57 protein-coding genes, 10 tRNA genes, 3 pseudogenes, 1 riboswitch and 1 other annotated feature (2 of these 72 running past the window's edge) are annotated in these 56,357 nt (G+C 43.7%); of the genes and pseudogenes, 57 read left to right on the top strand and 13 right to left on the bottom strand.

Annotation, left to right across the window (positions count from 1 at the left end; translation table 11 throughout):
- Positions 1-422, top strand: a sequence feature (23S ribosomal RNA rRNA prediction is too short) (it extends 1,431 nt beyond the left edge of the window).
- Between the two features lies 1 nt (position 423).
- From NYE56_RS04295 to NYE56_RS04335, 9 genes are all read left to right on the top strand, one after another.
- Positions 424-496 (top strand) — tRNA-Thr (locus NYE56_RS04295).
- 22 nt (positions 497-518) lie between these two features.
- Positions 519-603 (top strand) — tRNA-Tyr (locus tag NYE56_RS04300).
- 5 nt (positions 604-608) lie between these two features.
- Positions 609-682 (top strand) — tRNA-Trp (locus NYE56_RS04305).
- Positions 683-706: 24 nt separating this feature from the next.
- Positions 707-782 (top strand) — tRNA-His (locus tag NYE56_RS04310).
- A 9-nt stretch (positions 783-791) separates the two neighbouring features.
- Positions 792-863: transfer RNA gene (locus NYE56_RS04315), tRNA-Gln, on the top strand.
- Between the two features lie 49 nt (positions 864-912).
- A tRNA-Gly gene (locus NYE56_RS04320) sits at positions 913-987 on the top strand.
- Between the two features lie 5 nt (positions 988-992).
- Positions 993-1,063 (top strand) — tRNA-Cys (locus NYE56_RS04325).
- A gap of 7 nt (positions 1,064-1,070) precedes the next feature.
- Positions 1,071-1,159 (top strand) — tRNA-Leu (locus NYE56_RS04330).
- A 263-nt stretch (positions 1,160-1,422) separates the two neighbouring features.
- A tRNA-Leu gene (locus NYE56_RS04335) sits at positions 1,423-1,504 on the top strand.
- Positions 1,505-1,582: 78 nt separating this feature from the next.
- Here the strand turns inward: NYE56_RS04335 and spo0M are convergent.
- On the bottom strand, positions 1,583-2,359 hold the full coding sequence (gene spo0M, locus NYE56_RS04340) for a sporulation control protein Spo0M (RefSeq protein WP_335449005.1): 777 nt from the start codon (positions 2,357-2,359) through the stop codon (positions 1,583-1,585).
- A 141-nt stretch (positions 2,360-2,500) separates the two neighbouring features.
- Here spo0M and NYE56_RS04345 point away from each other — a divergent pair, with 141 nt between their 5' ends.
- Complete coding sequence (locus NYE56_RS04345) at positions 2,501-2,704, top strand: hypothetical protein (RefSeq protein WP_014479229.1); 204 nt, start codon at positions 2,501-2,503, stop codon at positions 2,702-2,704.
- Between the two features lie 88 nt (positions 2,705-2,792).
- Here the strand turns inward: NYE56_RS04345 and NYE56_RS04350 are convergent, their stop codons facing one another.
- Positions 2,793-3,065, bottom strand: a complete 273-nt coding sequence (locus NYE56_RS04350; protein WP_335449007.1) for a spore coat protein — start codon at positions 3,063-3,065, stop codon at positions 2,793-2,795.
- A gap of 41 nt (positions 3,066-3,106) precedes the next feature.
- Between NYE56_RS04350 and NYE56_RS04355 the strand changes: the two genes are divergently transcribed.
- The 3 genes from NYE56_RS04355 to senS all read left to right on the top strand — a co-directional run bounded on the left by NYE56_RS04355 (position 3,107) and on the right by senS (position 6,210).
- A complete protein-coding gene (locus NYE56_RS04355) occupies positions 3,107-3,799 on the top strand; it encodes a Type 1 glutamine amidotransferase-like domain-containing protein (RefSeq protein WP_217019804.1) in 693 nt (230 codons plus the stop codon).
- Between the two features lie 69 nt (positions 3,800-3,868).
- A riboswitch (TPP riboswitch) is annotated at positions 3,869-3,976 on the top strand.
- Between the two features lie 132 nt (positions 3,977-4,108).
- Positions 4,109-5,881, top strand: a complete 1,773-nt coding sequence (gene thiC, locus NYE56_RS04360) for a phosphomethylpyrimidine synthase ThiC (RefSeq protein WP_169037379.1) — start codon at positions 4,109-4,111, stop codon at positions 5,879-5,881.
- 131 nt (positions 5,882-6,012) lie between these two features.
- Positions 6,013-6,210, top strand: a complete 198-nt coding sequence (senS, locus tag NYE56_RS04365) for a transcriptional regulator SenS (RefSeq protein ID WP_003245192.1) — start codon at positions 6,013-6,015, stop codon at positions 6,208-6,210.
- A gap of 26 nt (positions 6,211-6,236) precedes the next feature.
- Here the strand turns inward: senS and katA are convergent, their stop codons facing one another.
- Positions 6,237-7,688 carry a catalase KatA gene (gene katA, locus NYE56_RS04370; RefSeq protein WP_014476225.1) on the bottom strand — a complete coding sequence of 484 codons (1,452 nt, stop codon included), beginning with the start codon at positions 7,686-7,688 and terminating at the stop codon, positions 6,237-6,239.
- Between the two features lie 405 nt (positions 7,689-8,093).
- On the opposite strand from katA, the gene NYE56_RS04375 reads away from it, so the two are divergent.
- The 6 genes from NYE56_RS04375 (at position 8,094) to rpsN (ending at position 12,878) form a co-directional block, all read left to right on the top strand.
- Positions 8,094-8,861 (top strand): ABC transporter ATP-binding protein, encoded by a 768-nt coding sequence (locus NYE56_RS04375; protein ID WP_187954432.1) that lies wholly within the window; start codon positions 8,094-8,096, stop codon positions 8,859-8,861.
- Between the two features lie 17 nt (positions 8,862-8,878).
- Positions 8,879-9,877: an aliphatic sulfonate ABC transporter substrate-binding protein gene (locus NYE56_RS04380; protein ID WP_024572624.1), complete on the top strand. Its 999-nt coding sequence runs from the start codon at positions 8,879-8,881 to the stop codon at positions 9,875-9,877.
- Positions 9,874-10,704 carry an ABC transporter permease gene (locus tag NYE56_RS04385; RefSeq protein WP_072176038.1) on the top strand — a complete coding sequence of 277 codons (831 nt, stop codon included), beginning with the start codon at positions 9,874-9,876 and terminating at the stop codon, positions 10,702-10,704. Before NYE56_RS04380 ends, NYE56_RS04385 begins: the two co-directional genes overlap by 4 nt.
- 22 nt (positions 10,705-10,726) lie before the next feature.
- Positions 10,727-11,857: an FMNH2-dependent alkanesulfonate monooxygenase gene (gene ssuD, locus NYE56_RS04390; protein WP_341283518.1), complete on the top strand. Its 1,131-nt coding sequence runs from the start codon at positions 10,727-10,729 to the stop codon at positions 11,855-11,857.
- Positions 11,858-11,960: 103 nt separating this feature from the next.
- Entirely contained in the window at positions 11,961-12,497 is a 537-nt protein-coding gene (locus NYE56_RS04395; RefSeq protein WP_268556236.1) for a hypothetical protein, read from the top strand.
- 111 nt (positions 12,498-12,608) lie between these two features.
- Positions 12,609-12,878 carry a 30S ribosomal protein S14 gene (gene rpsN / locus NYE56_RS04400; RefSeq protein ID WP_003233455.1) on the top strand — a complete coding sequence of 90 codons (270 nt, stop codon included), beginning with the start codon at positions 12,609-12,611 and terminating at the stop codon, positions 12,876-12,878.
- A gap of 17 nt (positions 12,879-12,895) precedes the next feature.
- Here the strand turns inward: rpsN and NYE56_RS04405 are convergent, their stop codons facing one another.
- On the bottom strand, positions 12,896-13,369 hold the full coding sequence (locus NYE56_RS04405) for a hypothetical protein (protein WP_047182327.1): 474 nt from the start codon (positions 13,367-13,369) through the stop codon (positions 12,896-12,898).
- Between the two features lies 1 nt (position 13,370).
- Positions 13,371-13,571: a helix-turn-helix transcriptional regulator gene (locus tag NYE56_RS04410; RefSeq protein ID WP_009966860.1), complete on the bottom strand. Its 201-nt coding sequence runs from the start codon at positions 13,569-13,571 to the stop codon at positions 13,371-13,373.
- A gap of 193 nt (positions 13,572-13,764) precedes the next feature.
- Here NYE56_RS04410 and NYE56_RS04415 point away from each other — a divergent pair.
- Positions 13,765-13,838 (top strand) — tRNA-Gly (locus NYE56_RS04415).
- A 90-nt stretch (positions 13,839-13,928) separates the two neighbouring features.
- Here the strand turns inward: NYE56_RS04415 and NYE56_RS04420 are convergent.
- Entirely contained in the window at positions 13,929-14,552 is a 624-nt protein-coding gene (locus NYE56_RS04420) for a B3/B4 domain-containing protein (protein ID WP_106610807.1), read from the bottom strand.
- Between the two features lie 82 nt (positions 14,553-14,634).
- On the opposite strand from NYE56_RS04420, the gene queG reads away from it, so the two are divergent.
- The 19 genes from queG to NYE56_RS04515 all read left to right on the top strand — a co-directional run bounded on the left by queG (position 14,635) and on the right by NYE56_RS04515 (position 30,870).
- On the top strand, positions 14,635-15,795 hold the full coding sequence (queG, locus tag NYE56_RS04425) for a tRNA epoxyqueuosine(34) reductase QueG (RefSeq protein ID WP_341283519.1): 1,161 nt from the start codon (positions 14,635-14,637) through the stop codon (positions 15,793-15,795).
- Between the two features lie 66 nt (positions 15,796-15,861).
- Positions 15,862-16,797 carry an amidase domain-containing protein gene (locus NYE56_RS04430; protein WP_249851171.1) on the top strand — a complete coding sequence of 312 codons (936 nt, stop codon included), beginning with the start codon at positions 15,862-15,864 and terminating at the stop codon, positions 16,795-16,797.
- A gap of 37 nt (positions 16,798-16,834) precedes the next feature.
- A complete protein-coding gene (gene trmL / locus NYE56_RS04435) occupies positions 16,835-17,317 on the top strand; it encodes a tRNA (uridine(34)/cytosine(34)/5-carboxymethylaminomethyluridine(34)-2'-O)-methyltransferase TrmL (RefSeq protein WP_003233442.1) in 483 nt (160 codons plus the stop codon).
- Positions 17,318-17,442: 125 nt separating this feature from the next.
- Entirely contained in the window at positions 17,443-18,084 is a 642-nt protein-coding gene (locus NYE56_RS04440) for a YhbD family protein (RefSeq protein WP_326211172.1), read from the top strand.
- Positions 18,075-18,788: a bactofilin family protein gene (locus NYE56_RS04445; protein ID WP_341283520.1), complete on the top strand. Its 714-nt coding sequence runs from the start codon at positions 18,075-18,077 to the stop codon at positions 18,786-18,788. The genes NYE56_RS04440 and NYE56_RS04445 overlap by 10 nt, the downstream gene beginning before the upstream one ends.
- An 11-nt stretch (positions 18,789-18,799) precedes the next feature.
- Positions 18,800-19,507: a polymer-forming cytoskeletal protein gene (locus NYE56_RS04450; RefSeq protein ID WP_341283521.1), complete on the top strand. Its 708-nt coding sequence runs from the start codon at positions 18,800-18,802 to the stop codon at positions 19,505-19,507.
- Between the two features lie 348 nt (positions 19,508-19,855).
- Entirely contained in the window at positions 19,856-21,751 is a 1,896-nt protein-coding gene (gene prkA / locus NYE56_RS04455; protein ID WP_003239626.1) for a serine/threonine protein kinase PrkA, read from the top strand.
- A 179-nt stretch (positions 21,752-21,930) separates the two neighbouring features.
- Positions 21,931-23,109, top strand: a complete 1,179-nt coding sequence (yhbH, locus tag NYE56_RS04460; protein WP_003233432.1) for a sporulation protein YhbH — start codon at positions 21,931-21,933, stop codon at positions 23,107-23,109.
- 159 nt (positions 23,110-23,268) lie between these two features.
- Positions 23,269-23,733: a MarR family transcriptional regulator gene (locus NYE56_RS04465; RefSeq protein WP_134155000.1), complete on the top strand. Its 465-nt coding sequence runs from the start codon at positions 23,269-23,271 to the stop codon at positions 23,731-23,733.
- Positions 23,734-23,768: 35 nt separating this feature from the next.
- Positions 23,769-24,434 carry an HlyD family efflux transporter periplasmic adaptor subunit gene (locus tag NYE56_RS04470; RefSeq protein WP_014476241.1) on the top strand — a complete coding sequence of 222 codons (666 nt, stop codon included), beginning with the start codon at positions 23,769-23,771 and terminating at the stop codon, positions 24,432-24,434.
- A gap of 40 nt (positions 24,435-24,474) precedes the next feature.
- A complete protein-coding gene (locus NYE56_RS04475; protein ID WP_003233429.1) occupies positions 24,475-26,073 on the top strand; it encodes an MFS transporter in 1,599 nt (532 codons plus the stop codon).
- 22 nt (positions 26,074-26,095) lie between these two features.
- Complete coding sequence (locus NYE56_RS04480; protein ID WP_003233428.1) at positions 26,096-26,626, top strand: NAD(P)H-dependent oxidoreductase; 531 nt, start codon at positions 26,096-26,098, stop codon at positions 26,624-26,626.
- 12 nt (positions 26,627-26,638) lie between these two features.
- Positions 26,639-27,013, top strand: a complete 375-nt coding sequence (locus NYE56_RS04485; protein ID WP_341283522.1) for a hypothetical protein — start codon at positions 26,639-26,641, stop codon at positions 27,011-27,013.
- Entirely contained in the window at positions 27,013-27,168 is a 156-nt protein-coding gene (locus NYE56_RS04490) for a hypothetical protein (protein ID WP_003233426.1), read from the top strand. Before NYE56_RS04485 ends, NYE56_RS04490 begins: the two co-directional genes overlap by 1 nt.
- A gap of 4 nt (positions 27,169-27,172) precedes the next feature.
- A complete protein-coding gene (locus NYE56_RS04495) occupies positions 27,173-27,934 on the top strand; it encodes a hypothetical protein (protein ID WP_268556233.1) in 762 nt (253 codons plus the stop codon).
- Between the two features lie 2 nt (positions 27,935-27,936).
- A complete protein-coding gene (locus NYE56_RS04500; protein ID WP_003233424.1) occupies positions 27,937-28,302 on the top strand; it encodes a GntR family transcriptional regulator in 366 nt (121 codons plus the stop codon).
- A gap of 1 nt (position 28,303) precedes the next feature.
- Positions 28,304-29,002, top strand: coding sequence for an ABC transporter ATP-binding protein (locus tag NYE56_RS04505; RefSeq protein ID WP_216999736.1), 699 nt, complete (start codon positions 28,304-28,306; stop codon positions 29,000-29,002).
- Positions 29,003-29,018: 16 nt separating this feature from the next.
- On the top strand, positions 29,019-29,936 hold the full coding sequence (locus NYE56_RS04510) for an ABC transporter ATP-binding protein (protein WP_326211177.1): 918 nt from the start codon (positions 29,019-29,021) through the stop codon (positions 29,934-29,936).
- A complete protein-coding gene (locus tag NYE56_RS04515) occupies positions 29,929-30,870 on the top strand; it encodes an ABC transporter permease (RefSeq protein ID WP_024572924.1) in 942 nt (313 codons plus the stop codon). Before NYE56_RS04510 ends, NYE56_RS04515 begins: the two co-directional genes overlap by 8 nt.
- Positions 30,871-30,961: 91 nt before the next feature.
- Here NYE56_RS04515 and cspB read toward each other — a convergent pair whose 3' ends face one another.
- Positions 30,962-31,165 (bottom strand): cold shock-like protein CspB, encoded by a 204-nt coding sequence (gene cspB / locus NYE56_RS04520; RefSeq protein WP_003224086.1) that lies wholly within the window; start codon positions 31,163-31,165, stop codon positions 30,962-30,964.
- Positions 31,166-31,600: 435 nt separating this feature from the next.
- On the opposite strand from cspB, the gene NYE56_RS04525 reads away from it, so the two are divergent.
- A complete protein-coding gene (locus NYE56_RS04525; protein ID WP_326211179.1) occupies positions 31,601-32,431 on the top strand; it encodes a MetQ/NlpA family ABC transporter substrate-binding protein in 831 nt (276 codons plus the stop codon).
- Between the two features lie 2 nt (positions 32,432-32,433).
- Here the strand turns inward: NYE56_RS04525 and dgcK are convergent, their stop codons facing one another.
- On the bottom strand, positions 32,434-33,513 hold the full coding sequence (gene dgcK / locus NYE56_RS04530) for a diguanylate cyclase DgcK (protein WP_021479688.1): 1,080 nt from the start codon (positions 33,511-33,513) through the stop codon (positions 32,434-32,436).
- Positions 33,514-33,685: 172 nt separating this feature from the next.
- Between dgcK and tcyP the strand changes: the two genes are divergently transcribed.
- Positions 33,686-35,077, top strand: a complete 1,392-nt coding sequence (gene tcyP / locus NYE56_RS04535; protein ID WP_038428665.1) for an L-cystine transporter TcyP — start codon at positions 33,686-33,688, stop codon at positions 35,075-35,077.
- A gap of 91 nt (positions 35,078-35,168) precedes the next feature.
- A pseudogene (locus NYE56_RS04540) lies at positions 35,169-35,297 on the top strand (hypothetical protein); the annotation flags it as partial.
- Positions 35,298-35,374: 77 nt separating this feature from the next.
- Here NYE56_RS04540 and NYE56_RS04545 read toward each other — a convergent pair.
- From NYE56_RS04545 to NYE56_RS04555, 3 genes are all read right to left on the bottom strand, one after another.
- Positions 35,375-35,944 (bottom strand): DUF2812 domain-containing protein, encoded by a 570-nt coding sequence (locus tag NYE56_RS04545; RefSeq protein ID WP_322393116.1) that lies wholly within the window; start codon positions 35,942-35,944, stop codon positions 35,375-35,377.
- On the bottom strand, positions 35,931-36,248 hold the full coding sequence (locus NYE56_RS04550) for a PadR family transcriptional regulator (protein ID WP_047182333.1): 318 nt from the start codon (positions 36,246-36,248) through the stop codon (positions 35,931-35,933). Before NYE56_RS04550 ends, NYE56_RS04545 begins: the two co-directional genes overlap by 14 nt.
- Before the next feature lie 630 nt (positions 36,249-36,878).
- Entirely contained in the window at positions 36,879-37,325 is a 447-nt protein-coding gene (locus tag NYE56_RS04555) for a hypothetical protein (protein WP_341283523.1), read from the bottom strand.
- Positions 37,326-37,474: 149 nt separating this feature from the next.
- Here NYE56_RS04555 and NYE56_RS04560 point away from each other — a divergent pair, with 149 nt between their 5' ends.
- Positions 37,475-38,044: a YhcN/YlaJ family sporulation lipoprotein gene (locus NYE56_RS04560; RefSeq protein ID WP_003245125.1), complete on the top strand. Its 570-nt coding sequence runs from the start codon at positions 37,475-37,477 to the stop codon at positions 38,042-38,044.
- A gap of 120 nt (positions 38,045-38,164) precedes the next feature.
- Positions 38,165-39,130, top strand: a pseudogene (locus tag NYE56_RS04565) (hypothetical protein).
- Here NYE56_RS04565 and NYE56_RS04570 read toward each other — a convergent pair.
- Positions 39,065-39,715, bottom strand: a complete 651-nt coding sequence (locus tag NYE56_RS04570) for a spore coat protein (protein WP_335449027.1) — start codon at positions 39,713-39,715, stop codon at positions 39,065-39,067. The pseudogene NYE56_RS04565 and the gene NYE56_RS04570 overlap by 66 nt on opposite strands.
- An 82-nt stretch (positions 39,716-39,797) precedes the next feature.
- On the opposite strand from NYE56_RS04570, the gene yhcR reads away from it, so the two are divergent.
- Positions 39,798-43,454, top strand: a complete 3,657-nt coding sequence (yhcR, locus tag NYE56_RS04575; RefSeq protein WP_341283524.1) for an endonuclease YhcR — start codon at positions 39,798-39,800, stop codon at positions 43,452-43,454.
- Entirely contained in the window at positions 43,451-44,047 is a 597-nt protein-coding gene (gene srtA / locus NYE56_RS04580) for a sortase SrtA (RefSeq protein WP_341283525.1), read from the top strand. Before yhcR ends, srtA begins: the two co-directional genes overlap by 4 nt.
- Before the next feature lie 29 nt (positions 44,048-44,076).
- Here srtA and NYE56_RS04585 read toward each other — a convergent pair whose 3' ends face one another.
- Positions 44,077-44,985 carry an RluA family pseudouridine synthase gene (locus NYE56_RS04585; protein WP_341283526.1) on the bottom strand — a complete coding sequence of 303 codons (909 nt, stop codon included), beginning with the start codon at positions 44,983-44,985 and terminating at the stop codon, positions 44,077-44,079.
- 110 nt (positions 44,986-45,095) lie between these two features.
- On the opposite strand from NYE56_RS04585, the gene NYE56_RS04590 reads away from it, so the two are divergent.
- From NYE56_RS04590 to pgcA, 11 genes and pseudogenes are all read left to right on the top strand, one after another.
- Positions 45,096-45,491 carry a YhcU family protein gene (locus NYE56_RS04590; protein WP_341283527.1) on the top strand — a complete coding sequence of 132 codons (396 nt, stop codon included), beginning with the start codon at positions 45,096-45,098 and terminating at the stop codon, positions 45,489-45,491.
- Between the two features lie 136 nt (positions 45,492-45,627).
- Positions 45,628-46,050, top strand: coding sequence for a CBS domain-containing protein (locus tag NYE56_RS04595; protein ID WP_003245462.1), 423 nt, complete (start codon positions 45,628-45,630; stop codon positions 46,048-46,050).
- Between the two features lie 127 nt (positions 46,051-46,177).
- Positions 46,178-46,840, top strand: coding sequence for an HAD family hydrolase (locus NYE56_RS04600; protein WP_341283528.1), 663 nt, complete (start codon positions 46,178-46,180; stop codon positions 46,838-46,840).
- 15 nt (positions 46,841-46,855) lie between these two features.
- A complete protein-coding gene (locus NYE56_RS04605) occupies positions 46,856-48,397 on the top strand; it encodes a bifunctional GNAT family N-acetyltransferase/carbon-nitrogen hydrolase family protein (protein ID WP_341283529.1) in 1,542 nt (513 codons plus the stop codon).
- Positions 48,398-48,567: 170 nt separating this feature from the next.
- A pseudogene (locus NYE56_RS21300) lies at positions 48,568-48,669 on the top strand (AEC family transporter); the annotation flags it as partial.
- 144 nt (positions 48,670-48,813) lie between these two features.
- Positions 48,814-50,166: an aspartate aminotransferase family protein gene (locus NYE56_RS04610; protein ID WP_003233390.1), complete on the top strand. Its 1,353-nt coding sequence runs from the start codon at positions 48,814-48,816 to the stop codon at positions 50,164-50,166.
- Positions 50,167-50,193: 27 nt separating this feature from the next.
- Entirely contained in the window at positions 50,194-50,772 is a 579-nt protein-coding gene (glpP, locus tag NYE56_RS04615; RefSeq protein WP_341283530.1) for a glycerol uptake operon antiterminator GlpP, read from the top strand.
- A 178-nt stretch (positions 50,773-50,950) separates the two neighbouring features.
- Positions 50,951-51,775 (top strand): glycerol uptake facilitator protein GlpF, encoded by an 825-nt coding sequence (gene glpF / locus NYE56_RS04620; protein WP_003233386.1) that lies wholly within the window; start codon positions 50,951-50,953, stop codon positions 51,773-51,775.
- 18 nt (positions 51,776-51,793) lie between these two features.
- A complete protein-coding gene (gene glpK, locus NYE56_RS04625) occupies positions 51,794-53,284 on the top strand; it encodes a glycerol kinase GlpK (protein WP_003233384.1) in 1,491 nt (496 codons plus the stop codon).
- A 140-nt stretch (positions 53,285-53,424) separates the two neighbouring features.
- The gene (gene glpD / locus NYE56_RS04630; protein ID WP_015715569.1) at positions 53,425-55,092 is read left to right on the top strand and encodes a glycerol-3-phosphate dehydrogenase; all 1,668 of its coding nucleotides are present in this window, start codon (positions 53,425-53,427) and stop codon (positions 55,090-55,092) included.
- Between the two features lie 131 nt (positions 55,093-55,223).
- On the top strand, positions 55,224-56,357 hold the 5' portion of the coding sequence (gene pgcA, locus NYE56_RS04635; protein WP_042977697.1) for a phosphoglucomutase. It continues 612 nt past the right edge of the window; only the first 1,134 of its 1,746 coding nucleotides appear in the window; it begins with the start codon at positions 55,224-55,226; its stop codon lies beyond the right edge, outside the window.

Raw genomic sequence — 56,357 nt, forward strand, 5'->3', positions numbered from 1 at the left:
TCGATGGGAGGTTTTGCACCTCGATGTCGGCTCATCGCATCCTGGGGCTGTAGTCGGTCCCAAGGGTTGGGCTGCTCGCCTAGCTAAAGCGGTACGGCGAGCTGGGTTCAGAACGTCGTGAGACAGTTCGGTCCCTATCCGTCGCGGGCGCAGAAATTTGAGAGGAGCTGTCCTTAGTACGAGAGGACCGGGATGGACGCACCGCTGGTGTACCAGTTGTTCTTGCCAAGGGCATCGTTGGGTAGCTATGTGCGGACGGGATAAGTGCTGAAAGCATCTAAGCATGAAGCCCCCTCAAGATGAGATTTCCCATTCCGCAAGGAAGTAAGATCCTGAAAGATGATCAGGTTGGATAGGTCTGGAGGTGGAAGTGTGGCGACACATGGAGCTGACAGATACTAATCGATCGAGGACTTAACCTATGCCGGTGTAGCTCAATTGGTAGAGCAACTGACTTGTAATCAGTAGGTTGGGGGTTCAAGTCCTCTTGCCGGCACTGTTTTTTCAAAATTTAATGTGGAGGGGTAGCGAAGTGGCTAAACGCGGCGGACTGTAAATCCGCTCCCTCAGGGTTCGGCAGTTCGAATCTGCCCCCCTCCACCATTTATAGGGGCATAGTTTAACGGTAGAACAGAGGTCTCCAAAACCTCCGGTGTGGGTTCGATTCCTACTGCCCCTGCCAAATTTATGACATCTTGAGATTATGGCGGTTGTGGCGAAGTGGTTAACGCACCAGATTGTGGCTCTGGCACTCGTGGGTTCGATTCCCATCAATCGCCCCATATTATCATTGGGCTATAGCCAAGCGGTAAGGCAACGGACTTTGACTCCGTCATGCGTTGGTTCGAATCCAGCTAGCCCAGTCTCACTTTTTATATCAACTGCATATAATGTATTAAGTCCATTAAAAATGCGGAAGTAGTTCAGTGGTAGAACACCACCTTGCCAAGGTGGGGGTCGCGGGTTCGAATCCCGTCTTCCGCTCCAATTACGGCGGCATAGCCAAGTGGTAAGGCAGAGGTCTGCAAAACCTTTATCCCCGGTTCGAATCCGGGTGTCGCCTTCTTATTGCCGGGGTGGTGGAATTGGCAGACACACAGGACTTAAAATCCTGCGGTAGGTGACTACCGTGCCGGTTCAAGTCCGGCCCTCGGCACCAATTTTACTTACATGGTAAGTTGAATTGGTGTTTGTGTTTTATCATTATAACTAATCATATTAATGATCTACTTATGTAGATCATTTTTTTATTGCTTTGATTTATCATAACAAGCTAAGTTCCGAGCATATTATAAAGCGGCTGATAACTAGTCTCTCAACACTTTTATTTTATATTTCCAAAAAAACTTTTTTGAAATACGTTGACACTTTATGAGATCCATGATATATTTATATTCGTCGGTTAGATACGACGTAAAACTTGCCGGTGTGGCGGAATTGGCAGACGCGCACGACTCAAAATCGTGTTCCTTCTGGAGTGTCGGTTCGACCCCGACCACCGGTATACTGAAAAACCCGTTTCTTAATAGAAACGGGTTTTTATTTTTTATTAAAGAAAAGGAGCCGAGACTCCTTTTTATACTTACTCAGCGTATTGGTCTAGGATCTCTTCTAGCACCTCTTCTAGCTCTTCTGTATCTTCAAGCTCTGATTGGCTGAAACGGACGCGTACAAGCTGTTCTCTGTCATTATACATCTCTTCCAGCCACCCTCGGAGTCCTCTTGCTCTGCGGTCGACTTCGAAAATGATTTCCAAACCGTCTTCGTCTAAAAGGAAAATGAGCTCTAATTCATCAAGCATCTGACGATAATATCCGGAAGTCGGAACGAACTCGAATTCTTGAACGAACGGAAGACGACGCTGGAAGTAGGGCGCTTGTTCGCAGTCTGCTTCGTTAAGACGGAAGCCTAGGTTTTCGATTGCTTCAAGCACATTTTCAATCCAAGGGTGCGCTTCAACGAAAATGCGGTCATGATCGGATTTATCGATACCGCCTTGAATGTCAAGGTCTGTCACCACGGCAACCTCTACTTTCCCTACAGTGATCGGCGTATCTAGAGGCAGAGTAAATGTGAACGGAAATTGATGCTCTTCACCAGGCTGTATGGTAAATGAACCAGTGACCCGGAAAGAATGAATTGTAGCGTATTTCCGGTGCTCTTCATCGTCTTTTACAATGACATACCGTGTGCTAAGCTGTAAATCGATATAACGGATGTCCTGAGCGATTTTTCCGCCTTTTACATGTACCGTTCCCTGTACTTCTTCTCCTGGAAAATATGCGTCTTTTTCTAAAATTGTATCTACTTTTGCAGCTCCAATTCCGGCACTTGCCGCAAGCTTCTTAAAAAATGACATGTTAGATCTTCCCCTTTTTCTTTTTTCTCAACAGATATACGTAAGAAGGAGGAAAAAAGATTCGTTTGATTCATACTTTTTTCCTATTATTCGTCTCGGCCTAGGGACAGACTAAGAATAATATTGAAAATAAAGGAGTGGATGGAAGTGAATAAAGAAAGTTTGGTTGCAGATGAATTACACAGAATGTTTTTGGCTGGTGAGCTGCAAATCACAGTAGAGGAGGATATAAACAATATTTCCGAAAGGCTGAGAAATGGCGATCTCAGTTTAGACCGATTAAGCGGTGAAGACGCGTTTATAAAAGAAACGGTAAATGAGGCTTTAAGAAGAGTGGAGCAATAAAAAAGAGACGGCATCTCATCTTTGAGATCCCGTCTCTTTTTGTGGTCTTTGCTGTAAGATAAATCTAATCGATTTGATTTGGAATTGCTCACCCGAGCCATCCCTTTTCTAACAGAAGATCTGACAGTTCATCATGGAGAAAAACAGTTGTATCTAATTGATCATGCAATGCTCTTCTGATGTGGGGATTTTCGGCTTCTGTTATTGCGACAGTGTATTTGTTAATGCTGGTTTTTATTGTTGTTAACAAATCAAGAATATCTTTGGGACAAAGACTTTGTTCAATGGGAAACCACCTCCTTTGTTTTTTTAGCAGCTCCTGATAAGAAAGTATTTGGCTTTGTTTCTTGCTTCTATACAAAATGCTATAATAAGCAACAAATTTTGTTGGGGGGTGTGATGATGAAGCAGATTATTGCGATGGGGGGCGGGGGTTTTTCGATGGAGCCGGATAATTTGTCCCTCGATCAATATATCCTCAATCAATCAAAACGAGAGCAGCCTCGTATTTGTTTTTTGCCGACGGCGAGCGGAGATTCCGAAAACTATATTCAGCGGTTTTATCATGCATTTCAAACACTGGATTGTGTGCCGTCTCACTTATCTTTGTTTAAGCCGCCATCAACAGATTTAGCTTCTTTTGTTATGGAAATGGACGTGATTTATGTTGGCGGTGGAAATACGCGGAATTTACTTGTGTTATGGAAAGAGTGGGGGCTGGATCATATTCTCAGGGAAGCATGGAAGAACGGTGTGGTTTTAGCTGGATTAAGTGCCGGTGCGATCTGCTGGTTTGAAGAAGGGGTGACGGATTCAGCCGGACCGCTGACAAGTTTGAAAAGTTTAGGTTTTTTGCAAGGGAGCTTTTGTCCCCATTATGACGGGGAAAAGGATCGGAGACCGGCATACCACCAGCTGATATCTAACAAGTTCTTATGCAGTGGCTATGCAGCGGATGATGGGGCTGCTCTCCATTTCATAAATGATCAGCTGTTTCAGACTGTGAGTTCAAGGTCGGATGGAAAGGCATATCGGGTGATGATGGCTGAACATGAAATAGCTGAAATCCCGTTGCCGGTCAAATATTTAGGGTGAAATTGGCTGAATATTATCTATATTCCTCTTTTTTTCAGATTGATTTTATGATAAGATGAGTGCGAAATCAATAGTTACTGGGGGTGCCCGCTTTCGGGCTGAGAGAGAAGGTAAGCTTCTTAACCCTTTGGACCTGATCTGGTTCGTACCAGCGTGGGGAAGTAGAGGAATTGTTTTTGTTATTGTCTTGCTGGGCAATAATATGTTTCTTTCTGACTGTAACCGGGTTCATTTATATGAATCCGGTTTTTTGTGCTGGTTATGGGCTTGATTTTGTCCTTTCAAACGTAGAGAGGGGAAGGAAAAGTAATGCAAAACAATTCAGTGCAGCAAGCCAACATTTCCATTATGTCAAGTTTTTCAGGCAGCAAGAAGGTATACGTGGAGGGTTCTTCTTCGGACATCCAAGTGCCGATGAGGGAGATTGCATTGAGTCCGACGACGGGATCGTTCGGCGAAGAGGAAAACGCGCCTGTGCGTGTCTATGATACAAGCGGACCGTATACGGACCCTGAAGTAACCATTAATATTCAAGAAGGATTAAAGCCGCTCCGCCAAAAATGGATCACAGAGCGCGGTGACGTGGAAGAGTATGAAGGTCGGGCTATAAAACCAGAAGATAACGGTTATAAAAAAGCAAATCCAAACGTAAGCTACCCAGGATTAAAGCGGAAACCGCTGAGGGCGAAGGCAGGTCAAAATGTCACTCAAATGCACTATGCAAAAAAGGGGATCATTACACCTGAGATGGAATTTATCGCCATTCGTGAGCATGTGTCTCCTGAATTCGTCAGAGACGAGGTAGCCAGCGGCCGGGCGATTATTCCTTCAAACATTAATCACCCTGAAAGTGAGCCAATGATTATCGGCCGGAATTTTCATGTGAAGATTAATGCAAATATCGGGAATTCAGCGGTTACGTCATCCATTGAAGAAGAAGTGGAAAAAATGACGTGGGCCATCCGCTGGGGAGCGGATACGATGATGGATCTCTCTACCGGAAAAGATATTCATACGACGCGTGAATGGATTATCCGCAATTGCCCCGTGCCTGTGGGAACTGTTCCGATTTATCAGGCGCTTGAAAAAGTAAACGGCGTAGCGGAGGATTTAACGTGGGAGATTTATCGTGATACGCTAATCGAGCAGGCAGAGCAGGGAGTGGATTATTTTACGATTCACGCGGGTGTTTTGCTTAGGTATGTACCGCTGACTGCCAAACGGACAACTGGTATTGTGTCACGCGGGGGAGCGATTATGGCGCAGTGGTGTCTGGCTCATCATCAAGAAAGCTTTTTATACACACATTTTGAAGAAATCTGTGAGATTATGAAAACGTATGATATTGCTTTCTCTCTTGGGGATGGTTTGCGTCCCGGATCAATTGCTGATGCCAATGACGAAGCGCAGTTTGCTGAATTAGAGACGCTTGGAGAGCTGACGCAAATTGCCTGGAAGCATGATGTTCAGGTGATGATTGAGGGTCCTGGACATGTTCCGATGCATAAAATCAAAGAGAACGTCGATAAACAAATGGACATTTGTAAAGAAGCGCCTTTTTACACATTGGGGCCGTTGACAACGGATATTGCTCCGGGATATGACCATATTACTTCAGCGATCGGAGCGGCGATGATCGGTTGGTATGGGACAGCAATGCTTTGTTATGTAACGCCGAAGGAGCATTTAGGGCTGCCAAACCGTGATGATGTTCGTGAAGGAGTCATTACATATAAGATTGCTGCGCACGCTGCGGACCTTGCAAAAGGGCATCCTGGGGCGCAAATCCGGGATGATGCGTTATCGAAAGCCCGTTTTGAATTCCGTTGGCGGGATCAGTTTAATCTATCTCTTGATCCGGAGAGAGCGCTTGAATACCATGATGAAACCCTGCCTGCTGAAGGAGCAAAAACCGCTCACTTTTGTTCCATGTGCGGTCCGAAATTTTGCAGCATGAGAATTTCACAGGATATTCGGGATTATGCGAAGGACAAAGAGATTAGTGAATGGGATGCTATTGAAGAGGGGATGAAAGAAAAAGCTGAAGAATTTGTGAATCAAGGCAGCCAGCTGTATAAATAATAGATTGACAGTCGAAATGGAATGCGTTTTAATATAGCTAATATCCATTTCCAGTATTTGCTGATCGGAACACCGAAGGCTCTTATCGTTTAGATAAGGGCCTTTTTTGTATGAAAAAGGAGGGATTATTGATGGGAGTCAAAAAAGAAAAGGGGAGAAAACGATTCAGGAAGCGAAAAACCTACGGGAATCAGATTTTGCCGCTTGAGCTGCTGATTGAAAAAAACAAACGAGAGATTATAAACAGCGCGGAACTCATGGAAGAAATTTATATGAAGATTGATGAGAAGCATACGCAATGTGTAACTAAATATAAAAAAACCCGCTGACTACAGCGGGTTTTTGCATTTCTCCATTAAGCATCTTTTTTAATCGGCAATCCAAGGCCTTCTGCCACGCGTTTTCCGTATTCAGGATCCGCTTTGTAGAAGTGCTCGATTTGACGAAGCTTGATTTCTTCTTTTTCTACCGGCTTCATAGCATTAACGATATTTTCAACAAGGCGGGTACGTTCATCTTCACTCATTAAACGATACAGATCACCGGCTTGAGTGTAGTGATCGTTGTGATCGTAGCTTACGCTGTCAGCGATACCTTGTACCGGATATGCTGCTTGCTTATCTTCAGGTGACTCTTTCGGACCGCCGAAGCTGTTAGGCTCGTAATACACAGATCCGCCGCCGTTATCATCAAAACGCATTTGCCCATCACGCTGATAATTGTTTACTTTGTTGCGTGCGCGGTTGATTGGCAGCGCTTGATGGTTTGCACCGACACGGTAGCGGTGTGCATCATGATAAGCAAAAAGTCGGCCTTGAAGCATTTTATCAGGAGAAACATCAATACCAGGCACGAGTGTTCCAGGTGAAAATGTCGCTTGTTCTACCTCTGCAAAGTAGTTTTCCGGATTTCTGTCTAGAACCATGCGTCCGACCTCGATTAACGGGTAGTCTTTTTGAGACCAAACTTTTGTGACATCAAACGGATCGAAACGATACGTATTTGCATCTTCTAAAGGCATGATTTGCACATATAGTTTCCATGCAGGATAATCACCGTTTTCGATTGCGTTGAAAAGGTCTTCTGTATGGTAATCAGGGTTTTCACCGGCAATTTTTGCTGCCGTATTGACATCAAGGTTTTTCACGCCTTGTTCTGTTTTAAAGTGATATTTAATCCATACGCCTTCACCTTCGGCATTTGTCCATTTGAATGTATGGCTTCCGAAGCCGTGCATGTGGCGAAGTGTTGCAGGAATTCCGCGGTCAGACATCAGGATTGTCACTTGGTGAAGTGACTCTGGTGAAAGTGACCAGAAATCCCATACAGCCGTAGGGTTTTTTAGATGTGTTTTTGGATCTCTTTTTTGTGTATGGATAAAATCAGGGAACTTAATCGCATCGCGGATAAAGAATACAGGCGTATTGTTGCCGACGATGTCGTAGTTTCCTTCTTCAGTATAAAATTTAACAGCAAATCCGCGCGGATCGCGAACTGTGTCAGCAGAGCCAAGTTCACCGGCAACTGTTGAGAAACGGATGAACAACGGTGTGCGTTTGCCGACTTCAGAAAGGAAAGCGGCTTTCGTGTATTTTGTTACGTCGTTTGTCACTTCAAAATATCCGTGTGCGCCTGCTCCTTTGGCGTGAACAACACGTTCAGGAACACGTTCTCGGTTGAAATGGGCCAATTTTTCGAGTAAATGTACATCTTGAATTAAAGTTGGTCCGCGAGAACCGGCAGTCATTGAGTTTTGATTATCTCCAACCGGAGCGCCCCAGCTAGTTGTCAGTTTATTTGAACTCATGTTATCACCTCTTGGAATTTATAAGAACATAATATCATCTCTAAGTAAAAAGTCAATATTATTTTATAATTATTATAAAATAGTTATCTCTATTAATCGATATCTAGTATCGAAATTGTTGAAAAACCTTGTTGTAACAGCTTTTTATGACACTTAATAATTTTTGGAGAAATAATTTTTCCTTCTCTATTTGCGAAACAAGCAGAGTAAGTGATAAACAAGGATATCAAAAATCGTATTTAAAAAAGAGTTGACATATCGGAATAATTTGAATTAACATGTTATTCAAACAAAAAACAATTGGGCAGCTGATCGGACCGCCGAAGGCTCTCATCTCTACAAGAACAGAGATGGGGGCCTTTTTGTTTTTTTGAAGGCGGGGTTGGCAGAAAGAGAGGGATAAAAGTGGCTGTGACCATCAGCATCAAAGAAAAGGCATTTGTTCAAGAGGGCCGCAAAAACACGGTCTTAGAGAACATAGAATTATCAATCGCACCAGGCGAATTTCTAACGCTTATCGGACCGAGCGGGTGCGGAAAAAGCACCCTGTTAAAGATTATTGCAGGGCTTGATTGTGAATATGACGGGAGTGTGGAAATTAACGGCCGCAGCGTAACAGCTCCGGGTATTCAGCAAGGATTTATTTTTCAGGAACACCGCCTCTTTCCTTGGCTGACTGTTGAGCAGAATATTGCAGCCGACTTGAATTTGAAGGACCCAAAAGTCAAACAAAAGGTGGATGAACTGATCGAGATTGTCAGATTGAAAGGATCGGAAAAAGCATATCCGCGCGAGCTGTCAGGCGGCATGTCACAAAGAGTAGCCATCGCCCGGGCCCTTCTGCGGGAGCCTGAGGTGCTGCTTTTAGATGAACCGTTTGGTGCACTCGACGCTTTTACAAGAAAACACCTGCAGGACGTGCTGCTGGATATATGGAGGAGGAAAAAAACAACGATGATTCTCGTGACTCATGATATAGATGAATCTGTTTATTTAGGAAATGAGCTTGCGATCCTTAAGGCCAAACCGGGGAAAATCCATAAGCTGATGCCCATTCACCTGGCGTATCCGCGGAACCGGACGACTCCGGATTTCCAAGCGATCAGACAGAGAGTGCTGTCGGAATTCGAGAAAACAGAAGATTTGGAGTACGCAGAAGGATCAGGGATATAGAAAGGGCGGAAGCGGAAATGAAAAAAGGACTCATTGTATTGGTTGCCGTTATTTTTCTGCTCGCAGGCTGTGGAGCAAATGGAGCCAGCGGTGACCACAAACAATTGAAGGAAATTCGTATTGGTATTCAGCAAAGCTTAAGCCCGCTTTTGATCGCAAAAGAAAAAGGCTGGTTCGAAGATGCATTTGAAAAAGAAGGCATCAAAGTGAAATGGGTGGAGTTTCAAAGCGGTCCGCCCCAATTTGAAGGCCTTGCGGCAGACAAACTTGATTTTTCTCAAGTCGGTAATTCGCCTGTGATCGCTGGACAGGCGGCAGGCATTGACTTTAAAGAAATCGGTTTGTCTCAGGACGGCTTGAAAGCAAACGGCATCCTTGTCAATCAAAACAGCGGCATTCAAGACGTTAAGGACTTAAAGGGGAAGAAAATTGCAGTCGCCAAAGGCAGCAGCGGGTTTGATTTTTTGTATAAAGCGCTTGATCAAGTGGGGTTGTCAGCTAACGATGTGACAATTATTCAGCTTCAGCCTGATGAAGCAGCTTCCGCATTTGAAAATGGATCTGTTGATGCCTGGTCCATTTGGGAGCCGTACTTGTCCTTAGAAACAATGAAACACGGAGCAAAAATCCTTGTGAACGGAGAAAGCACAGATTTATATTCACCGGGTTTTACTTTAGTAAGAACAAAGTTTTCAGAAGAGCATCCAGACGAAGTGGTCCGTTTTCTGAAGGTGTTTAATAAAGCCGTTGTATGGCAAAAGGAACATCTGGATGAAGCAGCGGACTTGTATTCTGACATTAAAGATCTCGATAAAAAGGTCGTCGAAAATGTGCTGAAAAATACTGAACCTCTGAATGAGGTCATCAGTGACGACATTGTAAAAGCGCAGCAGGAAACAGCAGATTTTCAATTTCGAACAAAGGCGATAGATAAGAAGATTGATGTGAAGGATGTTGTCGATAACACTTTTATCAAAAAAGCATTAAAGGAACATTCCTCAGGAGGTGATCAATGATGAAAGCAGAGGCTGCGGGCTCGCTGCCCAAAACGAATGCGGAAGCGGTGCGAAAAAAGCCCGGAAGGAAGAGATACGGCTGGATGAAGGGGCTTTTACTGCCCGCTGTCATCATTGCCATCTGGCAGATCATCGGCGGGCTGGGAGTTGTGTCCGCTACAGTGCTGCCTACACCTGTTACGATTGTTCTGACCTTTAAGGAGCTTATTTTGTCCGGCGAACTGTTCGGCCATCTGCAAATCAGCATTTATCGGGCGGCGCTTGGTTTTTTGCTTGGCGCAGGGCTTGGATTGATGATCGGGATTTTGGCCGGATTCTCCAAACGGACGGAGCTGTATCTTGATCCGTCGTTGCAAATGCTTAGAACCGTACCTCATCTGGCCGTCACGCCGCTGTTTATTTTATGGTTCGGATTTGACGAAGTATCTAAAATTTTGCTGATTGCGCTCGGTGCCTTCTTTCCTGTCTATATCAATACGTTTAACGGCATCCGCGGGGTTGACGCGAAGCTGTTTGAAGTCGCCCGGGTGCTTGAATTTAAATGGCATCAGCAGATATCCAAAGTGATATTGCCGGCAGCCCTGCCCAATATATTGCTAGGCATTCGCTTATCGCTCGGCATTGCATGGCTCGGGCTCGTTGTGGCAGAGCTGATGGGCTCAAGCTCGGGAGTCGGCTATATGATCATGGATGCGAGACAGTTTTCACAAACGAATAAAGTCTTTGCAGGGATTATCATTTTTGCAGTGGTTGGAAAGCTGACGGATTCCTTCGTCAGGCTGCTTGAACGAAAGCTGTTAAAGTGGAGAAACAGCTACGAAGGATAAAAGATATAAAGGGGAGATGAATATGGAAATTCTTTGGTTTATACCGACTCATGGAGACGCGAGATATTTAGGATCTGAAAGTGATGGACGGACTGCGGATCATCTTTACTTTAAACAAGTCGCGCAGGCGGCAGACAGGCTGGGATATACAGGAGTTCTTCTGCCAACGGGAAGATCGTGCGAGGACCCGTGGCTTACAGCGTCGGCACTGGCAGGAGAAACAAAGGACTTAAAGTTTTTAGTCGCGGTAAGACCTGGTTTAATGCAGCCTTCTTTAGCAGCCAGAATGACATCCACCCTAGACCGCATTTCAGACGGCCGGCTGCTGATCAACGTTGTGGCGGGGGGCGATCCGTATGAGCTGGCAGGCGATGGCCTGTTTATCAGCCATGATGAGCGCTATGAAGCAACAGACGAATTTTTAACCGTTTGGCGGAGACTTTTGCAGGGAGAAACGGTTTCCTATGAAGGAAAGCATATAAAATTGGAAAACAGCAATCTGCTTTTCCCGCCGCAGCAAGAGCCGCATCCGCCCATCTATTTCGGCGGTTCGTCACAGGCTGGGATTGAAGCTGCCGCAAAGCATACAGACGTGTACTTGACATGGGGTGAGCCGCCTGAACAAGTAAAAGAAAAGATAGAAAGAGTCAAAAAGCAAGCGGCAAAAGAAGGGAGATCCGTTCGATTTGGCATTAGGCTGCATGTCATTGCCCGTGAAACTGAACAAGAGGCATGGGAAGCGGCAGAGCGCTTGATCAGCCACTTGGATGATGATACCATTGCCAAAGCGCAGGCAGCTTTGAGCCGTTACGACTCTTCAGGCCAGCAGCGGATGGCCGTCCTTCATCAAGGCGATCGGACGAAGCTTGAAATCAGCCCGAATCTGTGGGCGGGGATCGGCCTGGTCAGAGGAGGGGCAGGAACAGCTCTTGTCGGTGATCCGCAGACGATTGCCGACCGGATAGCGGAGTACCAGGCACTCGGCATAGAATCGTTTATATTCTCAGGCTATCCGCATTTAGAAGAAGCGTATTATTTTGCAGAGCTTGTATTTCCGCTTTTGCCGTTTAAAAATGATCGGACGAGAAAGCTTCAGAACAAAAGGGGAGAAGCGGTAGGAAACACTTATTTTGTCAAAGAGAAAAATGCATGAGTTTAACTAAAATACAGCCCCCCGAACATGGTATGATATTCAAAAAAAGGGGGCTTTTTTTCTGAAAACATTGAGAAGCGCGGCAGTCATTTGCTTCATAGCTATGCTGTCAGCATGCGGACATTCAAAACAGATGGAAATCAAAGCGGCAGACATATCAGATCTTGAAAAAAACAGAATGGATGTCGCAGCTTCACAGGCATTCACTGCCGAAGCCGTCAATATCGGTGAAGGTATTTCTTCAGCTGACATGTACATCGAACATTATCAAAAGGGAAAGCTTGTTGAGAGGTTTGGACCGGTTCGTGCAGATTATTCAGAGGAAAAACCCGATACCATACAATTTGTTTATTTTGAGAATGAAGAGGGGGAAGGAAAGAATAAATATACCACCATTCATTTTGGCATTGTGGATAAACAGGGAAATATAGCGGCTGATTCATCGGTGAAACGCGACGATAGCACAACACAGGAAATGACTCAGAATATTTCATCGCCGGAACCGATTACTTTCGAGAAGCCTGCTTTGATCGGCAGCAGTATTAGAGGGACTGACGAGACAATGCACACCTCTGAACATAAAATAGAGCTCATTAAGCATCAAGATGCGTTACTGTATTATGTGGAATTGCATCATTAGAATGGGCGGCTTCAGGCCGTCTGTTTTACAAAGCGGTATGCTTGCTTTTTTGAATGGTGCATGATACATTTTAAATCGTAACAATTTCGATTTAAAGGGAGGCTATGTGACTTGGCTAAAAAATCAAAAGTGGCAAAAGAGTTAAAACGCCAACAGCTTGTTGAGCAATACGCTGGTATTAGACGCGAGTTGAAGGAAAAAGGAGATTACGAGGCACTCAGCAAGCTGCCAAGAGATTCAGCACCGGGAAGGCTTCACAACCGCTGCATGGTAACGGGGCGCCCGAGAGCATATATGAGGAAGTTTAAAATGTCCAGAATCGCTTTCAGGGAGCTGGCCCATAAAGGCCAGATTCCCGGTGTGAAAAAAGCAAGCTGGTAAGAAAAAACTCCGGCCGATTACAGCGCGCCGGAGTTTTTTTCGTTTTTCTTGAAAGAGATGACGTAGGAAAGGTGCTGGATGATCATGATGATAAACACAATAATAATAGGGAAAAACGGAATGCGCGATTGAAATAGCGGATAAAAAATGAGAAGAACCGCTGCGGCAGGCAGCGAGAAGTAGACAGCGATATATGACGCGCGACATGCTTTTGCCGTCATCATCTGCTCTCTTTCATCCTGCTCTTCAAACTCATCAGGCAGAAGAAGCTGTTTTCTGGCAGGGCGGCTTTTTTTCTGTAAGTACAAATAAACCGCAGACGCCGCAACAAACAGAATAAAGGGGGTGAGGTTTAATTCAAACACCATCCCGCCGCTCTTTGTGCGAAAAAAAGATGCAATTCCTTCTGACGCTTCAAAGTATGCAATCAGCGTCCAGCATGCAAGGCCAAATAACACAAGTTGAAAAGCTGCTTTTGTTTTCATGCTCATCTTAGTTTTCCTCCTCTAACCAAAAGACATCCTCCATTTTCATGGAGAAGGCTTTGCAGATTTTCAGTGCTAACAGCAGTGAGGGAACATAATCGCCTTTTTCGATAGCAGCCACAGTCTGTCTTGTGACGCCGACTGTTTCTCCTAGTTTTTCCTGAGAATAGCCGAAGCGTGCCCTCAGCTCTTTTACTTTATTTTTCATCATGACGTCTGTCCCCTTCACAATCTCGATTGATTATATTGTATAGTATACTTAACATTATGTAAATGTAACTTAACAACTTTACAAAAAGATAACTTTTTTTCGACAAAATTTTTATATTCCCTTGACGAAAAATAAATAAACATGTAATATAAAAAAAGTCAGAGCGGTACTGTTGCTGACAACCACAAATGCGGGTGTAGTTTAGTGGTAAAACCTCAGCCTTCCAAGCTGATGTCGTGAGTTCGATTCTCATCACCCGCTCCATACATACGTTATTAACGCAGTGTTTCGTTTCTCAGATAAACGAAGTATTGCGTTTTTTTATGTAAAAAAGAACACGGTATTCGTGTTCTTTTACGTAAGCCAATGTACTGTATGGGTGCCGCCGTGAATTTGTTCAAACATTTTTGTTAATGATGATAAGAGGTTAACAGCGCTGCTTTTCTCAATCGATGGCGGGAAAAAAATGATTTGCAGCATATTCTTAGTCTCGTTTGAAACGGGATAGTGGTTGACGCTGTTTTTGAAATCGCCAAAAATGCCGTTTTCATCAGAGAAAAGCAGTATGTTTTCTTTTTCTCCCAATGAGATTCGGACCGGCTCATGAAGCTTTCCGGCATCATAAATCATAATAGGCAGAGAATATTTTAATGCGAAAAAATCGATTGTGTCATGGGCCGAGTCTTTACTTTCCATGAATTGTTCCTTGGATATCGGGACCAGCATGTCCTCCATTGGGGTTGTTTCTCCCTCAAATGAAGGGTTAAGCTGTTTAAAGAGTTCCTGCCATTCCTTGACGAAGGATTCATCGGATATACCGCCGTCCGCATAGTCGAAAAACAAGGATTCTTGAAACAGGCGGAGTCTGCCTTTTAGCATTTGCGGTGAGGAGCCGACTTCGATATTCTCATAAATGACAGCAGCTGCATGTAAGCCGGCCGCACGTTCAGTAATAACAGAATCAAGTTTGATATTCACTAGCATTCACTCCAGTTACGTGATATCAACCTATTATAAACGCTGTATCGTTTTATCACAAAGAAAGGAGGCTGTGCAAAACATGAACGTTTATCAGCTCAAAGAAGAATTAATTGAATACGCGAAAAGCATTGACGTGGACAAGATTGGTTTTACGACGGCTGATACTTTTGACAGTTTAAAAGACCGTTTGATTCTTCAAGAATCACTCGGCTATCTCTCCGGCTTTGAAGAGCCGGATATCGAAAAAAGGGTGACGCCGAAGCTTCTTTTGCCGAAAGCGAAATCAATAGTGGCAATTGCTCTCGCATATCCTTCCAGAATGAAGGATGCGCCGAGAAGCACGAGAACTGAGCGCAGGGGCATTTTTTGCAGAGCCTCCTGGGGAAAAGACTATCATGATGTGCTGAGGGAAAAGCTTGATCTGCTGGAGGATTTTCTAAAAAGCAAGCATGAGGATATCAGAACGAAGTCAATGGTTGATACAGGTGAATTATCTGATCGCGCCGTTGCGGAACGTGCCGGAATCGGATTCAGTGCGAAAAACTGTATGATCACAACACCCGAGTATGGCTCCTATGTGTATTTGGCGGAAATGATCACAAATATCCCTTTTGAGCCTGATGTGCCGATTGAAGATATGTGCGGGTCCTGCACGAAATGCTTGGACGCCTGTCCGACGGGAGCACTGGTTAATCCCGGGCAGCTTAATGCGCAGCGCTGCATCTCTTTTCTGACCCAGACAAAAGGATTTTTGCCTGATGAATTCCGGACAAAAATCGGAAACCGCCTGTACGGGTGCGATACGTGCCAAACGGTATGCCCTCTCAATAAAGGGAAGGATTTTCATCTTCATCCGGAAATGGAGCCTGATCCTGAGATTGCCAAACCGTTATTGAAGCCGCTTTTGACCATCAGCAATCGGGAATTTAAGGAGAAATTCGGGCATGTCTCAGGTTCTTGGCGCGGGAAAAAACCGATTCAGCGAAACGCCATTCTCGCGCTTGCGCATTTTAAGGATGCTTCCGCACTGCCTGAATTAGCGGAACTGATGCACAAGGATCCGCGTCCTGTCATCAGGGGGACAGCCGCATGGGCAATCGGAAAAATCGGAGACCCCGCATACGCGGAAGAGCTTGAAAAAGCGCTGGAAAAAGAGAAGGATGAAGAGGCAAAGCTGGAAATTGAAAAAGGACTTGATTTGCTAAAAGCTTCAGGCATGACTAAACAAGGCCTGTCCTGACATACGTATAGAGCAGAAGGAAAAAACACTTGAGATCATCCAAGTGTTTTTTCTCTATAAAAAAGTATGGCGGGTGGGGTGAGCTTGAAGCACATTTTAGAACAATTAGCGGAGGAGCGGCTGGGCTTTCTGGTTAACGGGCATGCTATGAGACAGGAGTCTCAAATCGGAGACCTTAAAGTCATGGAGCGTAAGAAAAAGCTTCTGGAAAAACGTAAAGTTGACATCATAAAAGCGAAAGCAAAGGCCGTGATTAATCATGTGCGGGTTGAGGATGACGGAACGACCTGCCTTTCGTATACCATCCATTACGAATACGTGTGTAAGGAACAAGATGACAGCTTGTATATAGAAGAGCACATAGAGGAGCGAATGGCTTTCCTGTATGATCACATTTTGATTAGTGATCAGGAAATTGCGAAAAAGCCGGCTGGATTTCATGAAGGGACCAGTATTATTGACTATTCTGAAGCTGAAGAGGAAAGAGAAGCGTTTGGCAGGGCTTTTCAATACGATCGTCTCGGCGCTGTCCAATATGCCGAGAAATTTTGGAACAAGCGCAATCCTGCTTATAAAAATTTCAGCGATAACTGTACAAATTTTATTTCTCAGTGTCTTCATGCAGGAGGCGCGCCGATGCGCGGTCATCCGAACAGGGGATCAGGCTGGTGGATGAAACAAAGCTCATGGAGCTACAGCTGGACGGTGGCTCACTCTATGAAAATGTATTTGTCGAATTCAAAGGCCGGACTGCGTGCGGTGCGGGTGAAATCAGCGGAAGAACTGATGCCGGGCGATGTGATTTGCTATGACTTCGAAGGAGACGGCCGGTTTAATCATACAACGATTGTCGTGGCAAAGGACAAAGGCAATATGCCGCTTGTCAACGCCCAGACTTATGACAGCCGGATGAGGTATTGGTCATATGAGGATTCTACGGCATACACGCCGTCAATACGATATGCCTTTTTTCATATCGTTGATGATACGACAAAAGAGTAATTAATGTTATAATGATGGGCGGATAAGAAAAACAGAGGTGAACATTGTGGCATTACATGTCGTTTTATATCAACCAGAAATTCCCGCTAACACAGGGAATATTGCACGTACTTGTGCAGCAACCAATACAACGCTACACCTGATTCGTCCACTCGGCTTTTCAACGGATGATAAAATGCTGAAACGTGCCGGACTCGATTATTGGGAGTTTGTTAACGTTGTGTATCATGATTCGTTAGAAGAATTGTTTGAGGCATATGAAAAAGGCCAGTTTTTCTTTATTACAAAATTTGGCCAGCAGCCTCATACATCATTTGATTACACTGATCTTGACGAGGATTATTTCTTCGTGTTCGGAAGAGAAACAAGCGGTTTGCCAAAGGATTTAATTCAAAATAATATGGACCGCTGCCTGCGTCTTCCGATGACAGAGCACGTCAGATCGTTAAATCTGTCCAATACTGCCGCGATTCTTGTTTATGAAGCGCTGCGCCAGCAAAATTACCGTGATTTAAAATAGTGAAAAAACCCGCTCATCGATGATGGGCGGGTTTTTTTGCGGATGTTGAAATGCTTTGTTTCGTTTTTGGGCTTAACAACGTAACAGTGTTATGTTACAATGTACCCATCAAAGGAGCTGGACTTATGGAAGAACAATTAATCTCTAAAAAAGAATTACTTGAAAGAACATCGATTTCATACGGTCAGCTGTATCGATGGAAGCGGAAAAACTTAATACCTGAGGAATGGTTTATTCGTAAATCCACATTTACAGGGCAAGAGACGTTTTTTCCGAGAGAGGAGATTTTAAAACGTATATCAATAATTCAAAAGATGAAAGAAAATTTGTCTTTGGATGAAATGAGGGAAATGCTGTCGCCGAAAATGAAGGATGTCAGCATGACCGCTGATGAATTGCTTCATAAAGGTTTGGTTTCAAGGCCTGCTCTTGATGCCTATTCAGAAGACGGAGGAAGTCCGGTTTTCTCATCCGGCGATTTGCTTTCGCTGTATGTGCTTGAGGTACTGCTGCAGTCTGGAAATGTCAGCCTTGCAGAAGCAAAAATGGCTGCAGAGGTATTAAAGAAGCATGATACTGAAGAGATTGAAAAACAGACGGAGCTGATTGTGCTCCGCAAGCTTGGTGTCACAACTTGTTTTATAGCGGCTGCGGCGGACAGCATTTTGTTTGAATCATCCGTAAAGGTTGTGGAACGGGTAGATTTATTAAAAGCTTCAGAGGAATTAAAAACAACATTTATGCAGGAGGGCCATCGATGGATGTAGTGGAAAAGCTGGTGATAAACGGATCAGGAAGTTCAAAGGGAGGAACATTTCAATCTGTTGAGATTAATGGCAGCGGGACAGTGGCCGGGGACGTGGAGTGTGACACTTTTTCTTTTAATGGAAACGGAAAAGCTGACGGCAGCGTCAAAGCGAAAGCGGTAACCATCAGCGGTTCAGGAAAGATACATGGAGACGTTGAAGCAGAATCTATCCGGATTAATGGCACTGGTTTTATTCAAGGAGAGGTATCTGCAAAACAATTGAAAATCGCTGGATCATCAACATTTGGCGGCACTGTCAAGGCTGATGGCATTGACATTAGCGGAAAAGCTGTCATGGAAGCAGATTGTGAAACGGAAACCTTTCAATCAGAAGGGAAATGCAAAATCAGCGGGCTTTTAAATGCAGACCAGGTGATCATTAAGCTTTCTGCAGGGGAAAGCTATGCGCGGGAGATCGGCTGCCGCCATTTTCAAGTGACCTGCAGAAAAGGAATGCTAACATTGCTCAGATTGATGCCGCAGCCTGTTCTAACAGCAGAGCTGATCGAAGGTGACGTGATTGAATTGACAAATACAAAGGCGAAAACCGTGCGCGGAAATAAAGTGATCATCGGCCCGGATTGCCAGATTGAAACTGTCGAATACAGCGGGGACTATACCTGTGATCCAAGCGCATCGGTTGAAACATCCACAAAGTTGTAAGGAGGATCGTAATGGAGACAACAAAACTGGGAAATTTAAAATTATATGGCGCTGGGCATGCCGCAGGAGGCGCGTATCACAATGTCAGCATCAAAGGAGAAGGTGTAGTTGGAGAAGGGCTGTCTGCTGTAGGCTGCCGCATATACGGAACGGGCCTTTTTCTCGGAAAAGCAGAGACTGAGCGGCTGCGTGTGCTCGGAGAAAGTGAATGTAAAGGCGATCTGACAGCCGGCAAAATCAATATATATGGGACAATGAAAGTCAGCGGCTCACTTCAATTTGATCGATTCAATCTGAAAGGCCAGACTGAAATTGGCGGGAATATGACTGGAGAATCCTGCGATGTGAAAGGGAAGCTTAGCGTAAAAGGTGATTGTGAAACAGAAATGTTCCATGTCACAGGCTGTGTTGATGTATCGGGGTTATTAAATTCGGGTGAGATCAAGCTGGGATTGAGCCATGATATAAGCCATGTGCAGGAAATCGGCGGAACAACAATTACAGTGAAAAGACGCGCGAGTTTTTTTAACCGGAAGAAAGGGAAACTGATCGCCGATGTCATAGAAGGAGATCGGGTTTATTTGGAGAATACCGAAGCGGCAGTTGTCAGGGGAAAAGAAGTGATCATCGGGCCGGGATGCAGCATCGGAACGATTGAGTACGAAAACAAATGTGAATGCGATCCGCATTCACAGATTAAAGAAAAAACAAAACTGTAAAACATTGTTCTGTTATACAAAAAGGTGCTCTTTCAGGAGCACCCTTTTTTATTCTTTTCCAGGCTTGCTATCGTATCCTGCGGTAAAAATTGATACTAAAAAAGTGACAATGACACCCATCATGATGATTGTTTTCACCGTCTCTCCCCCTCTTCAATTTTTCCGTGCTGTCCGAGTCTGGATGATTCTGTATTTTTCTTTATTATGAACGGTCGCGGTCTGCCTTGTCAACGATGTATAAGTATCTTTATTTTTAAGAAACCAAAGCATGTATCACGGGATGGCGGCATAGATTGTATCAAAGTACCTTATTTGCATAGTGTATCAAACATGATAGAGGAGGTCCTTATGGATATATTAAAGAAAATTGAACAGTACAGAGAGGAAGAGCAGCGGCTGAAATGGGAAGGAACTTTTGCCGATTATTTGGAGATTATTAAAGAAAATCCGATGGTCGCGCAATCTGCTCATTCTCGAGTTTTTAATATGATAAAAGACAGCGGGATAGAGGAGATTGACGGGCGCAAGAAGTACAGTTTTTTTGACCGCGAGCTGTTCGGGCTTGAAGAATCTCTGGAGCGTCTTGTGGAAGAGTATTTTCATCCGGCTGCCAAACGTCTAGATGTCAGAAAGCGGATTCTATTGCTGATGGGGCCTGTGAGCGGCGGTAAATCCACGCTGGTCACAATGCTTAAAAAAGGTCTCGAAGCGTACACGCTGACAGATAATGGCGCTGTATATGCGATTAAAGGCTGCCCGATGCACGAGGACCCTCTACATTTAATCCCCCATCATTTACGCGATGACTTTTACAGGGAATACGGCATTAGAATAGAAGGAAGTCTTTCTCCTTTAAATGTCATGAGGCTGGAGGAAGAGTACGGAGGAAGAATTGAGGATGTGAAGGTGGAGCGCATCTTCTTTTCAGAAGATAAGCGTACGGGAATTGGAACATTCAGTCCCTCTGATCCGAAATCTCAGGATATTGCCGATTTGACGGGGAGTATTGATTTCTCAACAATCGCCGAGTACGGTTCAGAATCGGATCCGCGCGCTTACCGGTTTGACGGAGAGCTGAATAAAGCGAACCGCGGGATGATGGAGTTTCAGGAGATGCTGAAATGTGATGAGAAATTTCTCTGGCATTTGCTTTCCTTGACACAGGAAGGGAATTTTAAAGCTGGGCGGTTTGCGTTAATTTCTGCTGATGAGCTGATCGTGGCTCACACGAATGAAACGGAGTATCGCTCATTTATTTCTAATAAGAAGAATGAAGCCCTGCACTCAAGAATCATCGTGATGCCGGTTCCTTATAATTTAAAAGTGTCTGAGGAAGAGAGAATTTATGAAAAAATGATCGCAGAAAGCGATGTGGCGGATGTTCATATTGCCCCGCATACGTTGAAGGTCGCCGCGATGTTCTCAATCCTTACCCGGTTAAAAGAGCCGAAGCGGTCGGATATTGATCTGGTCAAGAAAATGAGACTGTATGATGGAGAAAGTGTGGAAGGATATAACTCTGTCGACGTTGAGGATATGAAAAAAGAATATAATGATGAAGGCATGAGCGGCATTGATCCGCGGTACGTGATCAACCGGATTTCTTCAACGATTATCAGAAAAAATATGGAATCGATTAATTCTCTCGATGTCCTTCGTTCCTTAAAAGAAGGTCTTGATCAGCACCCATCAATTTCAAGCGAGGACAGAGAGCGGTATTTGAATTTTATTTCTGCCGCTCGCAAGGAATATGACGACATTGCGAAAAAGGAAGTTCAAAAAGCGTTTGTGTATTCGTATGAGGAATCAGCAAAAACACTTATGGACAATTACCTCGATAACGTAGAGGCTTATTGCAATAAAAATAAGCTTCGTGATCCTTTGACAGGAGAGGAAATGAACCCTGACGAAAAGCTGATGAGATCCATCGAAGAGCAGATCGGCATTTCGGAAAACGCCAAAAAAGCGTTCCGCGAAGAAATTTTAATCCGCATCTCGGCCTATGCGAGAAAAGGCAAGCGGTTTGATTACAATTCCCATGAAAGACTGCGTGAAGCTATTCAGAAAAAGCTGTTTGCTGATCTGAAGGATGTCGTTAAAATTACGACCTCAACAAAAACGCCGGATGAGCAGCAGCTGAAAAAGGTAAATGAAGTCGTGGCCCGTTTAATTGATGAGCACGGCTACAACTCGACGAGCGCCAATGAGCTGCTGAAATATGTCGGCAGCCTGCTGAACCGATAAGCAACGTGACCCGTCCGAATAGGGCGGGTTATTTTGTCCCATTTTCTAAATAGTTTGTCAATTAAACGTGCATATGTGCATATGATGAATATAAATCTTTTCAAAAGACTTGTTTCATAATCTGGCACAAGCCGGAATACGTATGTATCACGACCACAAATGGTTAAGGAGGGGAATTCATGTCCCAAAATGACAGCGGCCATTTTTTGATTTCTGAGGAAAACTGGTCCCTCCATCGCAAAGGCTTCGATGACCAGCAGCGCCACCAGAAAAAAGTGCAGGAAGCGATCAAAAACAATCTTCCGGACCTCGTAACTGAGGAAAGCATTATTATGTCTAATGGAAAAGATGTAGTGAAGATCCCAATCCGTTCACTTGATGAGTATAAAATCCGTTATAACTATGATAAAAATAAACATGTAGGGCAAGGAGACGGCGAGAGCCAGGTTGGAGATGTTGTGGCCCGGGATGGATCAGACAAAAAACAAGGGCCTGGAAAAGGGCAGGGTGCCGGTGATCAGGCAGGCGAGGATTATTATGAAGCGGAAGTTTCATTAATGGATTTAGAAGAAGCGCTTTTTAAAGAATTAGAGCTTCCGAATCTCCAGCAAAAAGAGCGGGACAATATCATTCATACAGATATCGAGTTTAATGATATCCGTAAAACAGGGTTAACCGGTAATATTGATAAGAAAAGAACGATGATGTCAGCCTTTAAACGAAACGCAATGTCAGGAAAACCGTCGTTCTACCCAATTTATCCGGAGGACCTGAAATATAAGACGTGGAATGACATCACAAAGCCCGAATCAAAAGCCGTCGTTTTAGCCATGATGGATACAAGCGGCAGTATGGGGGTTTGGGAAAAATACATGGCCAGAAGCTTCTTTTTCTGGATGACCCGTTTTTTGCGGACAAAATACGAGACTGTGGAAATTGAATTTATTGCCCATCATACAGAAGCAAGAGTGGTCTCGGAGGAGGATTTTTTCTCAAAGGGAGAAAGCGGCGGAACCATTTGTTCTTCCGTATATCGGAAGTCGCTTGAGCTTATTGATGAAAAGTACAATCCCGCCCGCTATAACATTTACCCGTTTCATTTTTCTGACGGTGACAACCTGACATCTGATAACGCGCGCTGTGTGAAGCTGGTCAATGATATTATGAAGAAGGCCAATCTGTTTTGCTACGGCGAGGTCAATCAGTACAACAGGCATTCAACGTTAATGTCTGCATATAAAAATGTAAAAGATGAGAAATTTAAGTACTATATTTTAAAACAGAAATCTGATGTTTTTCAGGCTCTAAAGAACTTTTTCAGAAATGAAGAGTCTGGTGTAAGCCATCAATTTTCGTAATGAAAAGCCCATTTCAGGGCTTTTTTTTATTTAATAAAAGCAAGAAAACGCTTGCGAAAAAAATACGGGAGAAAAAGAAATTTTTCCTTTGACAAATCTTCTTTCATTTATTAATATTTTATCTTGTGAACTATTATTGAGGAATGAGGTGAAAAGGAGTTGACTGAATCAGAACGTGCTTTGCTCACTTTTGAACAGCTCTTCGATACGTCTCGGGCGATATATAAAAAACAGAAGAAGATATTGGAGATTGTGCTTGAGCCTTTTGATATTACAGTCCTTCAATATTTGCTGATGTTTAAAATTCATCAAAGCGGAAGCACCCCGCTAAGCAAGCTGGCATTGTCGCTTGATCTTAAGCCTGCTTCTGTGACGCGGATGACAGATATTCTGTATAAGCGCCAATTGATGAATCGATATGACAGTCCGGATGACCGCCGTATCGTCATGATTCAGTTAACCGAAGAGGGGGAAGAACTGATAGAAAAAGCCGCTGTGCAATATGCAAAAATGGGTGCTGGCTTGTACCAAAAGCTTGATACCTCCCAGCTGCAGTATTTGCGCAAACTAGCCGGAAGCTTAACGAAGCTTGCTGAAGGCTGTTCAGAAAAAAGCGGTAATTAAAAACTTCTCACATATTTTCACCAGCTTTCCGCAAAATGATAGAGGATGAAACGAAAGGAGAAAACAAAATGAACAGAGGACGTTTAATTCTGACCAACATTATCGGTTTGATTGTTGTTCTTGCAATTATAGCTGGAGGTGCTTACTACTATTATCAAAGCACAAACTACGTAAAAACAGATGAAGCAAAAGTAGCGGGCGATATGGCTGCTATTACTGCTCCAGCAGCAGGTAAAGTATCTGACTGGGATCTGGACGAAGGAAAAACAGTGAAAAAAGGCGACACAGTTGCAAAAATCAAAGGCGAACAAACTGTTGACGTAAAATCCATTATGGATGGAACAATTGTGAAAAACGAAGTGAAAAACGGACAAACCGTACAAGCTGGTACAACAATTGCACAAACGATTGACATGGACAACCTATACATCACAGCAAATATTAAAGAAACAGATATTGCGGATATTGAAGTAGGAAATAGTGTAGACGTAGTAGTTGACGGAGACCCTGATACTACATTTGACGGTACTGTAGAAGAAATTGGCTATGCGACTAACTCAACTTTTGATATGCTTCCTTCTACAAATTCAAGCGGAAACTACACAAAAGTAACACAAAAAATTCCTGTGAAAATTTCAATCAAAAACCCATCTGATAAGGTGCTTCCTGGAATGAATGCATCTGTTAAAATTTCTGAGTAAAACAGATCAGTCATCAAACCATGAAAGGAGGTTGTCTTAGATGGCTACAGGCAAAGAAAAAAATGCAAAAAACCCTATGTCATTGCTGATTGTGCTAATGGCGGGTTTATTTTTGGCAATTCTAAACCAAACACTGCTTAATGTTGCAATGCCGCACTTAATGACTGAATTTGGCGTAAGTGCAACGACGATTCAGTGGCTGACAACAGGTTACATGCTTGTTAACGGTGTATTGATTCCGTTATCTGCTTTCCTGATTACACGATTTGGCCAGCGGAGTCTCTTTCTCGTCGCGATGTTTTGTTTTACGCTCGGTACGTTAGTCTGCGGGATCGCACCTAACTTCTCTACAATGCTGATCGGCCGTTTGATTCAGGCCGTGGGCGGAGGTATCTTGCAGCCGCTCGTTATGACAACCATTCTGTTAATTTTCCCGCCTGAAAGCAGGGGGAAAGGAATGGGGATTTTCGGGCTAGCGATGATGTTTGCTCCAGCGGTCGGCCCGACTCTTTCCGGGTGGATTATTGAGCATTATACATGGCGCATTATGTTTTACGGACTTGTGCCGATCGGCGCAATTGTTATCATTGTGGCTTTCTTCATCTTTAAAAATATGGTGGAGCCGCAAAAAATCAAACTCGATACTCTTGGCGCAATCCTCTCGATTGTCGGATTCGCCTCCTTATTATACGGAGTCAGTGAAGCCGGGTCTGACGGCTGGACCGACCCGATTGTATTGTCTACAGTTATTATCGGAGCCATTGCAATTGTTGCTTTTGTTGTTCAGCAATTGCGTCATGATGATCCGATGCTTGATTTCAGAGTGTTTAAATATGACATTTTCTCACTCTCGAGTGTCATTAATATCATTATAACAGTGGCACTTTACACTGGTATGTTCCTTTTACCGATCTATCTGCAAAACCTGGTCGGCTTTACGGCGCTTCAATCCGGTCTGCTTCTGCTTCCGGGTGCGATCGTTATGCTGATTATGTCACCGATCTCAGGTATTTTGTTCGATAAATTCGGACCGAGACCGCTTGCGATTATCGGGCTTCTCGTGACAGTGGTAACAACATATCAATACACGCAATTGACAATTGATACACCATATACACACATCATGCTGATCTATTCAATTCGTGCATTTGGTATGTCTCTCTTAATGATGCCAGTCATGACAGCCGGGATGAACCAGCTTCCTGCCCGTCTGAACAGCCACGGAACGGCGATGAGCAACACGCTTCGCCAAATCAGCGGATCAATCGGAACAAGTTTAATTACGACGATTTATACAAACCGGACGACATTCCATTATTCACAAATTGCAGATAAAACAAGCACGGCGGACCCGAACTTCCTCCATGCGTTCCAAAATGCAGTTTCGAATTTAATGGTGAATATGAATGTGTCTTATGATACGGCGAAAACATATGTGTACTCACATATTTATAAACACGCGTCACTCGATTCCAATGTCATGGGGATAAATGATGCCTTTATGTGGGCAACCTTATTCTGTGTAGCAGGCTTGATTTTAAGTATCTTCCTGCGTGACGTCAGAAAAGATAAATTGCGTAAGAAGAAAAAAGAGGAGCTTTCATTACTTCCTGCTCCAAAAGAAGCTAAGGAATCTTAATCTGTACAGGGAGGTTTCCTGAATGAAAATTTATGTAGTGTATGATAGTGAAGGCGAACATACTAAAGTGCTTGCAGAAGCAATTGCTGAAGGCGCGCGAGAAAACGACGCGGCTGAAGTGTTCATCGACCATGTAGATCAGGCTGATATCCGCAAGCTTAAAGATATGGATGCGATTATTTGGGGATGCCCAGGGCATTTCGGAACAATCAGCTCCGGTCTTAAAACTTGGATCGACAGACTTGGCTACTTGTGGGCTGAAGGCGAGCTGATCAACAAAGTCGGTGCTGTCTTCTGCACAACGGCAACAACACACGGCGGCTTGGAAATGACAATGCACAATTTAATCACGCCGATGTTCCACCAAGGCATGATTGTTGTCGGACTGCCTGGCAACGTGCCTGAAAACGCACTTTATGGCTCTTATTACGGAGCAGGTGTCACTTGTCCGGTAGACAGTGATGAGTTAATGTCTGAGGAAGGTATTCAGCTTGGACGCGCGTTGGGAAGACGTGTCAGCCAAGTCACAGGAAACCTAACAGCAGGACAGTAAGGAGAGGTTGAAATGGCCATTATTATAGCAATAATTGCTGCTGTCATTGTCATTGCGGCCCTTATTACATTTAACGTCCGCAACGCCTCACCTGGACCTGAGAAGCAAGAAGCAACCGATAGAATCGCACCTCCAGAAGAGGAAAAAAACGAAGCGCATTACCCTGCTGAAGCAAGGGCTGCCGAGCATACGCCATCCGTTGTCAAAAACGATTCTCCAAATGAGAAGCGTGACACAATGGGTGATGATATTTACAGGCAGGCGCTGCAAAAGTTTAAGCATTCTGATGAAGTTCAAGCAGAAGAAGAGGTCACTGAGGAAAGTGACAAAATGCAGGACCGCAGCTATCGTGATGCGCTGCTCTCTATGAAAAATAAGAAAAAGTAATGAAAAAGGCAAATCCGTTTACTCATGCGGGTTTGCCTTTTTTGCTGTTTCCATCAATTATGTTTTTATCAAATAAATCCATGGAATATGTTGTATTCCATCTTGATCTAGTGTACTATGTTACTCATACACCGAGGATTTTTTCCGGGAGGTAAAGACATGAATTCTTTTTTAGGTTTATTAAAGAAAGATATCAAGCTTTCAAGAATGTGGCTGCTAGTATGGATATGCGGAATCATTTTCTTATTGGGAACAGGCCATATTATAGCTTCTCGCACGAAAGAACCTCTAGTCATTTTTGGTTTTTTTGTTGCAGTTGCTTTTTTTCTGCTTTTCTTATCTCCTGTTTTTGTGTTTTATCACCTTCGCAAGGAAGGGAAATCACAGCTTTGGCTGTACAATCCAAATGGCGGCTTATGGCTGTTTTCTTCTAAATTGGCAGCATCTTTGCTCTATCAATTTGTGATTCAGTTGGCATTAACAGCCTATGGCATATGGATGTATCATATGCTCTCTGTAAAAAATCTGCTGGAGCATCAAGTTGATATAACGAGTACAGTGGCTTTGCTGAATATGTATGGGCTTATTTCTTCGGTAGATATGTCAGTAACAGTCATTGTGTTTTGGACTGTTTTTCACTCTCTCAGAAATTGGCGCGGAATGCGGTGGGCTGCGATGGTTCTGTTGGTTGCAGTGTGGTTATTCTTCGATGAATACATCATAAGCCCTATGGTTGAATCTCAAAAGCATTTCTGGCCTGTAACAGTCTATTGCAATTTTGATTTCCACTTCCACAATGTTTGGAGATTAGAACTAAAACCTATCCATCTGTCTGTGCTAGGGTTTCCTATTGCTATAGTCATCACGTTCTTGCTGCTCATCATGGCTTCAAAACTGCTTGATCGTAAAGTAGAGGTGTAAATATGGACAATCAATTCCAATCCTCGAAACCGATTTATCTGCAGATCGCTGATCAGATCTTTTATAGACTGGTCAGGAAGGAGCTGCTCCCAGGAGACAAGCTTCCTTCAGTAAGAGAAATGGCGATTCAAACTAAGGTAAATCCCAATACAATTCAAAGAACTTACAGTGAGATGGAAAGGCTGGGTATTGTGGAGACAAGAAGAGGTCAAGGGACGTTTATTGCGGAAAAAGCAGAAATCGTAGACGAGCTGAAAGACAAGCTGACACGAGAGGTGCTGGAAGGATTTGTCAAGCAAATGAAAGAGCTGGGGCTAACGAAAGAGGAAATGTTAGAAGGGATTAAAACATTCACAGAGGGAGGCTAAAATGGAAATCAAGCTAGAACATGTATCAAAAAAATACGGCCGCCATACGGCCGTCAATGATGTGTCAATCACCCTATCATCCGGACGGATTTATGGCCTGATCGGACCGAACGGCAGCGGCAAGTCAACGACCCTGAAAATGATGGCTGGCCTTCTGTTTCCGACTTCAGGATTTGTGAAAGTTGATGAAGAGCAGGTTACGAGAGAAATGGTGCGTCAAACGGCTTATCTTACTGAGCTTGATATGTTTTATCCGCATTTCACTGTTAAAGATATGGTGAATTTTTATCAGTCGCAGTTTCCTGATTTTCAAACAGAACAGGCTTATAAGCTATTGAATGAGATGCAGCTGAATCCGGAAAAAAAGATCAAAAAGCTATCAAAAGGAAATCGGGGCCGGCTGAAAATCGTTCTTGCTTTAGCGAGACGGGCAGACGTCATCTTGCTTGATGAACCTTTTTCCGGGCTTGATCCGATGGTCAGGGATTCCATCGTAAACAGCCTTGTGTCGTACATTGATTTTGAGCAGCAGATTGTCGTGATCGCGACACATGAAATTGATGAAATTGAGACTTTGTTAGATGAAGTAATCATCCTCTCCAATGGAGAAAAAGTTGCGCAGCGTGAAGTAGAAGATATTCGTGAACAGGAAGGCATGTCTGTTTTGCAATGGTTTAAATCAAAAATGGAAGTTTGCTAGAAAGAGGAGGAATATGATGAAAACAGTGTTGGAATTGAGAAATGTGACAAAAAACATCAGAGGCCGAACGATCATTGATGATCTCAGTTTTACGATTCGTGAAGGCGAAGTATTCGGTTTTTTGGGACCAAACGGAGCTGGGAAAACGACAACCATCCGGATGATGGTGGGGTTAATGAAGCTGTCGAAAGGTGATGTCCTCATTTGCGGCCAATCAATTACGAAAGAATATGCCAAGGCGATTAAGCATATCGGAGCGATCGTTGAGAATCCCGAGCTGTATAAATTTTTGAGCGGATATAAAAATCTCCAGCAATACGCAAGGATGGTCAAGGGTGTTACGAAGGAAAAAATTGATGAAGTTGTTGAGCTGGTCGGTTTAACAGACAGAATCCACGACAAGGTGAAAACATATTCTCTGGGGATGAGACAGCGTCTTGGCTTGGCACAATGCCTTCTGCACGATCCGAAAGTGCTGATTTTGGATGAACCGACAAACGGCCTTGATCCGGCGGGGATCAGAGAAATCAGAGATCATTTAAAGAAGCTGACCCGAGAAAGAGGAATGGCTGTCATCGTTTCAAGCCACCTGCTGTCAGAAATGGAACTGATGTGTGATCGAATTGCGATTCTGCAAAAAGGAAAGCTGATCGATATTCAAAATGTAAAAGATGAAAACATTGATGAGAACGATACATATTTCTTCCAGGTTGAGCAGCCAAGTGAAGCCGCTACTGTTTTAAATCAGTACGATTTGCTGAGTAAGACAAATGGTGTAGAAATCAAACTGGCTAAAGACGATGTCCCTGCGGTTATTGAATTGCTGGTGATGCAGCAAATCCGTATTTATGAGGTCAAGGTCATAACAAAATCATTAGAGGACCGTTTCTTAGAAATGACAGGTGAAACAAAAGAGGAGGTTCAGCATGCTTAATTTGATTTATAATGAGTGGCTCAAAATTTTCAGCCGTGCCGGAACATGGGTGATGATCGGAATTCTGGGGCTGACAATGGTTGGATTTGCATTTTTGGCGAATCATTTTTCTGCTGGTGAATCAAATTCCCATTGGAAACAAGAACTTCAAGCACAAAACGCCGAATTAAAGAAAGAAATCAAAGAAGATCCTTCACTGAAAGATGGGTATAAAGAAACAATCACTCTCAACGACTATCGCATCGAGCATAATATCCCTAGTGACACGGGCTATACGGTATGGTCTTATGTAACGGATTCAGCAAACTTTACCATCCTTACCGGTCTGTTTACTATTATCATCGCGGCCGGAATTGTCGCTAACGAATTTAATTGGGGAACGATTAAGCTATTAATGATTCGGCCGCTCAGCCGTTTTCAAATTTTGATGTCCAAATATATTACAGTTCTCCTGTTTGGGCTCCTATTGCTGTTGATTTTATTTATCGGTTCTACTTTATTAGGGTTGATCTTCTTCGGGACGGGTGGTGAAACCGCCGCGAATATTCATTTAATCTATAAGGATGGCCATGTCATTGAGCAAAACATGATGGGGCATTTGGCCACAACGTATCTTTCTGAATCCGTCTCGGCTTTAATGGTGGCGACGATGGCGTTTATGCTGTCTGCGGTATTCAGAAACAGCTCTCTTGCGGTTGGTTTTTCCATCTTCTTGTTGGTTGCCGGTACGACTGCAACTGCATTTATTGCAGCGAAATTTGACTGGGCAAAGTATATATTGTTTGCTAATGTCGACTTGACTCAGTATGTGGATGGCACACCGTTAATAAAAGGGATGACTATGACGTTTTCTATCGTCATGCTGGCGATCTACTTTATCATCTTCTTGTTGCTTGCTTTCGGAATCTTCATGAAGCGGGATATTGCAAACTAATAAAGAAAGCTGTTTTGCTTATGCAAAACAGCTTTTTTGTCAAAATAAAAACTGCAGGTTTGCACCTGCAGTTTTTCATATCAATTTATGCTTACGCTTCTTTAGTAACGTTAGCAGCTTGTGGTCCGCGGTTTCCTTCAACGATTTCAAAAGAAACAGCTTGGCCTTCTTCTAAAGTTTTGAAGCCTTCGCCTTGAATAGCAGAGAAATGAACGAATACATCGTCTTGACCTTCTACTTCGATGAATCCGAAACCTTTTTCAGAGTTGAACCATTTTACTTTACCTTCTAACATGAAATTTCCTCCTAAAGCGATCATAACGCTTAAATTCACTATTCTTGCTCTTAACAAACTTTCAAGACGAAAACTCTTACAAAACTTTCTTCTTAAAGATAGTTCGAACAAAAATAATTACCTTTACTCTACCAGTAATCTTCAGAAAAAACAACTGCTTATTGAAACTTTTTTCGGAAAATACCATATTTATTTTTCAATTTGATATTTATTTGCGGTAATTCATCTGCTTTCTCGATATGTGATCATACGTTTGCCTTAGTATTCCTTCATTTTGGGAAGATAAGTAATAGGAATTGACAACCTTATTGGATATGAGTAAGGTAAAAGTTAATCAATATTACAAATGACAACGTTTATCAACTAAGAGAGCGTATGATTTTTATGTCTGATATTGCTTGCATGCTCTAATACATAGATAGGAGTATGGTCACAATGAAAAAGTGGCTTATATGCAGTTTCGTCCTTGTTCTTCTCGTTTCATTTACTGCATGTTCACCGTCTGCAGAACATGAATCGATAAAAATCGGGATTGCTGAGTCTGACGGGGCAATATGGAACTATATTGCTCAAAAGGCTGAAGAGGCAGGGCTGGATATTCAGCTGATCCCTTTTTCTGATTATGCGGAGTCTGATATCGCACTTGCTAACAAAGAAATTGATGCCAACGCCTTTCAAACCATTTCATATTTTCAGTCGTTCACCCAAAAATACAAACTTAATTTGGCACCGCTCGGGACGACATACATAACGCCCATGGGCATTTATTCAAAACGATATGGCCGAATCCGAGATATACCGCGGGGAGCTGTCGTTTCTGTTCCGGATAAAGCGTTCGATTTTGGCAGGGCGCTTACAGTGCTCCAGGAAGCGGGTTTGCTAACGCTGAAAAACGGATTTAACGGAACAGGTTCAGTTGATATGATTAAAGATAATCCGAGACACCTGAAATTAAAAGCTGTCCGGCAACAGGATGCAGTGAGCGGTGCCGACGTGTTTGTCATGAAACCATCAGAAGCAAAAAAAGCGGGCCTGAACCCGAAAAAGCATACGCTAAAGAGCGGCGGACTCATGTCTGAGGAAGAGATGAATTTGATTGTTGTCAGAGCGGAGGATCAAGATCGGGAAGCGCTGCAAACCATTCTTGAGCTTTATCAAGCTGATGATACAGCGGCATTTATAGAAAAAGAATATCAGGGAGATCTTGTCCCGGCTTTTCTGCCTTTGAACCGTCTTTCAGATTGGAAGAATGAATTCGAACATTGAATTCATTCTTTTTTTTCTGAAAAACACACTCTGTTCCGTCCCGTTTCTTTCGCTTTGTAAAGCATTTGATCGGCAAGAATGGGCAATGATCCTGGCTGTTCCGTATTATTGGGGTAATGAGCGGCCCCTAGTGATATCGTAACTGAAAGCTCTTCGCCGTTTGTTAATACAATCGGTGCATCACTTACAGCGCTCCTGATCCGTTCAGCGATCCGGGCTGCTTTATCAAGAGAACAGTTCGGCAGGAGAACGGCAAATTCTTCACCGCCGATCCGAGCGGCAGGATCAGTATTTCGGATGCTCTGCTTCAGACGTAACCCCAGCTCTTTGAGCACCTGATCTCCTTCATGATGGCCATATTGGTCATTGATGGTCTTAAAATGATCGATATCCATATAAATCAGTGCAAATTGAAAATGCGGGGTATCGGCCGCCTGCTGATACAGAGCTTTTGTGGTTTCTTCAAACTTTCTTCGGTTATACACGCCTGTTAAAAAGTCAAAGTGCGCCTGAAACTTATATTGTTTAAAAAGAAGATGTGCATTTGTTTCATGATCAATAATATATAAACTGAGCATGCCGCCCGCTATTGATATGATCCAAAAATACAAATGAAGTTCGTATGAATGTAAATCTATAAGAAAATAAAAGGAAAAGGAGATCAAGCTATTTGTGATGATTAAAAGATAGAAAGCATGTTTTAGTTGAACTTTTTTTCTTCTAGAAACAATGAGTGACGGAATGGCAGCGATACAAATGATAATAACCGAGTATAGTGCAGATGTGTTCATCGTAATCAGCAAGCGGCCTGCAGTGATCATGGCCAGGGCCGTTGCCGTTGAAACCCAGCCTCCATAAAGAGCGGCAATCATAATAGGGATATTTCGAAGATCAATAATTGAATGCTGATAGGTAAATCCAAAAACCATCAGAATAACCCCGAGCAAACCGCAGGCCAGTCCTTTAACAGCTTGAAAGGATATGCTGTCTTTTTTATGTACTAGCCTTTCTTTAAACAGGTGGGTGAAGAGATAATTAAATGTGATTAAAATGGTCAAATTTACAAACAGTTCTTTCAGCAAATATTATCACCCTTATATAAGGTACTAAAGATGGAAGGGAAAGAAAAGAACAAAAAAGGCATTATATAAGGTTTTTTTACTTGAATTGATAAGTTAAAATAATTCGCACTTGACCCATCGGAATTAGTGTAATATAGTAAATGAGAAAATTTGAAGGGAGAGTTTACCTGCTTTGGAGACTTTACTGGTTGTATTACATGTATTTATTTTATTTTTACTTATCTTAGGGCTCTTTGTTATGCAGAAAAAACATGTTTCCTTCTCTAAACGTGTATTTACTGCGCTGGGGCTGGGGATTGTATTCGGATTTGCGCTTCAGCTGATTTACGGCCCGACTTCAAATATAGTCATTCAAACAGCCGACTGGTTTAATATTGCCGGGGGCGGATATGTCAAATTGCTTCAGATGGTTGTCATGCCGCTCGTCTTTATTTCGATTCTCGGTGCATTTACAAAGCTGAAGCTGACAAAAAATCTTGGGAAAATCAGCGGTTTGATTATCGGGATTTTAGTAGCAACAACAGCAGTTGCTGCAGCTGTCGGTATCGCGTCCGCGCTTTCATTTGATCTGCAGGCTATTCAGGTTGACCAAGGAAGTACAGAGCTTTCACGGGGACAGGAGCTTCAGCAGAAATCAGAGGATATGACAGCGAAAACGCTGCCGCAGCAGATTGTTGAACTGCTGCCTGGAAACCCGTTTTTAGATTTTACGGGAGCTAGACCGACTTCAACAATCGCTGTCGTTATTTTTGCCGCTTTCCTTGGAGTGGCATTCCTCGGAGTAAAACACAAACAGCCGGAACAGGCAGAAACATTTAAAAAACTGGTTGATGCCGTTTATGCCATTGTCATGCGTGTTGTCACACTCATTTTGAGACTGACGCCTTATGGGGTGCTGGCCATCATGACAAAAACAATTGCAACGAGTGATCTTGACAGCATTCTAAAACTGGGCATGTTCGTGATTGCTTCATATGCCGCGTTAATCACTATGTTTATCATTCATTTGCTGCTGCTGACGTTCAGCGGTTTGAATCCGCTGATTTATTTGAAAAAAGCGGTGCCTGTACTTGTATTTGCATTTACGTCAAGGTCTAGCGCGGGTGCTTTACCGCTGAATATTAAAACACAGAGAAGCATGGGTGTACCGGAAGGGATCGCAAACTTTGCCGGTTCGTTCGGCCTTTCGATCGGCCAAAATGGATGTGCCGGCATTTATCCTGCGATGCTGGCGATGATGATTGCTCCGACTGTCGGCCAAAATCCATTTGACCCGGTGTTTATTATCACTGTTATCGCAGTCGTTGCCATCAGCTCCTTCGGTGTTGCCGGAGTCGGCGGCGGAGCGACATTCGCGGCGCTTCTTGTTTTATCATCATTAAACATGCCTGTCGCGCTTGCCGGTTTATTAATCTCAATTGAACCGTTAATCGACATGGGGCGTACTGCTTTGAATGTCAGCGGAAGCATGACATCCGGTCTTATTACAAGTAAGGTCACAAAGGAAATTGATCAAGGGGCATTTCATGATCAATCCAGAGTGATTGAAGCTGAAGAAGCGTAACATATGAAAACGTGTAATCCGACAGGGATTACACGTTAATAAGACCCATGAACCTTGTAATATAAAGGTTCATGGGTTTCTTTTTTTCATTTTTTGGGGAAGATCAGCCGGCATTGCTGATCAATGGATTGATTTAATTGAAATGAAAATTGCTTTTTTAACGAGTATTCATGGTATCTTGGAAGACGCTAACTTATCTGAGGCACACATAAAAGATTCCTGCTAGAAGATGAGTATCCAAATCTAATTCAATCGTGCTTCATTGAATTAAACAAGTTCATAATGAACCTCTTCGCATTATTTTTCTATTAACATTGAATACTTTCGATACACTTTATAGAAACTGGCCGCAAATAAAACAACCATAAGGGCGGGAAGCGACCTCAAAAGAGCAAATGGAGTTTCAAATAAAAATGCTTTCCAAAACCATTCACCTTTCATACTCCAAAGACCTTCAGTTAAATATAAACCTGAATCCTTATAGATCATATAAGAAAAAAACAAACACATGAAACCTAAACCTGAAGAATAATTCATCAATCTTTTATAATAATTACTCTTTGATTGGCGATCCGAGAAGATTTCATTTTGACCATCATTTTCTTTTTGCCAATATCGAATTCCACTAAGCCAAGGGCCATTTATATAAATCCAACCGAAGTCTTCATATATCCCTTTGTAATCTTTGAACTTTTTCTTTGGTAAAATATCTTGGTAATCCAGTCGGATCACATATCTCTTGTCGGTTTTTTCGAAAGTGTATATTCCTAATCCACTAATATTTGTACAACGATAGCCTTTCTGTAATTGCTCGTTCAGCCATTGTTCCTCTTTTTCAATATCAAAAAACATCTTAAATTTCTTCATTCGATTCACTTCCTTCGTACAAGGATAAAATATGCAATAACCGGTTTTGTTCCATTTTTAAAATGGCGCTTCCTTCTTCAGTTATCATGTAAACTTTTCTCCGGCCTGACTCTCCAACAGGTTCAATCCAACCATGCTTATTCAAGTTTTCAATTGCACCGTATAATGTACCCGCTGCTAAAATAACAGTACCCTTACTTATCTTTTCTATCTTCTGCATTACGGCATAGCCATGGAGCGGCTCACGGAGAGCTAATAAAATATAATGCATGGTTTCAGACAACGGTAATAATTTGTGTTTCATATCCGCACCCTCTATTCAGTTTGACTATATAGTTGAACTTAATAATAATGTAATGCAGTTCAACTGAATAGTCAACAGCATTTTCAAAATTAGTCAATGGAAGCTGAAAGTGAAAAGCTTGATAACAAGGGGAAAGCGACTTTTAGTGTAGTTTTATTCAATTTTTGAACACAAGTTAAACATCTATCTTGAACAAACCTGCTTTGTTACTTGGAGATGAATTACAGGTATGACCGATGGAGGAATCAGATGTGAAAAAACAAACAAGTATACCCGATGCCGTAATCAGGAGATACATACGAATTCATGGATTCCATTTGCAAATTATGAAAAGGGGAAGAAGCTACTTGATATCTAGTGAATCCCTTCAATATGAAGATGAGCAGGGAAATGCACACAGCTGCTATAACCGCAAAAAAACGCGTACGTGTAGATGAAATGTAATTTTTATTAACAAAAAAAATCCTTCAAACGTTCTCATTGAACGAAAGAAGGATTTTAGCTCACCAATTGTACTCCAAAATAGGCGGAAAAATATAGAAAACAAGAAGTTTAAAGAAAAACCACCTTAAAGGCCAATATAATTAATTATTTGAGCCCTTATGCAGTCCGACAGGATTATACGTTTTTTTAACGGCCGGGTTCTAAGTCCTCCAGCATTTCCATCATCGTGTTGTCGTCCATGACATTCATTGCGCTTTGTTCAAAATGAATGGGTTCAGCATAATGCGGCTGTCTTTTTTTCGCGGCTGTCTCAGTTTGCCTAGTTTGAGACTGTGTATGCTGATGCTGTGGTTGCTGCTGTCCTGCGTGCTGGTGCTGACGGCCATTTTTCCGCTGGCTTTGATGTTGCGAACGGTCCTGGTTATCACCGCTGCCGCCGCCAAATGCTTGTTTGACTATGTTTCCTACATTAGAAGCATCAAATGTGTTATTTTCTGAATGTCGTCTGTTCATTTGTCCTGTGATAAACCCGCTGATTCTTTGGCGGATCTGAGGTGATAGTGCAGCAATAAGCATAGTTGATCCTATGATCAATGCTGCGGGGCTGATTCCTCTTCGCTGGTTGAACAACATGATCCCTCCTTTGCAGTGTATTCATATTTTCCCCCTTGTTAGACAAATTAACCGTTATATTTCCCGGGAAAGCATTTCCTCCAGATTTGCATGCATAATTAAAGCCAGTTAGAAAAACCTATAAGTAAAGTGATAAAGGAGGAATTCACATGTTTGGAAAAAAACAAGTCCTTGCGTCTGTGCTTCTTATCCCTTTGCTTATGACTGGCTGCGGTGTGGCCGACCAAGGTGAGGGCAGACGTGATAATAATGATGTAAGAAACGTAAATTATCGAAATCCGGCCAATGACGATATGCGGAATGTAAACAATCGGGATAACGTTGACAACAATGTTAATGATAATGTCAATAACAATCGTGTAAATGACGATAATAACAACGACCGAAAACTTGAGGTTGCTGATGAAGCAGCTGATAAAGTAACAGACCTAAAAGAAGTAAAGCATGCCGATATCATTGTGGCTGGAAATCAAGCCTACGTTGCAGTCGTTTTAACCAATGGAAATAAAGGTGCAGTAGAAAACAATCTGAAGAAAAAAATAGCCAAAAAGGTAAGATCTACTGACAAAAACATTGATAATGTTTACGTTTCAGCTAACCCTGATTTTGTAGAGCGTATGCAAGGATATGGAAAGCGTATTCAAAATGGTGACCCAATCGCCGGATTATTTGATGAATTTACACAAACTGTACAGCGCGTATTCCCTAACGCTGAATAAATAAAAAAAGCCGCACAATTTGTGCGGCTTTTTCTTTGCGTTAATGACACACTGCGAACTCAGGCTGCATAGAGTAAAAATAAAAAGGTACAAGACGGACCGGCTCAGGGAGGGAGACGTTTGCGGGGTGGCATAGGAAAGCGTGCGGCATCCGCTCTATTCCTGTGCGGAGTCCTTGTGATGCTGGCTGTAAGCTCAGCCATCGTATCAAGCGCGATGTATATCCTGTCTTTTCCAGGTCAGGCATCTGGAATAACAAAAGAACAAGTGACGAAGCACATGAAGAAAGAGTCATTCAAACAAGCCGATATTTATTACACTTCTAAGGAAAAGTCCTTACTGCCATTGACGAAAGAAACGCTTGAATATGCGGTCAGTATTAATCAGATTATGATTGGATATTCGAATCAAAAGCCTATTGACATTATTTTTTTTCCTAATGAAAAACAGATGGAGGCTTACTCCGGTTTATTGGATGTAGTCGGTTTTTATTCTGAGCGGGAGCAGTTGATTGGACTGTTGCCTGAAGAGAAAAAGAAACTGTTAGAAGGGGACGAGGTAGCGGTTTATTTGTACCAGAGATTGTTGATTCATGAATACTCGCACCATGCATTTCACCAGAAATTGAAGGAGCTTGAGACGGATCCCGATGAGTTTCCGTTATGGTTTCATGAAGGGTTAAGCGAGTGGATTGCGAACTATGAATTGCTCATAGATCCGATCACGTTTTCTGTCGTGCCCTTTGACCGTTTGCAGACTGATCGAGACTGGCAGGAAGCCAGAGCCGAATATGACACTGATGTCTATTTGCAAAGCTTTTATATGATCGATGAGCTGACGGACAAATATGGGAAAGACATTATTTCAGAAATGATTAAGGAAACAGCAAAAAAAGGGGACTTTGAAAAAGGGTTTAAATCAGCAACAAAGGAAAGTCTTGATCAATTTGAAAAAGATTTCAAGAAAAAATTTGAAAAAAACAGTGCGGCATTGGATAGTATCTATCCAATGCCTTTGTGATTAGTGAAGTCCTTGCTGACCCATTCCGCCTTGTGTCGGCATTTGTCCTTGGGCAGGGACGAATGAATTTCTCAGCTGTTCCATATCCTGCGCATCAAGCTGAGGAACCTGGTAATAGCCGTGTTTGTTTTGGTATAGGAAAATTTCAAATGCCATTTCAACATACTCCTGAATTTGCGCAGACAGTACGCGTCTTACGGCCGGATTTGTCATTTCCAGAGAAGCCATCGTCAGCATAGAAGCTTGTGCTTTAATCGCGCAAAGCATTTGTCGGCTGATGATGCTGTCATCAATATCATTCATGGATTGAACAGGTTTTTTAGGCTGTGACGGCTGCATGCCGTAAACAGTCTGGTTGTCTTCCCTCATCATATAAGTTGCTGTTTTTTGTGAAGGTTCGCTTCCTGTTTTGAAGCATTCTGCAGTTATATTGTATTGAGATGTGATGAATTGATGTTGACGATCAAGGATGTTTAGTAATTCTTGATCCTTACAGAATTGTCTCAGCATCATAAACTGATCAAGCACAGTAAGTGTTCCGGAAAGCACCTCATGCATATCAAACATTTCATGTCCGCCATGGTTTTTATGCGGTTTGCCAGGAATACCTTTGTTCATTTGGGATTGCTGCTGCTGATTGAACTGATCCAAACCGAATTCCTCCTTTTTTTTCAGATCAGCTGTATTTTGTGTCAGTCTGCCGTGTATTATGCAGAAGCCTGAAAGGAATTATATGCTGTCTGTCGAAATGATAAGCAGACAAAATCGTTGTCATTATGTGTATATTAAGGGAGGAAATATGATGAGGCGTATTCTGCATATTGTGTTGATCACGGCATTGATGTTCTTAAATGTAATGTACACGTTCGAAGCTGTAAAGGCAGCTGAACCGCAACAGCCTATATCGATTGAGAAGGCAATACAGCAAAAAGAAGGACAGGCGCTTATCGAAGGATATGCAGTCGGCCAGGCTGTTTCCCCGCAACATTATAAGCTGACAAGCCCTTTTTCAAATGATTATAATGTCGCGCTGGCAGACCGTAAAAACGAGACATCGCCCGAACACATCCTTCCTGTGCAAATCCCCTCCGCCTTCAGAAGCCAATTTGGGCTGCAAACCAATCCGCTTCTTCTTGGGAAAAAGATAACGGTTCAAGGAAAGCTTGAAAATTACTTTAACACGACAGGACTTAAAAACGTTCAGTCGATGAACGTAACCGATGACACGAAAACTCCGCCGGCTGAACAGCCAGTGACCATAAATGAAGCACGGGGAAGGCTAAATGAAGAAGTAACGATAAAAGGGATCATTACAGCTGATCAAAACGCAATCGGAGGCGGGAAGCTGTCGACCTTTTTGCAAGATGAAACCGGAGGCATTAACATTTATTCGCCATCCCCTGAACAATTTCCCGAATTAAAAGAGGGTATGGATGTCACGGTGACAGGGAAAATCACGTCTTACCAGGGGCTGAAAGAAATCGTTCCAAGCTCATCAGGCATTAAAATCAACCAGTCAAACCAATCCCTCCCCGCCCCCAAACACTTAACAATCAATGAACTTATTAACGGCAGCCTAGGTGATCAGTATGAAGGACGCCTTGTGAAACTAACCGCTTTTGTTTCCTCAATTCCAAGTTCTCCTGCCGGCGGCGGTTACAATGTAACAATGATTGATGACGACCATCATGCAATGACGCTCCGGGTTATGAATGAAACAGGGGTGATAAACGAGCTTGATGAGGGCAAATGGTATGAATTTATCGGTGTGTTAAGCAGATACCAAACCTTTCAGCTGCTTCCGCGAAAATCGGCTGACCTAAAGCTGCTTGAAGAGCAGCCCGCACCTCCGTCTGCGGAGGGAGAATATGAAGGGATTGTTGACCGGGTAGTTGACGGCGATACCATTCATCTCAAATCTCCGGTGCTTGGAACGACAAAAATACGGTTTGTAAATGTAGATACACCCGAAACATATCACACACCAAAAAATGACGCAGATGAAAATCAATTAAGATTTGGCAAAAAAGCATCTGACTATCTAAAAACGGTTCTGTCCCCGGGTGATAAAATTACTGTCAAGGTCGGAAGTGAAGCCAAGGACAGCTATGGCAGATTGCTCGGACAAGTCATAACCGAATCAGGTTCAAACGTGAACTTAGAGCTCGTAAAAAATGGATATGCTCCGACGTATTTTATTTGGCCGGTTGACAATGAAGAGGATTATCAGCAGTTTCAGGCCGCAGTAGCCACTGCAAAAAAAGACCAAAAAGGAATCTGGAATGAAAACGATCCGCTCATGGAAATGCCGTTTGAATTCAGAGCCAGAGAGCAAGGGAAAGGCTTGACAAGATATGTAGGGGATTCGTCGAATAAAACATATGTGCAGCCAGCTGACTGGAAGAAGGTAGCTGTGGAAAACAGAATTTTCTTCGCTTCAGCAAGTGAAGCGGAGAGCGCGGGATATAAAAAAAGGCAAACGGCACCTCAAGAACATGTGCCGCTTAGAATTCTCAGCATGAATGATTTGCATGGCAAAATTGATCAGCAATATGAGCTTGATCTTGATGGAAATGGAACTGTAGACGGCACGTTTGGACGCATGGATTATGCCGCCGCATATTTAAAAGAAAAAAAGGCTGAAAAGAAAAACTCGCTGATTGTGCACGCAGGAGATATGATCGGCGGAAGCTCTCCAGTTTCCTCTCTTCTTCAGGATGAACCGACTGTAGAACTGATGGAGGACATCGGATTTGATGTCGGAACCGTGGGAAACCACGAATTTGATGAAGGCACGGATGAACTGCTGAGGATCTTAAATGGCGGTGATCATCCGAAAGGCACAAGCGGATATGATGGACAGAACTTTCCCCTTGTATGTGCCAATTGTAAAATGAAATCAACTGGAGAGCCCTTTTTGCCGGCTTATGACATCATAAATGTGGAGGGCGTACCCGTTGCTTTTATCGGAGTTGTCACACAGTCGGCAGCTGGCATGGTTATGCCTGAAGGAATAAAAAATATCGAGTTTACAGATGAAGCAACCGCGGTGAATAAGGCGGCCGAAGAGCTCAAGAAAAAAGGCGTGAAGGCCATCGCGGTTCTCGCACATATGTCAGCTGAACAAAACGGCAACGCCATTACCGGTGAGTCTGCTGATCTTGCAAACAAAACAGATTCTGAAATTGACGTGATTTTTGCCGCACATAATCATCAGGTTGTTAACGGTGAAGTGAATGGAAAACTGATTGTTCAAGCGTTTGAATATGGAAAAGCGATAGGTGTCGTTGATGTAGAGATCGATAAAACGACAAAAGACATTGTCAAAAAGTCCGCGGAAATCGTATATGTTGATCAAAGTAAAATCGAACCGGATGTCAGCGCATCAGCCATTTTAAAGAAATACGAAACAATTGCGGAACCGATTATCAGCGAGGTTGTCGGCGAAGCCGCTGTTGATATGGAAGGGGGGTATTCAAATGACGGCGATACACCTCTTGGAAACCTGATTGCGGATGGAATGAGAGCTGCCATGAAAACGGATTTTGCCCTTATGAATGGCGGCGGCATACGTGAAGCGCTGAAGAAGGGTCCAATTACGTGGGGAGATCTTTACAATATTCAGCCATTTGGAAATGTGTTAACGAAGCTTGAGATTAAAGGAAAAGATTTAAGAGAGATTATCAATGCGCAAATCTCGCCGGTTTTTGGGCCTGACTACAGCATCAGCGGGTTTACGTATACGTGGGATAAAGAAACCGGAAAAGCAGTTGATATGAAAATGGCAGATGGCACCGAGATCCAGCCCGATGCCACATATACATTGACCGTCAACAACTTTATGGCGACGGCGACAGGAACCAAATATCAGCCAATCGGACTGCTGGGAAAAAATCCGGTGACAGGGCCTGAGGATTTGGAAGCGACAGTTGAGTACGTGAAGAGTTTTGATGAGCCAATTGCGTATACAAAAGAGGGAAGAATTAAGCTTGCTGAAGCTAGTGATATTGAAGACCCTGTAACAGAAGACCCTATTAGGGAAGAGCCTGGAGATGATCCGGTGACGGAGGATCCGATTAAAGAGGATCCAAGGCCAGGTGAAGATTTGCCTGATATAAAAGAAACTCCGGGCACAGCACCGGTTCATCAGCTGCCGCCTTCAGCCATTTCGAGATTCAATGAAATACCAATCAACAACACAAAAACCGCTGATACTGCTAATAGCATCAGCACATTGCCGTTACGAAACGAGGGCGGGGAAAGTGGGTCTGAGCATCCTCTTCCAGATACATCAGCAAACTACTATAACTTTATGTTAATCGGTGCGGCGGTGACATTGTCAGGAACTTATCTATATGTCAGAAGAAAAAGGAGCGCCTCCAGAACGTGAAAAAAGTTATTCCACTATTTATCATTGCTGCCGGCCTAGTGATCGCAGGCTATGGAGGCTTTAAATTGATCGATGCGAATATGAAAACGGAACAGACACTAAAAGAAGCAAAACTGGCGGCTAAAAAGCCGCAGGAAGCTTCGGGGATGAAAAATAGCACAGATCAAGCAAAGAACAAAGCATCATTTAAGCCTGAGACCGGCCAAGCGAGCGGCATTTTGGAAATACCGAAAATCAATGCAGAGCTTCCGATCGTGGAGGGCACCGATGCTGATGATTTAGAAAAAGGTGTCGGGCATTACAAGGACAGCTATTATCCTGATGAAAACGGACAAATTGTGCTGTCGGGGCATCGGGATACCGTGTTTCGCCGGACGGGAGAGCTGGAAAAGGGGGATCAGCTCCGTCTTCTCCTGTCATATGGAGAATTCACATATGAAATTGTAAAAACAAAAATTGTCGATAAGGATGACACATCTATTATCACGCTCCAGCATGAAAAGGAAGAGCTGATTCTGACGACCTGCTATCCGTTTTCATACGTCGGAAATGCCCCGAAACGCTATATTATATATGGAAAACGAGTGACTTAAAAAGCCGAGGCAGTGCCTGCGGCTTTTCTTCATGAAAAATATGTGCGGCAAAGGTTTTTCATATCAGCAGGGAAAGGGGCTTCAGCAACTATGAGCTCGTCTGTTATCGGGTGAACCGCTTGTACTTTATTGGCGTGCAGCGCCTGCCTGTTTAGCAGCTTGCTCCCGCCTCCGTAAAGCGAGTCTCCTGTCAACGGATGGCCGAGGCTCGCCAGATGAACACGGATTTGGTGTGTTCTGCCTGTTTCCAGCTCTAATTCAACGAGTGACAGCCGCTCTTTCGCATTGCTGGCCATTACCTTGAAATGAGTGACGGCTGTTTGCCCGCCTGGTGAAACCCGGCGTCTTGTCGGGTGTGACCGGTCTCTGCCGATCGGTGAACTAATTGTCCCTTTTTTCGTCCGTAGCTTACCTTCAGCGATGGCGGTATACGTACGCTTCAGCGTCTTTTTCTCTAACTGCTGGTCTAAGATGGCGTGTGCCAAACGATGCTTGGCAAAAACGATAGCGCCAGATGTATCCTGATCAAGACGATGGACGTGGCGCACCTTACATGTTTCGCCATTTATCTGATAATGATACGCGATCAAATTAGCCAGTGTGCCGGTTTGCCCATCCTCATTCGGATGCGTCGCTATGCCAGCGGGTTTATTGACGATGAGCATGTGATTGTCCTCAAATAAAATTTCAAGCTCGCCATACTCCGGAATGACCGAAGATGCTTCACTTTCCTGAAGATCAATGAACACGCGGTCTCCCTTTTTTACAATCATATTGTGTAAGACGGATTCGTGATTGACCTTTATCTGTTGATGGGACATCCAGTCTTGTATCACTGGTTTAGAAGCTTTGAGCGCTGTTTTGAGTACGGAAAACAGCCATTGGCCGTCCTGTTTTTCATTGATGAGGATCTCAAGCCCTCTGCCTTTTTGATTCATGTTAAATGGCTCCTTTTCGAAGCGGAAGGCTGCTGTTTCTCATAGGAAACACTTACCTTAGCTTTCGCGTTTTTTTCTGTGCTATTCTTGAGTAAGACTTAGGATATTCGATGGCAAGAAAGGTGATTGACGTGAGAATTGTGAACGCAGCAACTGCAGAACAGGAGAGCTTTATCAAGGAGCTGTCTATGGAGCTGATCCATGATGTATTTCCTCTTTATTTCTCCGAACTGGACATTCAGCGCTTTAAAAAGAAAGGCGTTCTGTCTTTAAATAACCATTATTACCAAGGAACATTAAAAGAAGCATTTCAAATTATGGCTTGTCTGCAAATGATACATATTATCCTGACCAAGCCTTCGCCGCACTCTGATTTGAGTGATCAGGCGATTTTTGAAAAAAACAGCAAGATGCTGAATGATTTTGGGATTTATTTTCCGTTTACTTTTTCTGACTTTCGAAAGAAGACTAACAAAGCCTTTTTCGGTCAAAGAAGGCTGATATAATCATGCGGCAAGGGCTTTTCTATTTTTAGAAAAGCTCTTTTTGTATCAGAGAAATCATATCATAAAACCTTTCCTCTAACTCCCTTTTTAAACGGCTCGTGTCTGAACATACTAATGATTGAAAGGGGTGCTGACAATGAGTTCAGTTAAAGATACAATGACAACGCAGGTGGCAACCGTTTCTCCGAATCAAACGATTCAGGAAGCGGCTTCTCTAATGAAACAGCATAACGTCGGGGCGATCCCCGTTGTAGAGCAAGGTGTTTTAAAAGGAATGCTGACTGACCGTGACATTGCATTAAGAACTACAGCTCAGGGCCGTGATGGCCAGACACCCGTTTCAGAAGTGATGTCAACAGAACTCGTATCAGGAAACCCTAATATGAGTCTGGAAGACGCGTCGCAGCTGATGGCCCAGCACCAAATCCGCCGCCTTCCTATTGTAGATCAAAACAATCTAGTCGGGATCGTTGCGCTTGGAGACCTGGCAGTCAATCAGATGTCGAACGAGTCTGCGGGATCAGCGCTGACAAACATTTCTCACCAAAACATTCATTAATAAGAAAGAGCTTGCAGTGTGCAGGCTCTTTCTTCACATAAAACCTTACTTTTTGAAAGCAGACTTGTTTCGGGGTATAGTTGAGTGTATACATATGTCTCAATTCGGACTAAAGGAGTTGTACCCAGTGATTAAAGCGTTAATTTTTGATTTTGACGGGCTTATTCTAGATACAGAAACACACGAATATGAGGTTCTTCAGGAAATATTTGAAGAGCACGGCTCAGTGCTGCCGCTATCTGTCTGGGGAAAGGTCATCGGAACCGCTGCGGGATTCCGGCCTTTTGACTATTTAGAAGAGCAGCTCGGGAAAAAGCTGAATCATGAAGAGCTCACACAATTGAGAAGAGAGCGGTTCGCCAAACGCATGGAAACAGAAAAAGCGAGACCTGGTGTCGAAGCGTATTTGAATGCGGCAAAGGATTTAGGCTTAAAAATAGGCCTTGCCTCCAGCTCTGATTATAAATGGGTGTCCGGCCATTTGAAGCAAATCGGCCTGTTTGATGATTTTGAAGTTATTCAAACGGCTGATGATGTGGAAGAGGTGAAGCCGAATCCTGAACTCTATTTATTGGCAGCAAAGAACCTCGGGGTATCGCCAGCGGAATGTCTCGCGTTTGAGGATTCTGTCAATGGTTCGATTGCTGCGAAACGTGCAGGCATGAAGTGTGTCATTGTCCCGAATAAAGTAACGGGTACCTTGATGTTTGAAGACTATGATCACAGGCTTGAATCAATGGCGGAGATGGAGCTCGCCCTATTGCTTGATCATCTGAACTCACAAAACTAGAAAGGAGCGAGTAGGTTGTCTGAGAAATTAGATTTGACCCGGTTTGAAAAGAAAATGGTGATCCGCAATATCGAAGAGAAAGACATCGACAAGATTATCGATCTTCAAAAGGACTGCTTTCCAGGAATGGAGCCTTGGAAGCGGGAGCATTTAATCAGCCATTTGGAGCATTTTCCAGACGGGCAGTTTTGTGCAGAATTCGAAGGTGAAATTATCGGTTCGTGCTCAAGTCTCCTGATTAACTTTGATGAATATGATGACCGCCATACGTGGCAGGACATTACAGATGACGGTTATATCACCAACCATAATCCTGACGGCTTGAATATGTACGGAATTGAAGTCATGGTGGACCCGAAGTACAGACGAATGAAGATCGGCCACCGTTTGTACGAGGCGAGAAAGGACTTAGCCAGACGCTTAAACCTGAAAAGCATCATCATAGGCGGACGGATTCCAAACTATCACAAATATGCAAAGGAAATGACAGCGAGAGAGTATGTTGAACAGGTGACACGCCACCAAATATACGATCCGGTTCTGTCTTTTCAGCTGATGAACGGCTTTACCCTTATGCGAATTAACCCGAATTATCTCCCAGATGATACAGCTTCGATCAAATATGCGACGCTGATGGAATGGAATAATGTCGATTATCTACCGCAGCAGACAAAACGCTATTATAAATCGGCGTTCCCTGTTAGAATTTGTGTGATTCAATACGAAATGAAGAAAATTTATTCCTTTGAGGAATTTGCGAATCAAGTAGAATACTATGTCGATGTTGCTTCCGATGCAAGATCTGATTTTGCGGTGTTCCCGGAAATTTTCACAACCCAGCTGATGTCCTTCCTTGAGGAACGGTCACCGAGCTTGGCGGTGCAGAGAATTACTGAGTATACAGAAGATTACATCAGCCTGTTTACTGACTTGGCTGTGAAGTATAACGTCAACATTATCGGCGGATCTCATTTCGTTGAAGAGGAAGGCAAGATCTATAATATCGCTTACCTGTTCAGACGGGACGGAACAATCGAAAAGCAATACAAACTCCATATTACGCCGAATGAACGGAAATGGTGGGGGATTAGCGCAGGAGACCAGGTTCGCGTGTTTGATACGGACTGCGGGAAAATCGCGATCCAGATCTGTTATGACATTGAATTTCCTGAGCTTGCCCGGATTGCGGCTGATAAAGGAGCCAAAATCATCTTTACGCCATTTTGTACAGAAGACCGTCAAGGCTATCTGCGTGTCAGATACTGTTCGCAGGCTAGAGCGGTTGAAAATCAAATATATACGGTTATCTCTGGAACGGTCGGAAACCTTCCGCAAACGGAAAACATGGATATCCAATACGCCCAGTCAGGCATCTTTGCCCCGTCTGATTTTGAATTCGCTCGTGACGGCATTGTCGGCGAAACAAACCCGAATATTGAAATGGTCGTCATCGGCGATGTTGACCTGGAAATTCTCAGAAGACAGCGCCAAAACGGTACAGTGCGCCAGCTAAAAGACAGACGGCGTGATATTTATCATATTCAATATAAAAAATAATTCCCAAAAAACCCGCCTGAATTGGCGGGTTTTTTAAAACAAAAGCGGAATTGTTTAGGTGCTATCTTTAAAATAAAAGTAGGTATAGTGGAGGTGCCTTATGGAGTTTCTGTATTTTCGCCATTTCCTATATCATACAGAAAACGGCTAGGCTTCACATTGCTATTGCAATGGCTGTCCAAGTTGTTTCGAGTGCGACCTTTATCAGTACGATGCTGAGCATTGCCACTTTGCCTGTTTTGCTTTGGAAGCTGCATCCTCTTTCTTCTTGAGAAAGGGGATGTTTTATTATTTACGCGGTTTATTGACTCTGACCCGGTCTGGCTTTATATTGAAGGCAGGGAAATCATCACCAAGAATCACATAAAGAGAAGGTCTGTTTCAATTGAATTGGCATTATAGGGAACGCTAATGAAATGGAGATGATGGGGATGGAAAACATTCAGCAAAATCAGGGATTAAAGCAAAAAGATGAGCAATTTGTGTGGCATGCCATGAAGGGAGCGCATCAAGCGGACAGCCTGATAGCCCAGAAGGCCGAGGGGGCCTGGGTAACCGACATAGACGGACGCCGCTATTTGGATGCGATGTCCGGTTTGTGGTGCGTCAACATTGGTTACGGCAGAAAGGAGCTTGCGGAGGCTGCCTATGAGCAACTAAAGGAGCTGCCTTACTACCCGTTAACGCAAAGTCACGCACCCGCAATTCAACTGGCGGAAAAGCTGAATGAATGGCTTGGCGGCGATTATGTTATCTTTTTTTCCAACAGCGGATCGGAAGCAAACGAAACTGCTTTTAAAATTGCCCGCCAGTACCATCTGCAAAACGGCGACCACAGCCGTTATAAATTCATCTCAAGATATCGGGCATACCACGGCAATACATTGGGAGCGCTCTCAGCTACCGGACAGGCGCAGCGCAAATATAAATACGAGCCTTTGAGCCAAGGGTTCCTGCATGCAGCTCCGCCAGATATATACCGGAATCCTGATGATGCAGACACGCTTGAAAGCGCAAATGAAATCGACCGCATCATGACATGGGAATTAAGCGAAACGATTGCCGGGGTCATTATGGAGCCCATCATTACAGGCGGAGGCATCCTAATGCCGCCGGACGGATATATGAAGAAGGTGGAGGACATTTGCCGGCGCCACGGAGCCCTTTTGATTTGCGATGAAGTGATCTGCGGGTTTGGACGGACAGGTGAGCCGTTCGGGTTTATGCACTACGGTGTGAAGCCTGATATCATTACGATGGCAAAGGGAATCACAAGCGCGTATCTGCCATTGTCAGCGACTGCTGTGAAACGGGACATTTTCGAAGCGTATCAGGGGGAAGCTCCTTATGACCGTTTCCGCCACGTAAACACGTTCGGCGGAAGCCCGGCTGCCTGTGCTTTGGCGTTGAAAAACCTGCAAATTATGGAGGACGAACAGTTGATTCAGCGATCCCGCGATCTTGGAGCAAAGCTTTTAGGTGAGCTTCAAGCTCTGAGAGAACACCCGGCAGTCGGGGATGTTAGAGGAAAAGGGCTGCTGATCGGAATCGAACTCGTCAAAGACAAATTGACTAAAGAGCCGGCTGATGCCGCCAAAGTAAACCAAGTGGTTGCGGCGTGCAAAGAAAAAGGGCTGATCATCGGCAAAAACGGCGATACAGTCGCCGGCTACAACAATGTCATCCAGCTTGCGCCGCCATTTTGCCTGACAGAAGAGGACCTTTCCTTTATCGTGAAAACGGTGAAAGAAAGCTTTCAAACGATATAATATAAAAGTGAATTATTAAAGGAGCACATGATGAGTTTTCACAACCAGCCGATCTTACCGGCTATTCGCAATATGAAGCAATTTGATGAGTTTTTGAACAGTTCGTTCTCTTACGGTGTTATTCTTGATATTCATCTCGGCCAGCTGAAGGGCGTGATCAAAGAAGCGCAAAAGCACGGAAAGAACATGATGGTGCACGTCGATCTCATTCAAGGGATTAAGCATGACGAATACGGTGCGGAATTTATATGTCAGGATATCAAGCCCGCTGGGATTATTTCCACAAGATCGAACGTGATTGCCAAAGCGAAGCAGAAGAAAATTTATGCCATTCAGCGCCTGTTTTTGCTTGATACAAGCGCGATGGAGAAAAGCATGGAGTTTATCGGCAAGCATAAGCCTGACTTCATCGAAGTGCTTCCTGGCATCGTTCCGACACTCATTCAGGAAATAAAAGAGAAAACAGGGATTCCCATCTTTGCCGGGGGTTTCATCCGTACGGAAGAGGATGTAGAGCAGGCATTGAAAGCGGGGGCTGTAGCTGTCACAACATCTAATACCAAATTGTGGAAAAAATATGAAAACTTTTTGACGAAAAGTGATTGACACCGCTTTCATGCACTGATACAATTGCACTAGGTTAATACATTGTGATGGAGAACTCGGAGACCACAGCAGCTCTTTACGGCAAATGTTTATGCACCCGTAAAGCGGTTTGTTGTGGTTTTTTTATTCTCTTCTTCTCTATCATGCTTTTTAATCGTGACTTTAGGAGGAATGTGCTATGACAGCATTTTGGGGAGAAGTCATCGGTACGATGCTGCTTATCATTTTTGGTGCAGGTGTTTGTGCAGGTGTCAATTTAAAGAAATCGCTTTCATTCCAGTCTGGCTGGATTGTTGTTGTATTTGGATGGGGATTGGGTGTTGCCATGGCGGCATACGCGGTTGGCGGCATCAGCGGTGCCCATTTGAATCCGGCGCTAACGATAGCGCTTGCATTTGTAGGAGATTTTCCTTGGAAAGAGGTTCCGGTTTATATTGCGGCGCAAATGATCGGAGCGATCATCGGTGCGGTGATTATTTATCTGCATTACCTCCCGCACTGGAAGTCAACGGATGATCCCGCTGCCAAGCTGGGTGTTTTCTCAACAGGGCCCAGCATTCCGCATACATTTGCAAACGTTTTAAGCGAAGTGATTGGGACATTTGTCCTTGTGCTTGGAATCTTGGCCATTGGGGCAAATCAATTTACAGAAGGACTTAATCCTTTAATCGTCGGTTTCCTCATTGTAGCAATCGGTATTTCTCTGGGAGGCACCACCGGCTATGCTATCAATCCTGCACGTGACTTAGGTCCGCGGATAGCCCACGCTTTTCTTCCGATTCCGGGGAAGGGCTCATCAAACTGGAAATACGCATGGGTTCCGGTAGTCGGCCCGATTTTAGGCGGATCATTCGGCGGCGTATTTTACAACGCTGCATTTAAAGGGCACATCACAAGCAGCTTCTGGATTGTAAGCGTTATATTGGTTGTGGTATTGTTAGGACTCTATGTTTATACGAAATCACATTCTGCTAAAACATTATCAAATTCTAAATATATTTAAACAAAGGGGAGACATCTTATGGAAACGTACATTTTATCCTTAGATCAGGGGACGACAAGTTCAAGAGCGATTCTGTTTAATAAAGAAGGCAAAATTGTCCACTCTGCTCAAAAGGAATTTACACAATACTTCCCGCATCCTGGCTGGGTTGAGCATAATGCCAATGAAATTTGGGGCTCTGTCCTCGCGGTTATCGCCTCAGTCATCTCTGAATCAGGAATCAGCGCTTCTCAAATTGCCGGCATCGGCATCACGAACCAGCGCGAGACGACGGTTGTGTGGGATAAAGATACAGGAAGTCCTGTCTATAATGCAATCGTTTGGCAGTCCAGACAGACGTCCGGCATTTGTGAGGAACTTCGTGAAAAAGGATATAATGATAAATTCAGAGAAAAAACTGGGCTTTTAATCGATCCATACTTCTCCGGCACGAAGGTGAAGTGGATTTTAGACAATGTGGAAGGCGCAAGAGAAAAAGCGGAAAAAGGCGAGCTGCTGTTTGGAACGATTGATACGTGGCTCATTTGGAAAATGTCAGGCGGAAAAGCGCATGTGACCGATTACTCCAATGCCTCAAGAACACTGATGTTTAATATTTACGATTTAAAATGGGACGATGAACTGCTCGACATTCTAGGCGTACCGAAATCCATGCTCCCTGAAGTGAAGCCGTCCTCTCATGTGTATGCGGAGACTGTTGATTATCACTTCTTCGGAAAAAATATCCCGATTGCTGGAGCGGCAGGCGACCAGCAGTCCGCATTGTTCGGCCAGGCATGCTTTGAAGAAGGCATGGGGAAAAACACTTACGGCACAGGATGTTTCATGCTGATGAATACCGGGGAAAAAGCAATTAAGTCCGAACATGGGCTTTTGACAACAATCGCTTGGGGCATTGACGGAAAAGTGAACTATGCGTTAGAAGGAAGCATTTTTGTCGCAGGCTCTGCCATCCAGTGGCTTAGAGACGGTTTGAGAATGTTCCAGGATTCATCGCTAAGCGAATCTTATGCAGAAAAAGTGGATTCAACTGACGGCGTGTATGTTGTTCCAGCATTTGTCGGACTGGGAACGCCTTACTGGGACAGCGATGTGCGCGGTTCGGTTTTCGGCCTGACAAGAGGGACAACAAAAGAGCACTTTATCCGTGCGACACTGGAGTCATTGGCTTATCAGACCAAAGATGTGCTTGACGCAATGGAAGCAGATTCAAACATTTCATTAAAGACGCTTCGTGTAGACGGAGGAGCTGTAAAAAACAATTTCCTAATGCAGTTCCAAGGAGACCTGTTGAATGTTCCTGTGGAGCGCCCGGAAATTAATGAAACGACTGCACTTGGCGCGGCTTATTTGGCAGGTATCGCTGTGGGATTCTGGAAGGACCGTTCTGAAATCGCGAACCAGTGGAATCTGGATAAACGGTTTGAACCTGAATTAGAAGAAGAAAAACGAAATGAGCTGTATAAAGGCTGGCAAAAAGCCGTAAAAGCAGCTATGGCTTTTAAATAAAGTAATACTATGGTATAATGGTTACAAGTTAATAAGAACGGTCCTGAGATGAGGAGAGACCACAGCACCAAAGTGTAAGCATGCACTTTGGCTGTTGTGGTCTCTTTTTCTATTTACCGTGACAACAAGGAGGAAACGTAATGATGAAACATCAATTTTCAAGTCTTGAAAGAGATCGCATGCTGACAGACATGACGAAAAAAACATATGACCTATTTATTATCGGAGGAGGAATTACAGGAGCCGGAACAGCTCTTGACGCGGCATCAAGGGGGATGAAGGTCGCACTAAGCGAAATGCAGGACTTTGCGGCGGGAACATCAAGCCGATCAACGAAGCTGGTACATGGCGGCTTGCGCTATTTAAAACAATTTGAAGTGAAAATGGTCGCTGAGGTAGGAAAAGAGCGGGCGATTGTGTATGAAAACGGCCCTCATGTCACTACACCGGAATGGATGCTGCTTCCGTTTCATAAAGGCGGCACATTCGGTTCATTTACAACATCTATCGGGTTAAGGGTATATGACTTCCTTGCAGGTGTGAAAAAGTCAGAACGAAGAAGCATGCTTTCAGCAAAAGAAACGCTGCAAAAAGAGCCTTTGGTGAAAAAAGACGGCTTAAAAGGCGGCGGGTATTATGTGGAATACCGCACTGACGATGCGAGACTGACCATCGAAGTCATGAAGGAAGCGGTGAAATTCGGGGCAGAGCCTGTGAATTACTCCAAAGTGAAGGAGCTTCTTTACGAAAAAGGCAAAGCCGTCGGCGTATTAATTGAAGATGTGCTGACAAAGAAAGAATATAAAGTGTATGCGAAAAAAATTGTCAATGCTACAGGCCCTTGGGTCGATCAGCTCAGAGAAAAAGACCATTCGAAAAACGGAAAGCATTTGCAGCATACAAAAGGCATTCACCTTGTATTTGACCAGTCTGTCTTTCCGCTGAAACAGGCTGTATATTTCGATACACCTGATGGACGGATGGTATTTGCGATTCCTCGTGAAGGCAAAACATACGTGGGAACAACAGACACTGTTTACAAAGAGGCGCTGGAGCATCCGCGGATGACAACGGAGGATCGTGATTATGTCATCAATTCAATCAATTACATGTTCCCGGAACTGAATATCACTGCGAATGACATCGAATCCAGCTGGGCGGGGCTGCGTCCGCTGATTCATGAAGAAGGCAAAGATCCTTCTGAAATTTCACGGAAAGACGAGATTTGGACATCTGACTCAGGACTGATCACCATTGCCGGCGGAAAATTGACTGGATACAGAAAAATGGCGGAGCACATCGTTGATCTTGTCCGTGATCGCTTAAAAGAAGAAGGCGAAAAGGATTTTGGACCATGTAAAACGAAAAACATGCCAATCTCTGGCGGGCACGTCGGCGGTTCGAAAAATCTCATGTCCTTCGTTACCGCAAAAACAAAAGAAGGAATTGCAGCCGGATTATCAGAAAAAGACGCAAAACAGCTTGCGATCAGATACGGCTCTAACGTAGATCGCGTCTTTGACCGGGTAGAAGCGCTGAAAGATGAGGCCGCGAAACGCAACATTCCGGTTCATATTCTTGCTGAGGCAGAATACAGTATAGAAGAAGAGATGACTGCAACCCCTGCTGACTTCTTTGTCCGCAGAACGGGACGTTTATTTTTCGATATCAATTGGGTAAGAACATATAAAGATGCCGTTATTGATTTTATGAGCGAGCGATTCCAATGGGATGAGCAGGCGAAAAACAAACATACAGAAAACCTCAACAAGCTTTTACACGATGCGGTCGTACCGCTTGAGCAATAAATCATAACGGGCTGTCTGCAGCCCGTTATTTCTTTTTACGTGCCGAAAGGACCAGATCTCAGGTTATCAAGTGACAGAGGCACCCGCTTCATATAAAATAATGGCATAAGCTGATACATAGGAGGACGAATATGACTTGGAGAAAGAGCTATGAACGCTGGAAACAGACAGAACATTTAGACCCGGAATTAAAAGAGCGCCTTATTGAATTAGAGGGGAATGAACAGGCCCTTGAGGACTGTTTCTATAAAGACCTTGAATTCGGTACCGGCGGAATGCGCGGGGAAATCGGCGCCGGGACAAATCGGATGAATATTTACACTGTGCGCAAAGCATCGGCCGGGTTTGCGGCATACATCTCGAAGCAAGGTGAGGAAGCGAAAAAACGGGGCGTTGTCATTGCTTATGATTCCCGCCATAAATCTCCGGAGTTCGCGATGGAAGCGGCAAAAACACTTGCGACACAAGGCATCCAAACATACGTGTTTGATGAGCTTCGCCCGACGCCAGAGCTGTCATTCGCTGTCAGACAGCTGAACGCTTATGGTGGAATTGTGGTAACGGCAAGCCATAACCCGCCTGAATATAACGGCTACAAAGTATACGGGGATGATGGCGGCCAGCTGCCTCCAAAGGAAGCGGACATCGTCATTGAGCAGGTAAACGCGATTGAAAATGAGCTGACGATCACAGTGGACGAAGAAAATAAGTTAAAAGAAAAAGGCTTAATCAAAATCATCGGTGAAGATATTGATAAAGTTTATACAGAAAAACTGACGTCCATTTCTGTACATCCTGAATTATCGGAAGAAGTAGATGTAAAGGTTGTTTTCACACCGCTGCATGGAACTGCAAATAAACCGGTCAGACGCGGTCTTGAAGCACTCGGCTACAAAAATGTAACGGTTGTCAAAGAACAGGAACTGCCGGATTCAAACTTCTCCACTGTTACATCGCCAAACCCGGAAGAGCATGCGGCATTCGAATATGCCATTAAGCTTGGGGAGGAGCAGAATGCAGATATTCTCATCGCGACAGATCCTGATGCTGACCGCCTCGGCATCGCGGTGAAAAACGATCAAGGCAAATATACAGTGCTGACAGGAAACCAAACCGGAGCGCTGCTGCTTCATTACCTGCTTTCTGAAAAGAAAAAACAAGGCATCCTGCCTGATAACGGTGTTGTTCTCAAAACGATCGTCACAAGTGAAATCGGCCGTGCTGTAGCTTCTTCATTCGGCCTTGATACGATTGATACGCTGACA

The organism is Bacillus sp. FSL R5-0603, assembly GCF_038050295.1.
GTDB classification, from domain to species: domain Bacteria; phylum Bacillota; class Bacilli; order Bacillales; family Bacillaceae; genus Bacillus; species Bacillus subtilis.

Excerpts from the sequence above, each read along its gene's own strand:
- spo0M (WP_335449005.1), bottom strand. The coding sequence starts at position 2,359 with ATGTCATTTTTTAAGAAGCTTGCGGCAAGTGCCGGAATTGGAGCTGCA.
- NYE56_RS04345 (WP_014479229.1), top strand. The coding sequence starts at position 2,501 with ATGGAAGTGAATAAAGAAAGTTTGGTTGCAGATGAATTACACAGAATG.
- NYE56_RS04355 (WP_217019804.1), top strand. The coding sequence starts at position 3,107 with ATGAAGCAGATTATTGCGATGGGGGGCGGGGGTTTTTCGATGGAGCCG.
- thiC (WP_169037379.1), top strand. The coding sequence starts at position 4,109 with ATGCAAAACAATTCAGTGCAGCAAGCCAACATTTCCATTATGTCAAGT.
- senS (WP_003245192.1), top strand. The coding sequence starts at position 6,013 with ATGGGAGTCAAAAAAGAAAAGGGGAGAAAACGATTCAGGAAGCGAAAA.
- katA (WP_014476225.1), bottom strand. The coding sequence starts at position 7,688 with ATGAGTTCAAATAAACTGACAACTAGCTGGGGCGCTCCGGTTGGAGAT.
- NYE56_RS04380 (WP_024572624.1), top strand. The coding sequence starts at position 8,879 with ATGAAAAAAGGACTCATTGTATTGGTTGCCGTTATTTTTCTGCTCGCA.
- NYE56_RS04385 (WP_072176038.1), top strand. The coding sequence starts at position 9,874 with ATGATGAAAGCAGAGGCTGCGGGCTCGCTGCCCAAAACGAATGCGGAA.
- ssuD (WP_341283518.1), top strand. The coding sequence starts at position 10,727 with ATGGAAATTCTTTGGTTTATACCGACTCATGGAGACGCGAGATATTTA.
- NYE56_RS04395 (WP_268556236.1), top strand. The coding sequence starts at position 11,961 with ATGCTGTCAGCATGCGGACATTCAAAACAGATGGAAATCAAAGCGGCA.
- NYE56_RS04405 (WP_047182327.1), bottom strand. The coding sequence starts at position 13,369 with ATGAGCATGAAAACAAAAGCAGCTTTTCAACTTGTGTTATTTGGCCTT.
- NYE56_RS04410 (WP_009966860.1), bottom strand. The coding sequence starts at position 13,571 with ATGAAAAATAAAGTAAAAGAGCTGAGGGCACGCTTCGGCTATTCTCAG.
- queG (WP_341283519.1), top strand. The coding sequence starts at position 14,635 with ATGAACGTTTATCAGCTCAAAGAAGAATTAATTGAATACGCGAAAAGC.
- NYE56_RS04430 (WP_249851171.1), top strand. The coding sequence starts at position 15,862 with ATGGCGGGTGGGGTGAGCTTGAAGCACATTTTAGAACAATTAGCGGAG.
- NYE56_RS04440 (WP_326211172.1), top strand. The coding sequence starts at position 17,443 with ATGGAAGAACAATTAATCTCTAAAAAAGAATTACTTGAAAGAACATCG.
- NYE56_RS04445 (WP_341283520.1), top strand. The coding sequence starts at position 18,075 with ATGGATGTAGTGGAAAAGCTGGTGATAAACGGATCAGGAAGTTCAAAG.
- NYE56_RS04450 (WP_341283521.1), top strand. The coding sequence starts at position 18,800 with ATGGAGACAACAAAACTGGGAAATTTAAAATTATATGGCGCTGGGCAT.
- prkA (WP_003239626.1), top strand. The coding sequence starts at position 19,856 with ATGGATATATTAAAGAAAATTGAACAGTACAGAGAGGAAGAGCAGCGG.
- yhbH (WP_003233432.1), top strand. The coding sequence starts at position 21,931 with ATGTCCCAAAATGACAGCGGCCATTTTTTGATTTCTGAGGAAAACTGG.
- NYE56_RS04470 (WP_014476241.1), top strand. The coding sequence starts at position 23,769 with ATGATAGAGGATGAAACGAAAGGAGAAAACAAAATGAACAGAGGACGT.
- NYE56_RS04475 (WP_003233429.1), top strand. The coding sequence starts at position 24,475 with ATGGCTACAGGCAAAGAAAAAAATGCAAAAAACCCTATGTCATTGCTG.
- NYE56_RS04480 (WP_003233428.1), top strand. The coding sequence starts at position 26,096 with ATGAAAATTTATGTAGTGTATGATAGTGAAGGCGAACATACTAAAGTG.
- NYE56_RS04485 (WP_341283522.1), top strand. The coding sequence starts at position 26,639 with ATGGCCATTATTATAGCAATAATTGCTGCTGTCATTGTCATTGCGGCC.
- NYE56_RS04490 (WP_003233426.1), top strand. The coding sequence starts at position 27,013 with ATGAAAAAGGCAAATCCGTTTACTCATGCGGGTTTGCCTTTTTTGCTG.
- NYE56_RS04495 (WP_268556233.1), top strand. The coding sequence starts at position 27,173 with ATGAATTCTTTTTTAGGTTTATTAAAGAAAGATATCAAGCTTTCAAGA.
- NYE56_RS04500 (WP_003233424.1), top strand. The coding sequence starts at position 27,937 with ATGGACAATCAATTCCAATCCTCGAAACCGATTTATCTGCAGATCGCT.
- NYE56_RS04505 (WP_216999736.1), top strand. The coding sequence starts at position 28,304 with ATGGAAATCAAGCTAGAACATGTATCAAAAAAATACGGCCGCCATACG.
- NYE56_RS04510 (WP_326211177.1), top strand. The coding sequence starts at position 29,019 with ATGAAAACAGTGTTGGAATTGAGAAATGTGACAAAAAACATCAGAGGC.
- NYE56_RS04515 (WP_024572924.1), top strand. The coding sequence starts at position 29,929 with ATGCTTAATTTGATTTATAATGAGTGGCTCAAAATTTTCAGCCGTGCC.
- cspB (WP_003224086.1), bottom strand. The coding sequence starts at position 31,165 with ATGTTAGAAGGTAAAGTAAAATGGTTCAACTCTGAAAAAGGTTTCGGA.
- NYE56_RS04525 (WP_326211179.1), top strand. The coding sequence starts at position 31,601 with ATGAAAAAGTGGCTTATATGCAGTTTCGTCCTTGTTCTTCTCGTTTCA.
- NYE56_RS04545 (WP_322393116.1), bottom strand. The coding sequence starts at position 35,944 with ATGAAGAAATTTAAGATGTTTTTTGATATTGAAAAAGAGGAACAATGG.
- NYE56_RS04550 (WP_047182333.1), bottom strand. The coding sequence starts at position 36,248 with ATGAAACACAAATTATTACCGTTGTCTGAAACCATGCATTATATTTTA.
- NYE56_RS04555 (WP_341283523.1), bottom strand. The coding sequence starts at position 37,325 with ATGTTGTTCAACCAGCGAAGAGGAATCAGCCCCGCAGCATTGATCATA.
- NYE56_RS04560 (WP_003245125.1), top strand. The coding sequence starts at position 37,475 with ATGTTTGGAAAAAAACAAGTCCTTGCGTCTGTGCTTCTTATCCCTTTG.
- yhcR (WP_341283524.1), top strand. The coding sequence starts at position 39,798 with ATGCTGTCTGTCGAAATGATAAGCAGACAAAATCGTTGTCATTATGTG.
- NYE56_RS04585 (WP_341283526.1), bottom strand. The coding sequence starts at position 44,985 with ATGAATCAAAAAGGCAGAGGGCTTGAGATCCTCATCAATGAAAAACAG.
- NYE56_RS04590 (WP_341283527.1), top strand. The coding sequence starts at position 45,096 with ATGGCAAGAAAGGTGATTGACGTGAGAATTGTGAACGCAGCAACTGCA.
- NYE56_RS04595 (WP_003245462.1), top strand. The coding sequence starts at position 45,628 with ATGAGTTCAGTTAAAGATACAATGACAACGCAGGTGGCAACCGTTTCT.
- NYE56_RS04610 (WP_003233390.1), top strand. The coding sequence starts at position 48,814 with ATGGAGATGATGGGGATGGAAAACATTCAGCAAAATCAGGGATTAAAG.
- glpP (WP_341283530.1), top strand. The coding sequence starts at position 50,194 with ATGATGAGTTTTCACAACCAGCCGATCTTACCGGCTATTCGCAATATG.
- glpF (WP_003233386.1), top strand. The coding sequence starts at position 50,951 with ATGACAGCATTTTGGGGAGAAGTCATCGGTACGATGCTGCTTATCATT.
- glpK (WP_003233384.1), top strand. The coding sequence starts at position 51,794 with ATGGAAACGTACATTTTATCCTTAGATCAGGGGACGACAAGTTCAAGA.
- glpD (WP_015715569.1), top strand. The coding sequence starts at position 53,425 with ATGATGAAACATCAATTTTCAAGTCTTGAAAGAGATCGCATGCTGACA.